General features: G+C 70.8%; 56 protein-coding genes (2 of these 56 only partly in view). 23 read left to right on the forward strand and 33 right to left on the reverse strand.

Annotation, left to right across the window (positions count from 1 at the left end; genetic code table 11):
- A protein-coding gene (locus tag QSK31_RS30465) for a helix-turn-helix transcriptional regulator (RefSeq protein ID WP_285687959.1) crosses the window boundary here: on the forward strand, positions 1-449 show its final stretch. The gene continues 457 nt to the left of window position 1, outside the view; only the last 449 of its 906 coding nucleotides appear in the window; its start codon lies beyond the left edge, outside the window; it ends in the stop codon at positions 447-449.
- Between the two features lie 88 nt (positions 450-537).
- On the opposite strand, the gene QSK31_RS30470 is transcribed toward QSK31_RS30465, so the two are convergent.
- Positions 538-882, reverse strand: coding sequence for a hypothetical protein (locus QSK31_RS30470; RefSeq protein WP_285687960.1), 345 nt, complete (start codon positions 880-882; stop codon positions 538-540).
- A gap of 422 nt (positions 883-1,304) precedes the next feature.
- On the opposite strand from QSK31_RS30470, the gene QSK31_RS30475 reads away from it, so the two are divergent.
- On the forward strand, positions 1,305-1,592 hold the full coding sequence (locus QSK31_RS30475; protein WP_285687961.1) for a hypothetical protein: 288 nt from the start codon (positions 1,305-1,307) through the stop codon (positions 1,590-1,592).
- A 60-nt stretch (positions 1,593-1,652) separates the two neighbouring features.
- Here QSK31_RS30475 and QSK31_RS30480 read toward each other — a convergent pair whose 3' ends face one another.
- From QSK31_RS30480 to QSK31_RS30490, 3 genes are read right to left on the reverse strand one after another with little or no spacing between them, the layout of a single operon-like run.
- The gene (locus QSK31_RS30480) at positions 1,653-2,015 is read right to left on the reverse strand and encodes a DUF4180 domain-containing protein (RefSeq protein ID WP_285687962.1); all 363 of its coding nucleotides are present in this window, start codon (positions 2,013-2,015) and stop codon (positions 1,653-1,655) included.
- Positions 2,008-2,421: a helix-turn-helix domain-containing protein gene (locus QSK31_RS30485; protein WP_285687963.1), complete on the reverse strand. Its 414-nt coding sequence runs from the start codon at positions 2,419-2,421 to the stop codon at positions 2,008-2,010. The genes QSK31_RS30480 and QSK31_RS30485 overlap by 8 nt, the downstream gene beginning before the upstream one ends.
- A gap of 40 nt (positions 2,422-2,461) precedes the next feature.
- Positions 2,462-2,947: a GNAT family N-acetyltransferase gene (locus tag QSK31_RS30490; protein ID WP_285687964.1), complete on the reverse strand. Its 486-nt coding sequence runs from the start codon at positions 2,945-2,947 to the stop codon at positions 2,462-2,464.
- A gap of 48 nt (positions 2,948-2,995) precedes the next feature.
- Between QSK31_RS30490 and QSK31_RS30495 the strand changes: the two genes are divergently transcribed.
- A complete protein-coding gene (locus QSK31_RS30495; RefSeq protein WP_285687965.1) occupies positions 2,996-3,550 on the forward strand; it encodes a TetR/AcrR family transcriptional regulator in 555 nt (184 codons plus the stop codon).
- Between the two features lie 33 nt (positions 3,551-3,583).
- Here QSK31_RS30495 and QSK31_RS30500 read toward each other — a convergent pair whose 3' ends face one another.
- From QSK31_RS30500 to QSK31_RS30520, 5 genes are all read right to left on the reverse strand, one after another.
- Entirely contained in the window at positions 3,584-5,113 is a 1,530-nt protein-coding gene (locus QSK31_RS30500) for a molybdopterin-dependent oxidoreductase (protein WP_285687967.1), read from the reverse strand.
- Positions 5,114-5,171: 58 nt separating this feature from the next.
- A complete protein-coding gene (locus QSK31_RS30505; protein ID WP_285687969.1) occupies positions 5,172-5,801 on the reverse strand; it encodes a fasciclin domain-containing protein in 630 nt (209 codons plus the stop codon).
- A 71-nt stretch (positions 5,802-5,872) separates the two neighbouring features.
- Positions 5,873-6,613, reverse strand: a complete 741-nt coding sequence (locus QSK31_RS30510; RefSeq protein WP_285687971.1) for an anti-sigma factor — start codon at positions 6,611-6,613, stop codon at positions 5,873-5,875.
- Between the two features lie 120 nt (positions 6,614-6,733).
- Positions 6,734-7,333: a sigma-70 family RNA polymerase sigma factor gene (locus QSK31_RS30515; protein ID WP_285687973.1), complete on the reverse strand. Its 600-nt coding sequence runs from the start codon at positions 7,331-7,333 to the stop codon at positions 6,734-6,736.
- A gap of 68 nt (positions 7,334-7,401) precedes the next feature.
- Positions 7,402-8,289, reverse strand: coding sequence for a Gfo/Idh/MocA family protein (locus QSK31_RS30520; RefSeq protein ID WP_285687974.1), 888 nt, complete (start codon positions 8,287-8,289; stop codon positions 7,402-7,404).
- Positions 8,290-8,303: 14 nt separating this feature from the next.
- Here QSK31_RS30520 and QSK31_RS30525 point away from each other — a divergent pair, with 14 nt between their 5' ends.
- Positions 8,304-8,678, forward strand: a complete 375-nt coding sequence (locus QSK31_RS30525) for a hypothetical protein (protein WP_285687975.1) — start codon at positions 8,304-8,306, stop codon at positions 8,676-8,678.
- On the forward strand, positions 8,671-9,093 hold the full coding sequence (locus QSK31_RS30530) for a hypothetical protein (protein WP_285687976.1): 423 nt from the start codon (positions 8,671-8,673) through the stop codon (positions 9,091-9,093). The genes QSK31_RS30525 and QSK31_RS30530 overlap by 8 nt, the downstream gene beginning before the upstream one ends.
- 94 nt (positions 9,094-9,187) lie before the next feature.
- On the opposite strand, the gene QSK31_RS30535 is transcribed toward QSK31_RS30530, so the two are convergent.
- Genes QSK31_RS30535 through QSK31_RS30560 form a run of 6 tightly spaced genes read right to left on the reverse strand, consistent with a single transcriptional unit; the run spans position 9,188 to position 14,361 of the window.
- Positions 9,188-9,661: a pyridoxamine 5'-phosphate oxidase family protein gene (locus QSK31_RS30535; RefSeq protein ID WP_285687977.1), complete on the reverse strand. Its 474-nt coding sequence runs from the start codon at positions 9,659-9,661 to the stop codon at positions 9,188-9,190.
- An 11-nt stretch (positions 9,662-9,672) separates the two neighbouring features.
- Positions 9,673-11,127, reverse strand: coding sequence for a glutathionylspermidine synthase family protein (locus QSK31_RS30540; protein WP_285687979.1), 1,455 nt, complete (start codon positions 11,125-11,127; stop codon positions 9,673-9,675).
- A 1-nt stretch (position 11,128) separates the two neighbouring features.
- Positions 11,129-11,542, reverse strand: a complete 414-nt coding sequence (locus QSK31_RS30545) for a hypothetical protein (RefSeq protein ID WP_285687980.1) — start codon at positions 11,540-11,542, stop codon at positions 11,129-11,131.
- Between the two features lie 49 nt (positions 11,543-11,591).
- Positions 11,592-12,341 carry a 3-oxoacyl-ACP reductase FabG gene (gene fabG / locus QSK31_RS30550; RefSeq protein ID WP_285687981.1) on the reverse strand — a complete coding sequence of 250 codons (750 nt, stop codon included), beginning with the start codon at positions 12,339-12,341 and terminating at the stop codon, positions 11,592-11,594.
- Positions 12,342-12,356: 15 nt separating this feature from the next.
- On the reverse strand, positions 12,357-14,003 hold the full coding sequence (locus tag QSK31_RS30555) for an alpha-amylase family protein (protein WP_285687982.1): 1,647 nt from the start codon (positions 14,001-14,003) through the stop codon (positions 12,357-12,359).
- Between the two features lie 7 nt (positions 14,004-14,010).
- On the reverse strand, positions 14,011-14,361 hold the full coding sequence (locus QSK31_RS30560; protein ID WP_285687983.1) for a PadR family transcriptional regulator: 351 nt from the start codon (positions 14,359-14,361) through the stop codon (positions 14,011-14,013).
- A 76-nt stretch (positions 14,362-14,437) separates the two neighbouring features.
- On the opposite strand from QSK31_RS30560, the gene QSK31_RS30565 reads away from it, so the two are divergent.
- Positions 14,438-15,085, forward strand: coding sequence for a DedA family protein (locus QSK31_RS30565; protein ID WP_285687984.1), 648 nt, complete (start codon positions 14,438-14,440; stop codon positions 15,083-15,085).
- 23 nt (positions 15,086-15,108) lie between these two features.
- On the opposite strand, the gene QSK31_RS30570 is transcribed toward QSK31_RS30565, so the two are convergent.
- The 3 genes from QSK31_RS30570 to QSK31_RS30580 all read right to left on the reverse strand — a co-directional run bounded on the left by QSK31_RS30570 (position 15,109) and on the right by QSK31_RS30580 (position 19,088).
- Complete coding sequence (locus tag QSK31_RS30570; RefSeq protein ID WP_285687985.1) at positions 15,109-16,305, reverse strand: carbohydrate-binding protein; 1,197 nt, start codon at positions 16,303-16,305, stop codon at positions 15,109-15,111.
- Positions 16,306-16,336: 31 nt separating this feature from the next.
- Positions 16,337-17,578 carry a chitinase gene (locus tag QSK31_RS30575; RefSeq protein WP_285687987.1) on the reverse strand — a complete coding sequence of 414 codons (1,242 nt, stop codon included), beginning with the start codon at positions 17,576-17,578 and terminating at the stop codon, positions 16,337-16,339.
- Between the two features lie 124 nt (positions 17,579-17,702).
- Positions 17,703-19,088 carry a carbohydrate-binding protein gene (locus QSK31_RS30580; protein WP_285687988.1) on the reverse strand — a complete coding sequence of 462 codons (1,386 nt, stop codon included), beginning with the start codon at positions 19,086-19,088 and terminating at the stop codon, positions 17,703-17,705.
- A gap of 104 nt (positions 19,089-19,192) precedes the next feature.
- On the opposite strand from QSK31_RS30580, the gene QSK31_RS30585 reads away from it, so the two are divergent.
- From QSK31_RS30585 to QSK31_RS30595, 3 genes are all read left to right on the forward strand, one after another.
- Positions 19,193-20,335, forward strand: coding sequence for a carboxylate-amine ligase (locus QSK31_RS30585; RefSeq protein ID WP_285687989.1), 1,143 nt, complete (start codon positions 19,193-19,195; stop codon positions 20,333-20,335).
- Positions 20,332-21,723, forward strand: a complete 1,392-nt coding sequence (locus QSK31_RS30590) for an FAD-dependent oxidoreductase (protein ID WP_285687990.1) — start codon at positions 20,332-20,334, stop codon at positions 21,721-21,723. Before QSK31_RS30585 ends, QSK31_RS30590 begins: the two co-directional genes overlap by 4 nt.
- 431 nt (positions 21,724-22,154) lie before the next feature.
- Positions 22,155-23,027 (forward strand): Fpg/Nei family DNA glycosylase, encoded by an 873-nt coding sequence (locus QSK31_RS30595; protein ID WP_285687991.1) that lies wholly within the window; start codon positions 22,155-22,157, stop codon positions 23,025-23,027.
- On the opposite strand, the gene QSK31_RS30600 is transcribed toward QSK31_RS30595, so the two are convergent.
- On the reverse strand, positions 22,939-24,261 hold the full coding sequence (locus tag QSK31_RS30600) for a polysaccharide deacetylase family protein (RefSeq protein WP_285687992.1): 1,323 nt from the start codon (positions 24,259-24,261) through the stop codon (positions 22,939-22,941). The genes QSK31_RS30595 and QSK31_RS30600 overlap by 89 nt on opposite strands.
- Before the next feature lie 403 nt (positions 24,262-24,664).
- On the opposite strand from QSK31_RS30600, the gene QSK31_RS30605 reads away from it, so the two are divergent.
- Entirely contained in the window at positions 24,665-25,495 is an 831-nt protein-coding gene (locus QSK31_RS30605) for a patatin-like phospholipase family protein (protein WP_285687993.1), read from the forward strand.
- The gene (locus QSK31_RS30610; protein ID WP_285687994.1) at positions 25,495-26,535 is read left to right on the forward strand and encodes a 1-acyl-sn-glycerol-3-phosphate acyltransferase; all 1,041 of its coding nucleotides are present in this window, start codon (positions 25,495-25,497) and stop codon (positions 26,533-26,535) included. The genes QSK31_RS30605 and QSK31_RS30610 overlap by 1 nt, the downstream gene beginning before the upstream one ends.
- Here the strand turns inward: QSK31_RS30610 and QSK31_RS30615 are convergent.
- Positions 26,511-27,311, reverse strand: coding sequence for a hypothetical protein (locus QSK31_RS30615; protein WP_285687996.1), 801 nt, complete (start codon positions 27,309-27,311; stop codon positions 26,511-26,513). The two genes, QSK31_RS30610 and QSK31_RS30615, sit on opposite strands and share 25 nt — an antisense overlap.
- Positions 27,312-27,477: 166 nt before the next feature.
- Here QSK31_RS30615 and QSK31_RS30620 point away from each other — a divergent pair, with 166 nt between their 5' ends.
- On the forward strand, positions 27,478-28,623 hold the full coding sequence (locus QSK31_RS30620; protein ID WP_285687998.1) for an FHA domain-containing protein: 1,146 nt from the start codon (positions 27,478-27,480) through the stop codon (positions 28,621-28,623).
- Here the strand turns inward: QSK31_RS30620 and rocD are convergent.
- From rocD to QSK31_RS30635, 3 genes are all read right to left on the reverse strand, one after another.
- Positions 28,604-29,821 (reverse strand): ornithine--oxo-acid transaminase, encoded by a 1,218-nt coding sequence (gene rocD / locus QSK31_RS30625; RefSeq protein WP_285687999.1) that lies wholly within the window; start codon positions 29,819-29,821, stop codon positions 28,604-28,606. The two genes, QSK31_RS30620 and rocD, sit on opposite strands and share 20 nt — an antisense overlap.
- Before the next feature lie 227 nt (positions 29,822-30,048).
- Positions 30,049-30,621 carry a DUF389 domain-containing protein gene (locus QSK31_RS30630; protein WP_285688000.1) on the reverse strand — a complete coding sequence of 191 codons (573 nt, stop codon included), beginning with the start codon at positions 30,619-30,621 and terminating at the stop codon, positions 30,049-30,051.
- A gap of 104 nt (positions 30,622-30,725) precedes the next feature.
- Complete coding sequence (locus QSK31_RS30635) at positions 30,726-31,340, reverse strand: ATP-dependent Clp protease proteolytic subunit (RefSeq protein WP_285688001.1); 615 nt, start codon at positions 31,338-31,340, stop codon at positions 30,726-30,728.
- Between the two features lie 230 nt (positions 31,341-31,570).
- Here QSK31_RS30635 and QSK31_RS30640 point away from each other — a divergent pair, with 230 nt between their 5' ends.
- Together QSK31_RS30640 and QSK31_RS30645 are read left to right on the forward strand one after the other, a co-directional pair.
- Positions 31,571-31,840, forward strand: coding sequence for a hypothetical protein (locus QSK31_RS30640; RefSeq protein ID WP_285688002.1), 270 nt, complete (start codon positions 31,571-31,573; stop codon positions 31,838-31,840).
- 44 nt (positions 31,841-31,884) lie between these two features.
- Positions 31,885-33,141 (forward strand): serine hydrolase domain-containing protein, encoded by a 1,257-nt coding sequence (locus QSK31_RS30645; RefSeq protein WP_285688003.1) that lies wholly within the window; start codon positions 31,885-31,887, stop codon positions 33,139-33,141.
- Here the strand turns inward: QSK31_RS30645 and QSK31_RS30650 are convergent.
- From QSK31_RS30650 to QSK31_RS30695, 10 genes are all read right to left on the reverse strand, one after another.
- Positions 33,138-34,511: a glycosyl hydrolase family 18 protein gene (locus QSK31_RS30650; RefSeq protein ID WP_285688004.1), complete on the reverse strand. Its 1,374-nt coding sequence runs from the start codon at positions 34,509-34,511 to the stop codon at positions 33,138-33,140. The two genes, QSK31_RS30645 and QSK31_RS30650, sit on opposite strands and share 4 nt — an antisense overlap.
- 18 nt (positions 34,512-34,529) lie before the next feature.
- Positions 34,530-35,207 (reverse strand): ABC transporter ATP-binding protein, encoded by a 678-nt coding sequence (locus QSK31_RS30655; RefSeq protein WP_285688005.1) that lies wholly within the window; start codon positions 35,205-35,207, stop codon positions 34,530-34,532.
- A 20-nt stretch (positions 35,208-35,227) separates the two neighbouring features.
- Positions 35,228-35,971 (reverse strand): hypothetical protein, encoded by a 744-nt coding sequence (locus tag QSK31_RS30660; RefSeq protein ID WP_285688006.1) that lies wholly within the window; start codon positions 35,969-35,971, stop codon positions 35,228-35,230.
- Between the two features lie 53 nt (positions 35,972-36,024).
- Complete coding sequence (locus QSK31_RS30665; protein WP_285688007.1) at positions 36,025-36,240, reverse strand: hypothetical protein; 216 nt, start codon at positions 36,238-36,240, stop codon at positions 36,025-36,027.
- 58 nt (positions 36,241-36,298) lie between these two features.
- Positions 36,299-39,475, reverse strand: coding sequence for a cyclic nucleotide-binding protein (locus tag QSK31_RS30670; RefSeq protein ID WP_285688008.1), 3,177 nt, complete (start codon positions 39,473-39,475; stop codon positions 36,299-36,301).
- A 196-nt stretch (positions 39,476-39,671) separates the two neighbouring features.
- Positions 39,672-41,390 (reverse strand): S1C family serine protease, encoded by a 1,719-nt coding sequence (locus QSK31_RS30675; protein WP_285688009.1) that lies wholly within the window; start codon positions 41,388-41,390, stop codon positions 39,672-39,674.
- A 72-nt stretch (positions 41,391-41,462) separates the two neighbouring features.
- Entirely contained in the window at positions 41,463-42,983 is a 1,521-nt protein-coding gene (locus QSK31_RS30680; protein ID WP_285688062.1) for a sensor histidine kinase, read from the reverse strand.
- Positions 42,984-43,098: 115 nt separating this feature from the next.
- A complete protein-coding gene (locus QSK31_RS30685; RefSeq protein ID WP_285688010.1) occupies positions 43,099-43,812 on the reverse strand; it encodes a response regulator transcription factor in 714 nt (237 codons plus the stop codon).
- A gap of 83 nt (positions 43,813-43,895) precedes the next feature.
- Complete coding sequence (locus QSK31_RS30690) at positions 43,896-44,666, reverse strand: lysophospholipid acyltransferase family protein (protein WP_285688011.1); 771 nt, start codon at positions 44,664-44,666, stop codon at positions 43,896-43,898.
- Complete coding sequence (locus QSK31_RS30695) at positions 44,663-45,424, reverse strand: GNAT family N-acetyltransferase (RefSeq protein ID WP_285688012.1); 762 nt, start codon at positions 45,422-45,424, stop codon at positions 44,663-44,665. The genes QSK31_RS30690 and QSK31_RS30695 overlap by 4 nt, the downstream gene beginning before the upstream one ends.
- 134 nt (positions 45,425-45,558) lie before the next feature.
- On the opposite strand from QSK31_RS30695, the gene QSK31_RS30700 reads away from it, so the two are divergent.
- From QSK31_RS30700 to QSK31_RS30740, 9 genes are all read left to right on the forward strand, one after another.
- Positions 45,559-46,485: an ABC transporter ATP-binding protein gene (locus tag QSK31_RS30700; RefSeq protein WP_285688013.1), complete on the forward strand. Its 927-nt coding sequence runs from the start codon at positions 45,559-45,561 to the stop codon at positions 46,483-46,485.
- Positions 46,482-47,309: an ABC transporter permease gene (locus tag QSK31_RS30705; protein WP_285688014.1), complete on the forward strand. Its 828-nt coding sequence runs from the start codon at positions 46,482-46,484 to the stop codon at positions 47,307-47,309. The genes QSK31_RS30700 and QSK31_RS30705 overlap by 4 nt, the downstream gene beginning before the upstream one ends.
- A gap of 108 nt (positions 47,310-47,417) precedes the next feature.
- Positions 47,418-51,143 (forward strand): multifunctional oxoglutarate decarboxylase/oxoglutarate dehydrogenase thiamine pyrophosphate-binding subunit/dihydrolipoyllysine-residue succinyltransferase subunit, encoded by a 3,726-nt coding sequence (locus QSK31_RS30710; protein ID WP_285688063.1) that lies wholly within the window; start codon positions 47,418-47,420, stop codon positions 51,141-51,143.
- Between the two features lie 106 nt (positions 51,144-51,249).
- On the forward strand, positions 51,250-51,429 hold the full coding sequence (locus QSK31_RS30715; RefSeq protein WP_285688015.1) for a DUF6104 family protein: 180 nt from the start codon (positions 51,250-51,252) through the stop codon (positions 51,427-51,429).
- Positions 51,419-52,141 carry an AAA family ATPase gene (locus tag QSK31_RS30720; protein WP_285688016.1) on the forward strand — a complete coding sequence of 241 codons (723 nt, stop codon included), beginning with the start codon at positions 51,419-51,421 and terminating at the stop codon, positions 52,139-52,141. Before QSK31_RS30715 ends, QSK31_RS30720 begins: the two co-directional genes overlap by 11 nt.
- A gap of 53 nt (positions 52,142-52,194) precedes the next feature.
- The gene (locus QSK31_RS30725) at positions 52,195-52,704 is read left to right on the forward strand and encodes a SigE family RNA polymerase sigma factor (protein ID WP_285688018.1); all 510 of its coding nucleotides are present in this window, start codon (positions 52,195-52,197) and stop codon (positions 52,702-52,704) included.
- Positions 52,701-53,828, forward strand: a complete 1,128-nt coding sequence (locus tag QSK31_RS30730) for a hypothetical protein (RefSeq protein WP_285688019.1) — start codon at positions 52,701-52,703, stop codon at positions 53,826-53,828. The genes QSK31_RS30725 and QSK31_RS30730 overlap by 4 nt, the downstream gene beginning before the upstream one ends.
- Before the next feature lie 19 nt (positions 53,829-53,847).
- Positions 53,848-55,917 (forward strand): phosphate acetyltransferase, encoded by a 2,070-nt coding sequence (pta, locus tag QSK31_RS30735; protein ID WP_285688020.1) that lies wholly within the window; start codon positions 53,848-53,850, stop codon positions 55,915-55,917.
- An 84-nt stretch (positions 55,918-56,001) separates the two neighbouring features.
- Positions 56,002-56,161, forward strand: partial view of an acetate/propionate family kinase gene (locus QSK31_RS30740; RefSeq protein WP_285688021.1) — the beginning only. Its footprint extends 950 nt past the window's final position; 160 of the gene's 1,110 nt are visible here — the first part of the coding sequence; its start codon is at positions 56,002-56,004; its stop codon lies beyond the right edge, outside the window.

A 56,161-nucleotide genomic window follows, 5' to 3' on the forward strand; every position in this document is an offset into this window, starting at 1 on the left:
TCCCGGACAGCCTCGTGCATCGGGGCCCGATCGCCGTCCGGATGCGCCGGCTCATCCTCGGCGGCCTGCTCTTCGCGCTGCCGCACCGCTACCACGACGAGCTGACCGCTCCGGCGCAGCCGAGTCCGCCGCGGGCGGTCCGGCGTGCGCAGGAGGTCATCGAGGCGGAGCCGGAGCGGGCTTTCACGGTGACCGACCTCGCCGAGGTGGCGAGGGTCAGCGTCCGGTCGCTGCAGGACGGATTCCGCAAGCATGCGGGGTGCTCACCCATGGGTTACCTGCAGCGGGTACGCCTTCAGCGCGCTCGCGCCGACCTGGTGCGCGCCGACCCGGCCAGGGACACGGTGGCCGCGATCGCCCACCGCTGGGGGTTCGCGCATCTGGGCCGCTTCGCGTCCGCCTACCGGACCCGGTACCAGGAGTCCCCGTCGGAGACGCTCCGGACCTAGAACACCCGATGGACCTGGAACACCCGATGGACCTGGAACGCCCCGATCGGGTGACCGCGTTGACCCGTGCGGGTGACGGCTGGTGAAGTTACTCGCCGGGATCGAAGCGCCGCGGCTGGGGGAGCTCGCCGACGCGGTGCGCAGGGCCACGCTCGCCGAGCAGGTGCCCTCGCGGCGGAACCCAGTCACGCCAGGGGCCCAGGTGGGGCGGGACGGCCGCGGTCTCGCCGTCGCCGGCGCCGCGGAGGGACTGGAGGTACACGATCAGGCGCTGCGCCGCCGCCGAACCGTCCTCGGCCAGGCTCCGCAGCACCCGCAGCGTGTCGTCGAAGGCCGGGTCGTCGGGCTGGAGCCGCCCGAGCAGGGCCGCGAGACCGCCCAACGCCTGCACCACGTCGCAGGCGTCCCGCTCGGCGTCCGGCAGATTGGTCACTGCCCGCGATCCTCACGATCGGTCATTTCGCTCATGTTCTCCTCGCCCCCGCGCGTGCTTCAACCAGGGTTTGCGCACACGTGACAAGCGAGAACGTATTCGCCCGGCTACACAGCGTCCATCCGATGCGCGCAGAGGCTGTCCGCTTCGCGCTCGCTTCGACCACGGACTCACCGATCGTCCGTTTCGCACCGCGCAGGATGGTGTAAGGCGCAAACATACCCGCATCGACCCAGGTCACGGCCGGTGTTGGGCATCGGCGGCGACGGACGGCCGGTCCGATTCCACAACAGACCCCGCGGGCCGTGGACGCACATCGGCGAAGACCACCCGGACGGGTAACCCGGCGCCGGAGGAAGATCGCGGATAGGCCGGCGGTTGCCGGGTATGGGATCCGAAAGGGTCATGCGAAGGAGGGGAAGATGGTCGAGCCGATTCAGCCGCTCGAGGAGACGCCCGAGGTCGCGGACGCGGTGGAGGACGACGTCGCGGTGTCCGCGTTCATCACCGGCGGCGGCCCCGACGAGGACACACCCGAGTTCCTGCCGCCGGGCGCCGAGCCCGTGGTGCGGACCGGCGCGGAGCAGCCGTGGGATCCGGCCGATCTGGCCGTCGCCCAGGGCAAGGACCCGACACCGGAGAACGTCGAACGGGCCCGCGCCGAGCTCGATCGCGACGGCGCCGCCGCGATCGAACGAACGGTCCCCTGAACGCATCCGCGGGGGCGGCCCCCCACCGGTCCGCCCCCGCGGATGTGCACGTCCAGGGCCCTAGAGGTGGGTGTCCAGATCGTCGAGGTCGGTGACGAACCAGATGTGCCGGCCTCGGTTGGACTCCCGGACCAGGTCGCGCAGCGCGTCGCTGGCCGCGACCTGCTCGCCGATGTCGCCGACCACGGCCAGCCGGATCCGGTAGTTCACGAATTTCTGCATGATCTCGCCGGCCAGCCCGCTGCGGAGCCGGAAGAAGCTCTCGTCGAGCCGGCCGGCCGGGATCGCGACCACGTCGCTGCGCCCGAACGCCGACCCGATCACGTCGAGCGCGTCCTGCGGTGTGGCGATCGGTGGCCCGTCGGCCGCGCACATCAGCACCGCCACGCCGCCTCGCCGTTCGACGATCTCGTCCTCAGTCATCCGACCCGCCCTCCCCCGCCACCGCTGCCAGGAATCCGTCGATCGTGATCAGCACATCGGCCGCGGCCGCCGGCGGGCCGAGGACGATCAGTTTCAGGTGGCCGCGCGACGCGTCGTAGACCGACTGGACCCGCAGCCCTCGCACCTGCTGCACCCCCGCGACGACCAGCGTGCTCACCCGGTCGGCGAGTTGGGCCGTCACGTCATCGAGCTCCACCACCGCCGTCACGTGCACCGACGCCGCCGCTCGCGGACTGCCGGTGAACGCGTCCAGGTCACGCTGCGCGATCCGGTACTGCTTGCCGATGCGGACCGCGGGCAGCCGGCCGTCACGGATGTAGCCCCGCACCGTCCGGACGTGCAGACCCAGAAGCCCGGCGACCTGCTCCGGTGAGTGCCACTCCATGGTTCCCTATCGTACGCTCAAAGCAAGCTTTTAAGGAATTCTAGGGAAGGTCACGGGACCAGTTCTGACCCACGAGTCGCACGCCGAAGCTGTCGTGCGGCTCCTCGTCGTCGAGCGTGAAGCCGGCCGCCTGATAGATCTTGCGGGCCGACGTGAGGACGTCGTTGGTCCAGAGCGTGATGCGCCGATATCCCGCCGCCGTGGCGAAGGACAGGCACTCACCGACCAGCCGGGCGCCGAGCCCGTGCCCCCGGAAGGCCGGATCGACCAGCAGGATCCGCAGCTTCGCGGTCTCCGGGCCGGCCTCCACGCAGAAGACGCAGCCGGCCCGCCGCCCGTCCACCTCGGCGATCCAGGCGGCGTCGCGGGCGGGATCCCGCTTGTCCGCGAAGTCGGCCACGATCCGCGCCACGAGCTGCTCGAAGGTGGCGTCCCACCCGTACTCGGCCGCGTAGACCTCGCCGTGCGCCATCACCACCCAGCCCAGGTCACCCGGCACGCCCAAGGGCCGGACCAGCACCGTCATCGGGCCACCACCTATCCACTGAAACGACTGTTTCAGTAGGATGCCCGGATGGTCAGCGAGACGGCAAGCCCCCGCCGGACGGAACTGCTCGAGGCGGCGTACGGCTACGCGCTGGCGCACGGCCTGGCCGACCTGTCGCTGCGTCCCCTGGCGGCGGCGATCGGTTCCAGCCCGCGGGTGCTGCTCTACCTCTTCGGATCCAAGGAGGGCCTGATCCGCGAGCTGCTGGCCCGCGCACGCGCCGACGAGGTGGCCCTGCTGCGCTCGGCGCCGGCCGGCGGCCTCGCCGAGACCACGCTGATGATCTGGGGCTGGCTCTCCGACCCGGCCCACCGCGCGCTGCTGACCCTGTGGACGGAGGCCTACGCGCGGTCACTCATCGACCCGGACGGCCCGTGGTCGGCCTTCGCCGCCGAAACCGTCCGTGACTGGCTGGCCCTGCTTGCCGCCGCCCAGCCCGAGTCCATCCGCGACACCCCGGCCGCCGAGGCCGCGCGCACCGCCGCCCTGGCCCTGCTCCGCGGCGCCCTGCTCGACCTGCTGGCGACCGGCGATCACGCCCGCACGACGGCCGCCGTCCACGCCGCCCTGCCGCCCGGGTGATGCGTATACGTGCTCAGAGCAAAACGACCGCGATCAGGTGACGGTGACCGTGATGCCGTGCCACCCGGTGGCGCCGGACGGGAACGGGGTGACCCGGGCTTCGGGCTGGACGGCGCCGGTGTCGTCGGTCGCCCGGACGGTGAGCGTGTGCGGGCCGGCGGCCGGCTTCCACGGCAGGCGCCACTGGACCCAGGTGTCGGTGGACGGCGTGGGCAGCAGGTCCGCCCGCTGCCACGAGCCGTCGTCGACCCGCACCTCCACGGTCCGGATGCCGCGGCCCTGCGCCCAGGCCACCCCGGCGATCGTCGCGTCGCCGGCCGGCACCTCGGCGAACGGCTGCGGGCGGTCGATCCGGGACGCCGTCTTCACCGGCGCTTGCGCGGCCCAGCCTCGGCGTACCCAGTAGGCGTCGAACTCCGCGAACGTCGTCAGCTCCAGCTCGGTCACCCACTTGCAGGCCCCGGCGTACCCGAAGAGCCCGGGTGTCAGCATGCGCACCGGAAAGCCGTGCTCGAGCGGCAGCGGCTCGCCGTTCATCCCGACGCAGAGCATCGCGTCCCGGCCGTCCAGCACCGTCGCGGTCGGCGTGCCGATCGTCATGCCCTCGGCCGACCGGGCCACCAGCTGGTCGGCGCCGGGATCGATGCCCACCTCGCGCAGCAGCGGCGCCAGCGGAACGCCGAGCCACCTGGCGGTGCCGATGTAGGGCCCGCCGACCTCGTTGGACACGCAGTTCAGAGTGATCACGCGCTCGATCAGCGGCCGGTCGAGCAGGTCGGCGAAGCTCAGCGTCTGCTCCCGGCCGACCATCCCGTGGACGCGCAGCCGCCAAGAGTCCACGTCGATCCGCGGCACGGTCAGCGCGGTGTCCACCCGGTAGAACCCGGCGTTCGGCGTCACGAAGCCCGGGCCCACGCCGGTGGGCAACGGCTTCGCCGGGTCGGCGGCGGCCGGCAGTTTGATGGCCGCGCGCGATGCCGTCACCGCCCCGCCGCGAGCCCGCTTCACCACGGCGGCAGCCCCGCCGGCGGCCACCGTCCCTCCAGCGATCACGGCCGCGGCCTGCAAAAAGGCGCGACGGTCCACGAGTACGCGCGAAGGCTTGCCCAAAGCAGAAGCAGCAGGGGAGGCTGCGACGGCTGGAACCCGGCGTGCGGCCCCCACCAGCAATACCCCGGCCACGGCGGCGGCCAGCAGCGACGGCACCGCGTCATAGATCCCCGCGGCGGGCCGCGACAGCGCCGCACCCGCGCCGGCAACTCCCAGAATCCCCGCGCCGACAATGCCGAACCACCATCGCCGGGCCGTCAGCAGGCCGACCACGGCGGCGAACACCACCAGCACGACCCCGATCGACCCGAGGAGCACCGGCTTGTCGGCGGTCCCGAGCTCCCGCACCGCGAATTCCTTGACCGGCGTCGGAGTGGCATCGATGATCGCCCCGCCCACCGCGACCAGCGGCCCCGCCGGCGGCCGGGTGGCGGCGGCCAGCAGCTCGCCCACGGCGACCCCGGCCGCGGCGGCCAGGACACCGAGCACAGCGGAAGATCCGGTCCGGCGCATGATGTCTCCTCCAGGAAGAAAGGGACCGGCCGCCGAGAGGCGGCCGGCCGTCCCGTCGTCACTTCTTGGGCATCAGGACCGTGTCGATGATGTAGACGGTGGCGTTGGCCGTCTGCACGTTGCCGCAGACCACGGCCGACGTCCCGTCCACCTTGAACATCTCGCCGCTGCCCTCGACGGTCAGCGACCCGCCCTCCAGGGTCTTGTGCGTGCCGGCGAGCTGCTCCGGCGTCAGCTTCCCGGGTACCACGTGGAAGGTCAGGATGCTGGTCAGGGTCTTCTTGTCGGCGAGGACCTTCTTGAGGTCGGCGGCCGGGATCTTGTCGAACGCCGAGTTGGCCGGCGCGAAGACGGTCAGGTCCGGCGCGGTGTTCAGCGAGTCGACCAGGTTGGCCTGCTTCACGGCGGCCACCAGTGTGGACAGCACCGGGTTGCCGGACGCGGCGGTCGCCACGGGCACCTTGGCCATCGAGGCGAAACTGCCCGGGTTGGACTCGTCGGTCGGCACGGCCGAGCAGCCGGGGCCGAAGTTGGTCATCGTCTCCGGCGCGGCGCTGCTCATCATGGGCGACGGCGCGGCCGCCGGTGCCGCCGCGCCGCTGGAGTCATCCGAGGAGGACCCGCAGGCGGCGATCGAGACGGTGAAGAAGGCGGCCGCAGCGAGCGCGGAGATCTTGGTCAGTCGCATTGTTTTGCCCCTCTTTGTGATTTTCTGTCACAAAGGATTCGGAGCGAAACGTTTGCCGGATGGGTCCGAATTCAGACCAGCGGCAGCTGCGACACCAACGGCATGGTCGGAGTGGCCGAACCACCGGCCGGCTCGACCGTCACGCCGACCATGTCGGCGCCCGGCAGACCGTTGACGATCTGCACCGCGCTCGCCTCACCGGCCGGCAGCACCCCGGCGGACGTCGGTGTCGTGCCGCGGATCGTCCAGAGCTGGAACACCTTGCCGTCGGCCGGCGGCGCGGAGGCCCCCAGCAGGATCACGCCGGCGTCCTTCGACGGGGACTGCGCCACCGTCACCTTGCCGCCGCCGGTGACCGGGGCGGTACGAACCACCAGATCGGGGGCGGCCAGGATGTCGCGTGTCCGTTCGGTCTGCGCGGATGCCCGGGCGGCGGTCGCGATCGAGTCGCCTACCCGCTGCTCCTGAACCTGATAGACGGCCGTGCTCGCCCCACCGGCCAGGACCACCGCGGCGGCCGCGGCAACCAGCCAGCGGCGAGGCGCGGGCTGGGCGGAACGCATCGGCGCGGGCGAGACCGGCGCCACCTGACGCGTCTGAGCGATCGCCCCCAGCACGGCGGAACGCAGCCGTGGCGGCGGGACCGACCAGGTGCTGTCGGCCAGCCGGCCGGCGGTCTCCCGCAGCTCGTCCAGCTCGGTCCGGCAGCTCTCGCACTCCCGCACGTGGCGGTCGAAGGCAGCACGCTCGAGGTCGTCAACAGCGTCCAGGGCGTAGGCACCTACCAGAGCATGGATATCCGTCGTGGTCATGCCGTGCCTCCCAACCGACAAAGGCAAACTGCGACACCATGACGCTCGCTTCGCTCGGTCATGCCGTGCCTCCCAACCGACAAAGGCAAACTGCGACACCATGACGCTCGCTTCGCTCGGTCATGCCGTCACCTCCACACCCAGGCAGTCGCGCAACCGGATCAAACCGTCGCGCATCCGAGTCTTGACCGTCGGCAGGGAGGTCGACAGGAGCTCGGCGACCTCGCGATAGCTGTGACCCTGGTAATAGGCCAGCGTCACGGCCTGGCGCTGGAGATCCGTCAGGTCGTCGAGGCAGCGCCGGACCTGCTGGCGTTCCAGCCGCCCGGTCACCTCGTCGACCACCTCGTCGTGCGGGATCTCGACCTGCGCCACGCCCACCTTCATGACCCGGTCGGCCGCGGACTGCTCCGACCGCACCCGGTCCACCGCCCGCCGATGCGCGATCGTGAAGATCCACGAGGTAGCCGACCCGCGCGCGCCGTCGAAGCGGGCCGCGTTGCGCCAGACCTCCACGAGCACCTCCTGGGTGACCTCCTCGGTCTGCGCGGGGTCGCGCAACACGCGGCGGATCAGGCCGTACACCCGCGGCGCCACCAGGTCGTACAGCCGGCCGAAGGCCTGTTCGTCTCCCTGAGCCACCTCACGCAGCAGTTGTGCCGGGTCCGTGGGCGGCGGCCCAGGCACCGCGGAGAGGTGGTCTCTGGCTCGCTCCGTCATTCCGGTGGGCCTTTCGCGCCGGGGTGGATCTACGCCGGGGATTCGGGGCGGCGGGCGTAGCGGATGGGTCACCGAACAGCGACCGTGACAACACGTCCGCCGGAAGCCGACTCCGCGGCCGCCTCCAGCACGGCCGTGACCGAGGTGCCGAACGCCGCGTCCATGGTCGTGTCCCCGGCCAGGAGCGCGTCCAGCGCGGTGCCGTAGGCGAGGATCGGATCCCAGTCCGGGTTCGGGATCGAGCGGATGCCGGCCTCCCCGAAGAGCACGGCGTCCTCACGCGCCGCGGCGGGCGGAACGTCCACGGACAGCGTGATCTTGCTGACCGCCCCGGTCGTGTGCCGGAGCATCAGGTGGGTCATGTCGTGCGGCGCGACCATCGCGGACACCTCGGCGACTGGACCGAGGACCGGAACGACCAGGGCGACCGCGTGCGGCCCGACATCCCAGAGGCCGCCCATCTCGCGCCGCCAAGGCGACTCGCCGAACGGGTTGCCCTCGTCGTAGATGGTGCCGGCGTGGTCGACCCGGGCCTCGACCCAGCCGCCCTCGGCCGCCGCCTCGGTGAGGAAGCCGGCCAGGCTGGGCAGGAAGCGGCGGGTGAAATAGACCACCGAGTGCAGTCCCGCCGAGCTCAGGGTCCGGGCGATCTCGCCGGACTCCGCCGCGGTCAGGGCGACCGGCTTGTCCAGGAACAGATGCTTTCCGGCCTGGGCGGCACGCAGCGCCAGCGGACCCTGCACGGCCGGCGGCAGCGCGATGGCCACCGCCTCGACGTCGGCGAACAGGTCGTCCACGTCGTCGTAGGTCGCCACGCCGTACTCGGACGCGAGCTCGGCGGCCTTCGCCGGGTTCCGCCCCCAGACACCCGCGAAGTCCACCCGCTGGTGGGCGGCCAGGCCGGGAGCGTGGGCGAGCCGGGCCCACGGGCCGGTGCCGAGAAGACCGATGCGCATGGCCGCAAGCTAACATGCGCGACGTGAACGGTCCTCTGTCCGCGGCGACCATCGTGGTGGCGCTGGTGTTCGCGGTGTGGTTCCTGCTCCGCTGCGCGCTGAACCGCCCGCCGAGCCGGTTCGACCTGCTCGCCGGGCTGGCGCTCGGCGCCCTGGTGGCGGTCCTCTGCCTGGTGGCCGTGGTCGGCCTGTTCGGCGACGACCGCCCCAGCGAGGTCGGCACCTTCGTCGGCTACCTCTTCACCGCGGTGGCGTTCATGCCGACGGCGGTCGTGCTGGCCCGGATGGAGCCGACCCGCTGGGGCACCCTGATCCTCGGCGTGGCAGCGCTGGTCATGCCCGTCCTGGTGCTGCGCCTGCAGCAGATCGCGTCGGTGACCGGTGGCTGAGCAGAGAACCCGCCCGCGCGACGCGGCGCTCGGAACCGGCCTGGGCCGGGTGCTGCTGCTCGTCTACGGCATCTTCGCGCTGTCCGCCAGCGCCCGCGCCCTCGTGCAGATCACCACGCACTTCACCGAGGCGCCCTTGGCCTACCTGCTGTCCGCCCTGGCCGGCCTGGTCTACATCGCGGCCACCGTCGGCCTGGCGATCGGCGGCCCCCGCGGCCGGGCGATCGCCCTGACCTCCTGCTCGATCGAACTGCTCGGCGTCCTCGTGGTCGGCACCCTGACCATCGTCGACGCGGTCGCCTTCCCGGACGCGACGGTCTGGTCGGAGTTCGGCCAGGGCTACGGCTACGTCCCGCTGGTGCTGCCGTTCATCGGCCTCTGGTGGGTCTGGCGCCACCGCCCCACCGCACCCTGATCCCCAGCGCGACGCTCTGACACATAGAGAACGAACGGGTCGGGTCGTAGGTCGTGTTTCAAAACCCGGCCAGGCCCGGGTTTTGAAGCACGACCTAGACGATGACCTCGCGGCGGGTGTCGATGCCGGTGCCGTAGGTCGGGTCGGCGCCGCGGATGTGGACCTCGTGCTTGGTCGCGCGGGCCACGTAGAGGCGCAGGTCGGCCTCGCCGCGCAGTTCCTCGGGGGCGAACGCCCGCGCGCCGCCCTCGGGGATGTTCGCCCAGGCCGCCGTGGCTCGCGCCGCCAACTCCTCCTCGGGGACCTCGTGCGCGCGGGCGGTCAGGTAGACCGCGCGGCCCTGGCCGACGGCCGCCGTCGAGTCGAAGATGACGATCGCGACGTCGGACCGGGCGCGGACGTTCGCCGAGTGGTGCGCGCCGGGGCCGGACACCCAGTAGAAGTCGCGGTAGCCGTTGTGGGTGAAGTAGACCGGCGAGACGCGCGGCCGCCCGTCCGGCTCGGTCGTGCCCAGCGTCATGTACCGGTTGGTGTCGATGACGTCTCGCGCCATCCCGGCGAGGTCCACGATGGCGTCTCCTAGCTGATGATGTGCGGTACGAAGTTGCACTGGTCCTTGGTGATCAGGCCCTCCTCGCCGACGCCCTCGCGGATGCCCATGCCGGCCGGCTCGCCGTCGATCAGCCACGAGCCGATGACCGGGTGCACGGTGCCCTCCAGCCCCTCGAAGGGCGGCAGCTCGCACAGCTCCTGGACCACGAAACGGCCGTCCGCCCCGTACTCGCTGGGGTTGGTCGTGGTGGGCCCGCCCTCCCTGACGAGCGTGACCGAACCGCCCTCCCGGCCCCAGATGGGCTTCTTGGCGTAGCTCTTCAGCTTGGCCGCGGAGGAGGACTCGGCGAAGTACGACGGGAGCAGGTACTTGCCGCGTTCCGGGTCGTCGCCGAACAGCTTCCACAGCACCGGCAGCAGCGCCTTGTTGCCGAGCAGCGCCGCCTTGTACGGCGGCTCGATCCACACCGTGCCCCGTTTCGAGGGGTCGGCCATGTTCCGGAAGAAGGCCTTGCCGCCCTCCTCGTTCCAGAACCACTCCCACGGATAGAGCATGAAGATGATGTGGATCGGCTCGGCCTTGCTCTCCTGGCCGGGCGCGGGCACGAAGAGCACCCGGTCGCCGGCCACGTCCCAGCCGATCTGGCTCATCGCGATCAGCTCGACCGGGTAGCCCGCTTCCTCGGCCGTGGCCATCAGGTAGGCCACGTTCATCCGGTCCTCGCCGGTCGTCTCCGACGTCTCGTACGCGAAGAAGATCTTGGGTTTCTCGGGGAGCCAGGTGCGCGCCTCACGCAGCTTGTTGATGTTGCGACGCCACGCGCCCGGGTCGGCGGGCTCGCCGTCGGCCGCCTCCCAGCCGACCAGGCGGTCATGGATGGAGTTCCACTGCCGCCACGGGTGCTGGGTCAGGTTGGTCTGGTCGGCCCAGTGCCACTGGATGACCGCCGCCTCGACCAGCGAGGTGGGCGTCTGCGCGTTGAACTCGAGCAGCCTCGGGACGCTGCCGGCGCCGTTGTACCAGAGGTCGAACCGGCCGTACACGCTCGGCGAGAAGTCCGGCGTCTCCATCGGGAAACGCATGTCCGGGTCCTTGTCGTAGTGCGTCCACGTCTCCGCGTCGCCGTCGAACCAGGTCCGGATGATCTGCTCGTGCGCGAACTCGGGGATGCCGATCCGGGCCAGGAAACAGGTCTCGGGGGTGCACACCGACTCGAAGAAGCCGCGCTTGCGGCCGTCGACCGTGCGGCGCGGGCACTGCTGCACCATCCAGTCGCCGGCTTCCAGGCACATCGCGTACAGCGTGGTGGTGGCCGACTCCAGTTCCTCGATCTCGGCCTGGGTGAAGTCGTAGTACGGACCCTCCTGCCAGTACGACATCATCGTGCCGTCGGGCAGCTCGGTGTCGTTGTATGTCAGACCCAGGCTGTAGTTGGTCAGCCGCCACCCGTCGCGGACCGGACCGTAGGGAACCCGTTTCACCTCAGCTGCCGGACTTGGAGCCGGAGCGGCTGGACGAGCCGGAGCCGCCCTTGCCCACCGAGCCGGTCTTCACCGTGCCGTTGCTGATCCGCCCGCTCGACGGAAGACCGAACGAGGAACGCGCCGCCCGGTCGTTGTAGGCGAACTTGCTGCCGCCGGAGGGCAGTCGCGAGCCCACCGGGTAACCGGAGCGGTAGCCCGACGAGTGCCAGATGAAGAATCCGCCACCACCGCCGCCGTTGTTGTCGTCATCGTCGCAGTTGTCCTCGTCGACGACGACGCCGTTCGCGTCAGCGCAGTAGAAGCCCTCGTCCTGGCTGTCGTTCCCGTTGTCGCACGCGGCCGTGCCGCCTGCCGCGAGCAGGAGGAAGGTGCTGGTCAGCGACACGCTGCGGGAGGTCATCCGTCGTTTCACAGTCCGCTTCTCCACAGGTCATTTATAACGCCCGGGAGCAACCGGACGATTACGCGCGGGGACCGCCGGCGACGTAGATCACCTGACCGGACACGAAACCGGCGCCCTCGCTGACCAGGAAGGATACGGTGTTCGCGACGTCTTCGGGGCGCCCAGCGCGGCCGACCGGGATCTGACTCACGGCGTTCTTCACGAAATCGTCCCAATCGACGCCCACGCGCGCGGCGGTCGCCTGCGTCATATCGGTCGCGATGAAACCGGGGGCCACCGCGTTGGCGGTGACCCCGTACCGGCCCAGCTCGATCGCCAGGGTCTTGGTGAAGCCCTGCAGGCCGGCCTTCGCGGTCGCGTAGTTGGCCTGGCCCCGGTTGCCGAGCGCGGAGGTGCTGGAGAGGCTGACGATGCGGCCCCAGCCGGCGTCCACCATGTGCTTCTGCACCGTCCGGCTGAACAGGAAGGCGCCGCGCAGGTGGACGCCCATCACCGTTTCCCAGTCGTCGTCGCTCATCTTGAACAGCAGGTTGTCGCGCAGCACCCCGGCGTTGTTGACCAGCACCGTGGGCGGGCCGAGCTCGGCGGCGACCCGCTCGACGGCCGCGGTCACCTGGGCGGAGTCGGAGACGTCCGCGCCGACCGCGATCGAGGTGCCACCGGCCTGCTTGATCGCGTCCGCGGTCTCACCGGCCGTGGTCTCGTCGAGGTCGACCACGGCCACGGCCAGGCCGTCCGCGGCCAGTTTGCGGGCCGTGGCGGCGCCGATCCCACGGCCCCCACCGGTGACGATCGCTACACGCGACATTGCTGCCTCCAGAACTCAGAGTTGGCGACGGAGCCGGATCCAGCGGTAGCCGTATCCCGCGACGTCCAACTTATCCAGCGCGCCCGGCTCCGCGTACTCCTGGTCGGCCAGCACGTCGTTGGGGAACTCCGCGTCCTCGGCAAGGCTGCTCAGATCGACGACGCCAGGATTGTTGCACAGGTTGTGCACAAACACCATGGTGCCGGTCGCGTCGTCGGCGCGGTGCACGAGCACGCCCTCCGGCACCGGCACGTCGACGTGCTTGCAGGTGCCGCTGCCCACCTCCGGGCACTCCTTCAGGGTGCGGATCATCCGCTCGAACCAGGACAGCAGCGACTGCGGATCGTGGCGCTGGAGGGTCACGTTGACCTTCTCGAAGCCGTAGTCCCCGCCGGAGATCACCGGGCGGACGAGGTCCTTGGGCTTCGCGGTCGAGAAACCGCCGTTGGGCAACAGGCTCCACTGCATCGGCGTACGGATCGCATTGCGCCCGTCCTGGGCCAGGTCGTCGCCCATCCCGATCTCGTCGCCGTACCGCAGCACCGGGGTGCCACGCAGGCTGAACTGCAGCGAGTACGCCAGCTCCAGGTGCCTGCGGTCGCCGCCCAGCATGGTGGCCAGCCGGCGCCGGATGCCGCGTCCGTACAGCTGCATGTTCTCGTCCGGCCCGAACTTGGCGAACACCTCGGCACGCTGGTCGGCGGTGAGCCGGGACAGGTCCACCTCGTCGTGGTTGCGCAGGAACGTCGCCCACTGCCCGCCGTCCGGCAGCTTGGGGGTGTCCTGCAGCGCGTCGACGATGCCCTCCGGGTTCTCCCGGGCCAGCGCCAGCATCAGGCGGGTGTTCAGCATGAAGTCGAAGAGCATGTGGATCCGGCTGGAGGAGCCGCCGGCGTCGCTGAAGAACTTGGTCAGCTCGGCCGGCTCGACGTTGGCCTCGGCGAGCAGCACCGTGTCGCCCTTGCGCCACTGGACGTGCTGCCGCAGGTCGCTGAGGAAGTCGAGGTCCTTCGGCGAGTCCGGATTGCCCGGCTCGGTCTGCTCGATGATGAACGGCACCGCGTCCATCCGGAAGCCGGCCACCCCGAGCTGCAGCCAGAACGAGCAGATCTTCTTGATCTCCTCGCGTACCTCAGGATTGTTGATGTTGAGGTCGGGCTGGAACTTGTAGAAGCGGTGGTAGTACCACAGCCCGGCCTTGCGGTCCTTGGTCCACGTGGTGGCCTGCTCGCCGGGGAAGACCATGCCCTGGTGGCGGTCCGAGGGCGCGGTCTCGGACCAGACGAACCAGTCGCGGTACGGCGAGTCCGGCGACTCCCGGGCCGACTGGAACCACGGGTGCTGGTCCGAGGTGTGGTTCACCACCAGGTCGATGATCACCTTGATGCCGCGATTGCCCGCCTGATGCAGCAGCTCCGCGAAGTCGCCCAGGTTACCGAAGCGCGGGTCGACGTTGTAGAAATCGGAGACGTCGTACCCGTCGTCGCGGTTGGGGGTCGGGTGGATCGGGTTGAGCCAGATGCACGTGACGCCCAGCCGGGACAGATAGTCGAGGCGACCCATCAGCCCGCGGAAATCACCGCAGCCGTCGCCGTTCGAATCGGCGAACGTGTCCACATCGAGGCAATAGATGACGGCCTTCTCATACCACCGGTCGCTCATGCCGCCCTTAAGTGACCGGGGCGACCGCCCCTGAAACGCCGCGGGCCCGAAGCCGTTTCTCGGCGATCGCCGCCTGCTCGCGCAGCCGGGCCGACTCGGAGGCCAGCGCCCGCGCGCCGCTCGCGCTGAGCCGGTAGTACCGGCGCAGCCGGGACTGCACGATCTCCTCGCGGTCGACCTCGATCAGGCCGTCGCCGCGCAGCCGGTCGAGAGCCGCGTAGAGGGTGCCGGCGCGCAGCTTGACCCGGCCACCGGTCATCGTCGCCACATCCTCGATCACCGCGTAACCGTGCTGGGGGCCGGCGGCGAGCGCGGTCAGGACGAGGAAGGTGGGCTCTCGCATCGGCGTGTCGGTCACCGCGCCAGCATATACCGATGAACGGCATATCGAAGATTCAGTTGAGCTTCAGGTTCGCTGGGTACGTTCGGAGCCTATGGCGCAGACGGATCTCAGTCAGGCGGGCGGGCTCACCGGGTGGGTGGCGTCCGTCATCGAGTCGTTGGGCGAGGTGGGCGTCGGCCTGCTGGTGGCCCTGGAAAATCTGATCCCACCCATCCCCAGCGAGATCGTGCTCTCGATGGCGGGCTACCTGGCCGGCGAGGGCAGCGTCAACGTGGTGCTGGTCTGGATCGCCGCCACGGCCGGGTCGGTGATCGGCGCGCTCGCGCTCTACTGGCTGGGGTACGCGCTCGGCGAGGACCGCCTGAAACGCTGGCTGGACCACGTGCCGCTGGTCGACCTGAGCGACCTCGACAAGGCCGACCGGTGGTTCGAGCGGCACGCCAAGAGCTCGGTGCTGTTCGGCCGCTGCGCGCCGGTCGTGCGCAGCCTGGTCTCCATCCCGGCCGGCGCCAACAAGATGCCGCTGGGGCTCTTCACGCTGCTGACCGCGATCGGCAGCGGCGTGTGGAACCTGCTTTTCGTCGGCGGCGGCTACCTTCTGGGCTCGCGCTGGCAGCGGATCGATCAGTACAGCCACTGGCTGGACTACGCGGTCTACGCCTTCCTGGTCGTCACGATCGTCTGGTGGGTGACGAAGAAGCTGCGGCAACGGCGAGCGGCCGCCAGCCCGGTGGACTGACGGCCGTTCACTCGGTTGTTGTTTCAGAAGCCGGCGCTGAGCCTGGTGAACTCCCACGTCGGCTGGGCGATGCTGGAGCAATGCGAGACGGCGCCGGTGCTGCCGTCGGTGCACTCCCGGTCCCGGTTGACCGCCCAGAAGGTGAAGCGGGACAGGCCCTTGCTCTTGGCGTAATCGCGGATTCGCTCCCACGTCTGCGGCGTGGTGATCTCACCCTGGTCGGACACGCCGTTCATGCCGGAGATGCCCATGTGCGCGTACGCCTGCTGGTCGCTCCAGCCGAAGGTGGACTTGAGCTGGTTCTTCAGGCCCTCGGTCGCGCCCACGGTGGCGTTGTACATGTCGCCGCCGCCGACGCCGAAGTCGAACGGCATCTGGGTGAAGATGTCGATGTTCGCGTTCTTCGCCCTGGCCTGCTGGATCAGCCGGATGCCGTGCACGTTCGGCCCGGTCGGCGTGGTGCCGAAGGTGAGGATCGTCTTCACGTTCGGGTTGTTGCGCTTGATGATCGCCAGCGCGTCCACGATCCGGTCGGCCACCGTGTAGTTCTCGAACTCGTCGGTGTTCTCGATGTCGATGTCGATCGCGCTCAGGCCGAGCGTGTCGATCACCCTCTGGTATGCCCCGGCCAGCGCCTGCGGCGTCGAGCAGTTCGGGCCGAGCTTGTTGCCCTGCCAGCCGCCGATCGACGGGACCACGCTGCCACCGGCCGCCTTGATCGCGCTGACCGTGGTGAAGTGCGGCGCACTGGTCAGGCTGCCGCCGCCGTCCCACACCGGGTTGCAGCCGTTGGCCAGCACGAAGGCGATGGTGAACGCCCGGATGCCGGTTTGACGCATCAGCTCGGGCGCGTCCGGCGGGCTGCCCCAGCCCGGGTAGAGGTACGGCGCCGACGCCATCTTGGTCCCGCCGGGCGGCGGGTTGTCCGGCGGCGTGGTCGGCGGGTCGGTGGGCGGCGTGGTACCGCCGCAGACGCCCTGGTCGGCCCAGACGTCCCACTGTCCGCTGTGGGTGGCCGGGCTCTCGTTCTGGTTCCACCACTTGGCGCGGTAGTTGTGGCCGGACTGGGATGCGGTGTTGCCGCCGACGTAGACCTGCGACGAGTTCCAGGCCCCGGCGCAGGCCTCGGCCGCGTTGGAGGTCGCCATCGGGAGCACGGCGAGCGCCGTGCCGGTCACTGTCACGGTCAAGACCGTGAGCAGTTTGCTGCGGAGTTTCATGGGGGGGTCGCCCTTCGAGCGTGGGGATGTGTCAGGGCAGGGTGTTGAGATGGGGACGGACCGTGTTGGCGAAGCCGTTGCCGGTCGTCATGTCCCAGTTGATCGACCAGGTCATCGCGCCCCGGATGCCCGGGTAGGTGCGCGGCGGCCGGAACGAGCCGCAGTTGGTGCCGCGCGCCAGGCAGTCGAGCGCCTGGTTGACGACGCTCGGCGAGACGTAGCCGCCACCGGCCGCGCCCTGGCTCGCCGGGAGGCCGATCGCGACCTGGTCGGGCCGGAGTCCCGCCTCGGTCTGGATGCACGCCAGCGCCACGATGAAGTTCACCGTGCCCTGGCCGTACGCGGCGTTGTTGTCGCAGCCGAGCATCGCGCCGGAGTTGTAGAACTGGGTGTGGACGACGGTGAGGATGTCCTTGATGTCCAGCGCCAGCTTGAAGTACGACCCGGCCGGGTTCTGCATGTCGATGGTCTGCGGCGCCATCGTGATGATCAGGTTCGCGCCGACCCTGCTGCGGACGCTGCGCAGCGCCGAGGCCATGTAGGTCGGGTTGAGCCCGTTCTCCAGGTCGATGTCGACACCGTCGAAGCCGTACTCGCTGATCAGGTTGACGACCGAGTCGGCGAATCTGGTGGCCGAGGCCGCATCTCCGACGCTGATCGAGCCGCGCTCGCCGCCGACCGAGATGATCACCTTCTTGCCGCGTGAGTGCAGCGTGGCGATGTCCGACTTGAAGTTGGCGTTCGTGTAGCCGCCGAGCGCCGCGCTCAGGCCCGCGTCGACGTTGAAGGACACCGCGCCGGGCGTGCCGGTCGCGTCGGCGAAGGCCACCGCGATCAGGTCGTAGTTCGCGGGCACCGCGCTGAGCCGGTACTCGTTCGCGGGGTTGTCGAAGTTGTGCCAGTAACCCGTCAGGAAGTGCTTGGGCAGCGGGTCGTTCGGGTTGCCGGGCGGCGGATCGGTGGGCGGGTCGGTCGGGGGATCAGTGGGCGGATCGGTCGGTGGATCGGTCGGCGGGGTGGTCCCACCGCACGTCCCCTGGTCGGCCCAGACGTCCCACTGTCCGCTGTGGCTGGACGGGCTCTCGTTCTGGGTCCACCACTTGGCGCGGTAGTTGTGGCCGTTCTGCGAGGCGAGGTTGCCGCCGACGTACACCTGCGTGGCGCTCCACGCCGGTTCACAGGTGACCGCGGCGCCGGCGGCCGAGGCGAGGTAGACGGCCGAGCCACCGGCCAGGAGGGCGGCGGTCAGGCCGAGGATGAGGGAACGGCGCATGGGGGGTGCCCCTTCCAGGATCGGGGGTAGTCCCGTAATTATTAGGACTGTTAACTGATCCTGGCAAGAGGCACCGTCCTCGGCCTCACCGCCGCCCCTGACCGGACTGAAGGCAGAGCTCGATCTACCGGCGGAACTGGAACCAGTTGACGTTGACGAAGTCGCTGGGCTGACCGCTGGTGAAGGTCAGATACACGGTGTGGGTGCCCGACACGTTGGCGGCGTTGCCCGGGATCGACACCCAGTTCTGCCAGCCGCCGGTGTTGCCGAGCGCGAAGCTGCCGATCGGCGCGTTGCCGCGGCTGTCGATGCGCACCTCGACCAGGCCGCTCACCCCGCCGCCGGCCCCGGAGGCGACCCGGGCGACGAAGTCGCGTACCCCGCCGCTGCCGAAGTTGACGTTGTTGAACTGCAGCCAGTCCCCGTTGGCGATGGCGCCGACGTTCTGACCGCCCTCGGAGCAGTTCTCCACGAAGGTGCCGGCCGAGGCGTTGGCCGACTCCGCCTGGATCTGGGAGTACGCGTCACGGGTGTCCCCAGAGGGAGGCGGGGTGCCGCCGCCACCGCGGGTGTAGACCGCGACGTAGTCGACCAGCATCGAGCGGCCGGAGACGGTGTCCCCGGTCGGCGTGCCGAAGCCCGCGACGCCGTTGGGGAACGCGCCGCCCATCGCCACGTTCAGCAACAGGAAGTAACCGTTGTGCCCGGTCATGTTCGACCAGTGCGGCTCACCGATCTGGCTCTGCGTGACACTGTGGAACTGCTGCCCGTCGACGTACCAGCGCAACTGGTTCGGCGACACGCTGGCGTCCCACTCGAACGAGTAGGTGTGGAAGGTCGACTGGCAGGTCGAGTTCGGACAGGCCCGGTTGGCGCCCAGTCCGAGCGTCTCGTTGCACGGCCCGCCCGGGTTGACGCCGCAGTGCAGCACGCCCCAGACCGAGTTGATCCCGTTGACGTTCTCCATCACGTCGAACTCGCCGATCGCCGGCCAGTTCTGGTAGTTGCCGCGGTACGGAGCGCCGAGCGCCCAGAACGCCGGCCAGTAGCCGAGCGCCTGGTTACCGGTCACGTTCGGCATCTGGATGCGGCCCTCGATGCGCATCACGCCGCCGGACGGCGGCTTGAAGTTGGTGCGCTGGGTCTCGATGCGCGCCGAGGTCCACTGGCCGTTTCCGCCCTTCACCGGCGTGATGCGCAGGTTGCCGGCGCCGTCGTGGGCGAGGTTCGTGGTCGAGTTGGTGTAGGTCTGGATCTCGCCGGTGCCCCACTGCGCGGGGCCGCCGGGGTACTGCGTGCCGGTGTCGATGATCCAGTTCGAGGAGCTGGGCAGGGTGTTGGCGGAACCGGTGAAGTCGTCGGCCCAGACCTGCGTCCAGCCGGACGGAGGCGGAGGCAGGGAGGCGTCGGCCGTGGCCGCGACGGCGAGGGAGCCACTACCCAGGGCGAGGGTGGTGGCCGCCACCGCGAGTAGCCGGGTGCGGATGCTCATGGGGATGCCCTTCGTCATGAAGAAAAGCGTGAGAGCGCTCTCAGAAAAGTTTCCGGAGTATTACAAGGTGTTGTCAACATGCATATGTGTCTATGTCCAGCCGATCGGGTAGTCCAGCACCCATGAGCGATGCCACGACGATCTCCGACGCCATGGCCGAGGAGGCCGAGTCGCGTGATCTCCTGACCCTCGGCCTCGAAGAGGAGTACCTGCTCGTCGAGGCGGTCGAACCGCACGCGGCGGAAGCCGTCGAGGACGTGTTCGACGTGCTGCCCGACGACATCCGGGAGTCCGTGCAGCACGAGCTCCAGCAGAGCCAGATCGAGGTGGCCAGCCCGCCGCAGCTCGAGCTCTCGGGGCTGCACACCGCGATGCGCGCCCTGCGGACCGGCGTGGCCGCGGCCGCCGAACAGGCCGGCGTACGCCTGATCGCGGTCGGCTCCGCACCCGCCGCCGGCGCACCCACCCGGGTCGTCGACAAGCCGCGCTACCACCGGATGCGGGAGCGGTTCGGCGACCTCTCCCCCGGCCAGGGCATGAACGGCATGCACGTGCACGTCTCGGTGCCCGACCCGGAAACCGGCGTCCAGGTGCTCAACCACCTGCGGCCGTGGCTGCCGGTGCTGCAGGCGGCCACCACCAATTCGCCGCTCTCCGACGGCGCCGACACCGGCTACGCCAGCTGGCGGTCGATGATGTGGGAGCGCTGGCCCACCGTCGGCCCCACGCCCTACCTGCACTCGCACGAGCAGTACCAGGAACTCGTCGCCGCAGTGCAGGCGACCGGCGCGATGCTCGACGAGGGGATGCTCTACTGGTACGCCCGCCTCGCCGTGAACTACCCGACGGTGGAGCTCCGGATGGGCGATGTCTGCCCCACCCTCGACGACGCGCTGCTGCTCGCCGCGCTCGCCCGCGGCCTGGTCGCCACGTTCGTGCGGCGGGTCGCCGACGGCATCGTCGCCCCCGACATCCCGCACGCGCTGCTCAGCGCCGCGCACTGGCGGGCCGCGCACGACGGCCTCGAAGGCCTCGCGATCGACCCGGTCAGCCGCCAGGTCCGGCCCGCCTGGGCGCGCCTGCGGGACCTCTACGAACTGGCCGAGCCGGAACTGCGGCGGCACGGCGACCTGGAGATGGTGAACGTCCTGATGGCGCGGCTGCGCTCGCACGGCACCGGAGCGGCAAGACAACGCGCGGTGCTCGCCGGTGGGGGTAGCGTCGGGGACGTGGTGAACTGGTTGGCGGCGGCGACCCGCGGATGACGACGAAACTGGTCGTCATCGGGGGTGACGCGGCCGGGATGTCGGCGGCCTCCCAGGCGGGCAAGCTGCTCAAGGACGGTCTCGACACGGTCGTTTTCGAACGCGGTAACTTCACGTCATATTCGGCGTGTGGCATTCCGTACTGGATCGGCGGAGCCGTCGCGGACCGTGACGCGCTGATCGCCCGCACCCCGGCCCAGCACCGCGAGAACGGCATCGACGTCCGGCTGCGGCACGAGGTCGTCGGCATCGACCTCGACCGGCGCGAGATCGTCGCGCACGACCTGGAGGCCGGCGGCGAGGTGCGCGAGAGCTTCGACCAGCTCGTGTACGCGACCGGCGCCGTCCCCGTCACCCCGCCGTGGGCACGCGACGGTGGCGCCGGCGTCTTCGGCGTGCAGACCCTCGACGACGGCGCGGCCATCCAGGACTTCCTGTCGTCCTTCCCCGGCGGCCGGCCCCGCCGGGCGGTGGTCATCGGCGGCGGCTACATCGGCGTCGAGATGGCCGAGGCGATGGTGCAGCGCGGGCTCGAGGTGACCCTGCTGGAAAAGGCGGCACAGCCGATGAGGGCCACCGTCGACCCCGACATGGGCGCGCTGGTTCATGCGGCGATCGAGAAACAAGGCATCGACGTACGGACCGGAGCACACGTCGACGGCCTCGAGATGCGCGACGGGCGGGTGCACGGGGTGATCACCCCCGACGGCACGCTGCCCGCCGACATCGTGGTGCTGGGTCTCGGCGTACGCCCGAACACCGCCCTCGCCGAACGCGCCGGACTCCCCCTCGGACCCACCGGCGGGTTGCGCACCGACCTGCGGATGCGGGTGCTGGGCGCGGACGGCCCACTCGACGGCATCTGGGCGGCCGGCGACTGCGTGCAGACCGTCCACCGGGTCAGCAGACGCCCGGTCCACGTGCCGCTCGGCACCCACGCCAACAAGCAGGGCCGCGTGGCCGGCATCAACATCGGCGGCGGCTACGCCACCTTCCCCGGCGTGATCGGCACGGCGGTGACCAAGGTGTGCGAGCTCGAGGTGGCCCGCACCGGCTTGTCGTCGGCCGAGGCCGAGACCGTCGGGTACGCCTTCGTCACGGCGGCCGTCGAGTCGACCAGCCGGGCGGGCTACTACCCCGGCGCGGCGCCCATGACGATCAAGCTGATCGCGGAGAAGCGCACCGGCCTGCTGCTCGGCGCGCAGATCGTCGGCCGCGAGGAGGCCGCGAAACGCATCGACGCGCTGGCCATCGCGGTGTGGAACCGGATGACCGTCGAAGAGATGACGGCCCTCGACCTCGGGTACGCCCCGCCCTTCGCGCCCGTGTGGGATCCGGTGCTGATCGCCGCGCGCAAAGCGACCGACGCGGTGCACGCCGCCTTCTAAGGCAACTTCTCGGACTCCCTGACACCGCCGGGCGGCACACCTGGACCTTCCGCGGCCGTTGGGCATGGGTGCGACAGATACGACGACGGACCCAGCTCACCGCCGGATCGGTCGCGGTCACCGCGGCCGCGGCCGGCCTCTGGCTCCGCGGGCGCGACCCGGAGATGCTGGTGCCGGCCGGCGAAGGAGGTCTTGTCGTTCGATGTCGCCGCGGCCGGCGGACCAGAGCCACCGGCGCAACGGTTTCGTCCGGGACGAGTCGGTGGCCGGTGAATAGTCGCTCGGCTGCGGGGCATTGCGGGACCACGCAGGACAACCCGGAACGTGGGCAGCGGGGGTGACCACCGACTGGGCGGCGTGTGTGTCACGCCGGGGATGTGCCGGGCGTACCCCGGAATGGTCTTGATCTTGGATTGGTAGCGTGGTCACTCGTGCCTGAAGGTCATACGATTCATCGGCTCGCGGGGCGGCATCGGGAGCTGTTCGGCGGGGCTCGGGTGGCGGTGTCCAGTCCGCAGGGGCGGTTCGTGGACGGGGCGGCGCTGCTGGATGGGCTGGTCTTCGAGACCGCGGAGGCCTACGGGAAGCATCTGTTGCATCGGTATGACGGTGGGCTGGTGCTGCATGTGCATCTGGGGCTCTACGGCAAGGTGAGCGACGGGGTCATGCCCGTGCCGGCGCCGGTCGGGCAGGTGCGGATGCGGATGGCCAGTGACGTGCACTGGCTGGATCTGCGCGGGCCCACCGCCTGTGAAGTCTTCGATGAAGTGCAGGTGGCGGCACTCAAGGCTCGGCTGGGGGCGGATCCACTGCGGGACGACGCCGGGGATCCGGGGGACGCGGTGCGGAGTAGTTCGCGGCCGATCTTCGCGCTGCTGATGGACCAGTCGATCATCGCGGGGTGTGGGCTGATCTACGCCAATGAACTGCTGTTCCGGGCGGGGCTCGCGCCGACCACGCGGGGGCGGGACGTGCCGCCGGAGCTGTGGGGTTCGATGTGGACGGACCTGCGTGCGCTCATGCGGGAAGGCGTGGACAAGGGGCGGATCGACACCGTGCACACCGCGCACACGCCGGAGGTCATGCTGCGGGCGCCGCGCGTCGACCGGCACGGAGGCGAAGTCTACGTTTACCGCCGCACGGGACAGCCCTGCCACGTCTGCGGGACGGCGATCGCGCGCAGTGAACTCGCGGCGCGGAACCTTTACTGGTGCCCTAGCTGTCAGCGGCCACCGGGTCGGGCGGGCCGGACGCCGGGGAAACCGCGCCGACCGGCGGGACGCCCAGCTCGAATTTCGCGCTGAGCCACGGCAGCAACTCGGCGTACGCCATGACCGTGTCCGGCTGGTTGAAGTCGTGGGACAGCACGATCGCGCCCGGCTTCACCGATTTCCGCACCTCGGCGACCACCCGCTTGACGTGCGCCTCGTCGTCCTCGCCCTTGTCGTGCTCCCAGTCGCGCGGGTCGACCTCCCAGTAGAGCGAACGCATCCGCTCCTGGTAGGCCACCTGCACCAGCCGGTCGGAGAAGTTGCCGCCCGGCGCCCGGAAGAACGGCACCGGGGCACCCGGCGCGGCGGCCTGGATGGCGGTGCTGGTGCGGACCAGGTCGGCACGGATCTGGTCGGGCTTCTTCTTCCCGATCTTCAGGTCGTGGTCCCAGGTGTGGTTGCACAGGGTGTGCCCGGCCGCGACGATCTGCCGGACGATCTCCGGATGTTTCTGCACCTGCTCGCCGACCAGGCAGAAGGTGGCCTTCACGTCGTACTCGGCGAGCATCGACAGAATCAGCGGCGTCTGCACCGGGTCGGGGCCGTCGTCGAACGTCAGCGCCACCGTCTTGGAGCCGGTCGTCCGCAGCGACCGGTACGGCCCGTCGCCCGGCGGCACCGCGACCAGCGGGGCCTCCTTGCTGGGCGCGCTCTGGTCGGGCACCGGCCGTTTCGAGCCCGGGGACGTGCCGGCCGGCTTGGCCTTGGCTGGCTCGTCGTGCTGCTGCGGCGCGGGCTTGCCGGCCGCGTCCTTGCCGTCGGCCGGAGCCTCGCGCGACGGCTGCTCGGCCACCGTGGACCGACCGGCGGCGTTCACCGGACTGACCTGGTCCGGCTGGCGCGCCACGGGAATCATCACCAGCGCCAGGCCGACCGCGACCAGGCTCGCCAGCAGCGCCCGCTGCTTGGGGCGGCCGGCCAGCACCCACGCCTCCAGCGGGAGGGTGCCGGGCGCGCGGTGCGAGCCCATCACGGGACGCTGCGGATCTTTGGCCGCGATGCGGGAGGTCAGCGGGCGGACAGTGATCGACAGCGGGTCGGCCGGGCGGGCGTGACGGCCGCGCTCCCGGCGACGGCGCGCGCTCCTCGTGCCCGTCGTGCCCCTCGTGCTTGTTGACGGCGCCGTGCCGCTCGGCGGGGACTCCGGACGCGGCAGCCGGCGGCGCGCGACCGTGTCGGCGAGCGTCTCGGGGCGTCGATGACGGCCGGAGGACTCGGTGTCCAGCGCATGCCGGGGCGCCACATGGTCGGATGGCGTCGGCAGCATCCGTTATGACTACCGCTACCCCTGATCAAACGCGATACCGCATCGGTGATCATCAACTCACCGCGTGTGATCTTCGGTGGTCAGAGGGTATGCGATTCACAACCATTTAAGGGTTACGCGCACCTTAAATCGATCGTGGCACACGCGCCGGCCAGTCGGTGGTCACCCTCCCTGCCCACGCTGCGGGTTGTCCCGCGTGGTCGAGCGCCGCTTCCCGCCACGACCGCGTCCCGGTGTCAGGCCCGGCGCGTCGCTCCTGGAGCCCGCCCCGCGGGACAACCCGGCGCGGGGGCAGGGAGGGTGACCGACCGCCCGGCCGGCGGGTGTGCCACGGGCACATCGAGTCGCGCGTACCGGAGGAGGGTTTTGACCTTGGGTTTGGGAGGTGCGGCAGGATGGGGGCATGAGTGGGCCGGTGGCGTTCGTGCTCGGTGGCGGGGGTGTGCTCGGCGCCGTCGAGGTGGGGATGCTGCGGGCGCTGTTCCGGGCGGGGATCCGGCCCGACGTGGTGGTGGGGACGTCGATCGGCGCGGTGAACGGTGCGCTGGTCGCGGCCGAGCCCAGCGAGGGGTCCACCGATCGGCTGGTGCGGCTCTGGACGTCGCCGGAGGCCGCCGCCGTCTACGGGGACTCGATCGGGCGGCAGATGCGCCGGTTCGCGGCCCGGACGCACCTGCACTCGCCGCTGCCCCTGCGGCGGCTGCTGGAGAGTGAGCTGGGCGAGCACGCGATGTTCGCCGATCTGAAGGTGCCGTTCCGGTGCTGCGCGGCGAGCATCGAGCGGGCCGCCGAACACTGGTTCGACACCGGGCCGCTGGTCGACGCCGTGCTCGCCTCGTCGGCGGTGCCGGGCCTGCTGCCGCCGATGGAGCTGGGCGGCGAGCACTTCGTGGACGGCGGGATCGTCAACTCGATCCCGATCGGCGAGGCGGTGCGGGTCGGGGCGAAACAGATCTTCGTGCTTCAGGTGGGGCGGATCGAGCGTCCGCTGGCCGTGCCGCGGCGGCCGTGGGAGGTGGCGCAGGTCGCGTTCGAGATCGCGCGGCGGCATCGGTACGCACGGGAGGTCGCGGCGCTGCCGGCGGACGTCACCGTGCACGTGCTGCCCACCGGCGGTGGCGAGGGCCGGGACGACTCGCCCTGGGCGTACCGGGACATGGCCGCCGTCGGACGGCGGATCAGCCGGGCGTACACGGCGTCGCGCCGCTACCTTGCCGCCATGGACAAGTCCTGATGCCGCCGATCTGGGTCCGCCGGGTCGTCTTCGCGCCCGTGGTGATCGCGCTGGCGCTGGTGCTCCTGACCACGCTGCCCGTCTGGCTGATCGTGGCGGTGGCCCTGTCGCCGTTCATGCCGGGTCATCTGCGGGTGCCGCGCCTGGTCTGGCTGGCCGTCGTCTACCTGGCGTGGGACGCGGCGGCGCTGGTCGCGCTCTTCGTGCTGTGGGTGGCGTCGGGATTCGGCTGGAAGCTGCGGTCGCCCGGATTCCAGCGCGCCCACTACGCGCTGACCGGCGGCTTCCTGCGCTTCCTGTTCTGGATCGCCCGCTGGTCGCTGCACCTGAAGGTGGACGTGGTCGGCACCGACCCGGACACCGCGCTGCCCGGCCGGCCGGAGATCGTGGTCAGCCGGCACGCCGGGCCGGGCGACTCGTTCATCCTGATCCACGCGCTGGTCAACTGGTTCGCGCGAGAGCCGCGGATCGTGCTGAAGGCGACGCTGCAGTGGGATCCGGCGGTCGACACGCTGCTCAACCGGCTGCCCAGCCGTTTCATCCTGCCCGGCAAGGTCGCCTCGAACACGCTGGAGAAGGAGGTCGGTGAGCTGGCCGTCGGCCTGGACGACAACGACGCCTTCGTGATCTTCCCGGAGGGCGGCAACTTCACGCCGCGCCGCCGGGTCCGGGCGATCGAGCGGCTCCGCGCCCGCGGCCTGCGCGACCTCGCCGAGCGCGCCGAGGACCTGCGGCACGTGCTGCCGCCGAAGCCGGGCGGGTTGCTCGCCGCGATCGACGCGGCGCCGGACTCCGGGGTCGTCTTCGTGGCGCACACCGGACTCGACCGGATGCTCACGATCGGCGACGTCTGGCGTGAGCTGCCGATGGACAAACAGCTGGTGATGCGCTTCTGGAGCGTGCCGCCGGAGGAGATCCCGGCGACCGAGCAGGAGCGCATCACCTGGCTGTACGACTGGTGGGCGCGGATCGACGAGTGGATCGACGAGAACCAGCCCGCGCCCCTAGCTTTTCGTTACTTGCCGCCCAGGGTCGAGTAGAGGTCGTTCGGCGCCTCGACCACCTCGGCCGGAGCCGGGCGCACATCCGGCACCGTCACGCCGTAGTCGGTGTAGAGCACCTCGAGCGGCTGGGCCTGCTTGCCCTGGACCGCCGGCAGCTGGATGGTCAGCGCGGACAACCGGCCCTGCTCGTCCAGCCCGGCCGTGAACGGCACCTTCTGCGCGGTGGCGCCGTAGGTCTGGATCGACTTCTGGTCGACACCGGCCAGCCCGACCGCCTTGGTCAGGTCCAGGCTGCCCTCGAACTTGCGGGGGTCGACCTGGCGCACGTCGGTGGTCGAGGAGAGCAGCTGGGCGGCGTTGGCCGGGTCGATCTGGCCGGGCTTCAGGCCCAGGGTGTTGCCCTCGGGCAGCCGGGTCATGTCGATCCGGGTCCAGGTGGTGCCCTTGGTCACGCCGGGCACCTGCACGTACAGGTCCTGGCCGGCCAGGCGGGTCAGCACGTGGAACTCGGTGTTGGTACCGGTCGCGGTCAGCTCGGCCGAGCCCTTGCCGCCCGGCGCGTCCATCTGGCCGGTCAGCTTGAACGACGGCCCGGACGTCATGGTGATCTTGAAGCTGGTGTTGCCGAGCGCCGCGGTCGCCTGGCCCAGCGCCTGCGCGGCGGCCGGGTCGGCGGCGCTCGCGCTGGAGGCGCTCGAGGTCGGCGTGGCCGACGGATCACCCGGCTCCGACGGCGCCGGTGTCTCACACCCGGACACGGCAAGCGCGACCGTGACCGCGGTCAGTAGTCCGAACGCTGGACGTACCCGCATGTCTGTCCTCCCCAGGATGCCGACGTCCGTCTGACGTCGGCGCCGCCCGAATGTGCCCGATCCGAGTCCCCCGCAAACGGACACTTCGCGTCCCAGATTTCTTCTCGGCACTGGCAGGCGGCATGATGACCCGGGAGTTCAACAGCGCGCGCCCTGGGAGTCATCAGTGAGATTCGAGGTCAGCAAGGTCCTCGACGCCATCGAGGCCCGGCTCACCACCGACCCGGCGCTCGCCCGCGCCGTCGTCGATCTGTCCGAGGTCGTCCGATACGCCGACCTGGACGGCGGTCGTCCGGCCAGCATGCTGCGCCTCGGCCTGGTCATCGACGCGCTCGGCCGGCATGTGGCCGAGGAGAGCGTGCCGGTGTACGCGGTGGCGCCGCGTGGCCTGCTCTCCGACGCCGACCTGACCTCCAACGAACGCATGGTGGTCCGCCGCTGGGCGGACGACGGCGTCGTCGAGGTGGTCCCCGAAATGGGCGACCGGGTGCTCGAGGTGGCCGAGCTCATCGGCCTGCCGGTGCTGACCCGGCTCCGCGCCGAGCAGTTCCGCGACCGCCGCCCCTGGGTGGACGAGCCCGGCCGGCTGCTGGCCGCGGTGCCCGGCGCCGGTGGCCCGGTCCTGGTCGCCCGGGTCGGCCGCGGCGAGATCCCGGCGGTCGGCGAGCCGTCCCCGATGGGCGCCAAGCTGCTCGCCCGGCTGTGGCGCTGCCCCGAGTCGAACTGCTCGAACTTCGGCGGCGGCGACTCGGACAGCCCGTTCGCGGACATGCGCAAGACGGCCAGCCCGGTGGCCCAGCCGCCGCCGGCGATCAAGGCCGGCGCGCCGACCTGCCCTCGGCACGGAACCCGGCTCAAGGACGCCGGCCCGCGCCCGCACGTCGAGGTGCTGTCGGTCCGGATCGACGAGATCAACCGGCGCCGCTTCGTGGTGGCCGACGGCCAGCCGGTCGTGGTCGGGCGCGCCCCCGACGGCGGTGGCGGCGTCATGCTCGGCCAGTGGCTCAGCGAGGACGCCCGCAAGTGGATCAGCCGCGGGCACGCCAGGTTTTCCCTGGACGGCGACAAGCTCACCGTCCAGGACGTCTCCACCAACGGCACCGGCGTCCGCCCCGGCGGGTCGGAGAACGACGACGAGCGGGTCACGCTGGCCCGCGACGAGGTCCGCGTGCTGGCCGCCGAGGACGTCGTCGAGCTCTACGCCGGGGTGAACGTCGGCCGGGCCCGGTTGTGGGCGAACGGCGGGGTGAGCCAGCCGACCTCGGTGATGGCCGAGGCGCCGACCATGGCGATCAGGAAGTTCGAGCGCTGAGGACCTCGCCGATCTTGCCCAGCGCGAGATCGATCTCCTCCTCGGTGATCACCAGCGGCGGCGCGAGGCGGATCGTCGAACCGTGGGTGTCCTTGACCAGGACGCCACGCTCGGCGAGCCGCTCGCACGCCTGACGGCCGGTCATCAGGCCGGGGTCGATGTCGACGCCGGCCCACAGGCCCCGGCCCCGGACGGCCCGCACGCCGCCGATCTCCGCCAGGCCCTCGTGCAGGCGCTGCCCGAGCTTCGCCGACCTCTCCTGGAAGTCGCCGGTCCGCAGCAGCTTGACGACCTCGGCGCCGACCGCGCAGGCCAGCGGGTTGCCGCCGAACGTCGAACCGTGCTCGCCGGGCTTCAGCACCCCGAGCACGTCTCGGTTCGCGGCCACCGCCGACACCGGCACGATGCCGCCGCCGAGGGCCTTGCCCAGCACGTACATGTCGGGGACGACGCCCTCGTGCTCGATCGCGAAGGTGCGGCCGGTGCGGCCCAGGCCGGACTGGATCTCGTCGGCGATCATCAGCACGTTCCGGTCGGTGCAGGCGGCGCGGATGCCGGCCAGGTAGCCCGCCGGCGGCACCAGCACACCGGCCTCGCCCTGGATCGGCTCCAGCAGCACGGCCACGGTGTGCTCGTCGATCGCGGCGGTCAGCGCGTCCAGGTCGCCGTACGGCACGATCGTGAACCCCGGCGTGTACGGCCCGAAGTCGTCGCGCGCGTCCGGGTCGGTGGAGAAGCTGACGATCGTCGTCGTACGCCCGTGGAAGTTGTTCTCCGCCACGATGATGTTCGCCCGGCCGTCCGGCACGCCCTTGACCTGGTAGCCCCACTTGCGGGCGACCTTGATCGCGGTCTCCACCGCCTCGGCGCCGGTGTTCATCGGCAGCACCAGGTCCTTGTCGCACAGCTCGGCCAGCCCGCGGCAGAACGTGGCGAACTGGTCGTGCACGAATGCGCGGCTGGTCAGCGTGACCCGGTCGAGCTGGGCGTGCGCTGCGGCGATCAGCGCCGGGTGGCGGTGGCCGAAGTTCAGCGCCGAGTAGCCGGCCAGGAAGTCGAGGTAGCGGCGGCCGTCCACGTCGGTGACCCAGGCGCCCTCGGCGTCGGCGATCACCACCGGCAGCGGGTGGTAGTTGTGGGCGGTCCAGCGCTCGGCGTCGGCCAGAGCTTCCGGCGTACGCGAGTCCACGGTCGTCATGTCCGCAACGGTATGCGCGAAACCCCTGCTGGCGCCGCAGATCTCCCTTGCGGCGGGCGTTCGATCGTTGCGCGTTCGGATGATCTCGCAGCGCTTCGTTGCAACAGGTCAGGGGACGACACCCGCATCGGGTGTCGTCCCCTGATCAGACTTCCAGCGCATCGCCGGAACATTTCGGGGCGGGGCCGGCCAAAACGCCGTCCCGGTTCCGTAATGAGCGAATACCCCTAGAAACGGTTCACAAACTGTGCGTCAAGCCACTCTCGTGCGGTGTTTACCGGCTGCACGTCGGTGCCCAGCCAGGCCAGCGAACCGGTCAGCGCGAGCACGCCGATCACGATCGCGGCCAGCGACAGCACCATGCCGATCAGCGCGTCCGACTTGCCGGCGACGTGCCGGCGGCCGGTGGCGTGGATGCCGCTCAGCGACAGGATCAGGGCGAGCACGGCGACGCCGAGGCCGTAGCCCAGCAGCGGGCCGGACAGCACCAGCATGGCGCCGACCACGGCGAGGATCAGGCCCAGGGTGGCGAGCAGGCTCGCCCGGGGCTTGGGGCCGGTCGGCGTGACCCGCTCCTGCTTGACCCGGTGCTGCTCGACCGTGTCCGCGGTTTCCCGCGGCGCGATCGTCGCGCGACCCTCGTCCCCGTCCTTCTTGTCGTGGACGGCAGGCCCACCAGGAGTACGGAACGTGCGGGTCGTGGTCTCGTCCGGCTTGGCCACCGAGCTGGTGCCGGCCACCGGGCGTTCTTCGGTCGGTGTATCGGTAGCGGCCTGGCGGGAGAACGTAGGGAGTCTCACGTCAGCACCTCCTCAGCAAGTCGGGGGATGCCATAGCCCTACCCCGAACCGCCGACAACAAAACGGGCACCGGTCACCGGTGCCCGTCCTGTGTGCTCGTCGTGTTACGCCGGCATCGGCGCCGGCGACGACCCGACATCGCTCGCGCTGCGGATCACGTGGTCGATGAGCCCGTAGTCCTTGGCCTCCTGGGCCGTGAACCAGCGGTCCCGGTCGGAGTCGCGCTCGATCTCCTCCGGCGTGTGGCCGGAGTGGAAGGCGATCCGCTCGTTCATCACGGTCTTGATGTGCAGCATGCTCTCCGCCTGGATGGCGATGTCGGCCGCGGTGCCGCCGATGCCGCCGGACAGCTGGTGCATCATCACCCGGGCGTGCGGCAACGCGTACCGCTTGCCCGGCGTGCCCGCGCACAACAGGAACTGCCCCATCGAGGCGGCCATGCCCATCGCGATCGTGGCGACGTCGTTCTTGACATACTGCATGGTGTCGTAGACGGCCATGCCCGCGCTGATCGACCCGCCCGGCGAGTTGATGTACAGCGCGATGTCCTTCTCGCTGTCGGCCGACGCCAGCAGCAGAAGCTGGGCACAGATGCGGTTGGTGACCTCGTCGTTCACCTCGGAGCCGAGGAAGATGATCCGCTCCCGGAGCAGCCGCTCGAAGACCTGGTCATCGAAGGAGGCGCCACCCGCCCGCATGGAAATCTCGTCAACGTTCATGGACCAACCCTCTCACCTGTTCGGATCCTCTTCACCTTGCCCCGGTGCGGCCCGCCCGGCCCAGCGATTCCCCTCTGGGCGAAGTCCGCTCTCGGCATAACTCACCCCAACCAAGATCAAGACCTTCCCGGGTACGCGCGACGAAACGGCGGCGTGGCACACCCGCCGGGCCGTCGACGGTCACCCTCCTTGCCCCACCGCCGGGTTGTCCCGCGTGGGAAAACCCGGCGGTGACCGAGGACGGACATTTCGTCGTCATCTCCGGCCGGCGCTGGCGGGCGACCGACCCCGCCATCCCCGAGGAGGTCGCCGCCGAGCTGCGCAAGACCCTGACGGCCGCCCGGCGGGATGTCGGACGCGCCCTGCCGGCCGGCGAGGATCCGAAGCCGGCCCGGGCCCGGGTCCAGGCGGCGAAGGTGGCCCTCGGCGAGCGCGGCACCCCCTGGTGGGAGCAGTCCCTGGAGGAACGTCGCCGGCGGTGGGAAGAGGGTCTGGGCTGACGGCGGGTTACCGGCGCGGGCCGAATGATGTCAGGATCGTCGCCGTGTCTCTGGACCGACGTGCTCTGCTGGGTGCCGGGTTGACCGCGGGCGCCGCCGCCCTCACCGGCTGCGGCCCGTCGGACAAGCCCGCCTCGCAGTGGGTCGCCCCCGTGAGCACCCCACCGTCGCCGGCCGCGAAGCCCACGACTCGGGCGAAGCCCGGGTACGCCGGTGACGTAGAGGCTGTGCTGCACAAATACCTGCGGCCGACCAAGGACAACCCCCGGCATCCGGGCTATGCGGGCGCCGTCGCTCTGGTGGCCGAGGACGGCGCGACGCGGCTCGAGGTCGCCGCCGGGGACGCGGTGCGCTACGGCGCCGGCCCGGTCGAGCTGCCGGAGAACAAGCGCGTGCCCATGCGTACCGACGCCATCTTTGATCTTGCCTCGATCACCAAGGTCTTCACCGCGCTGCTGGTGCTGAAGCTGGCCGACCGTGGGGACGTCGACCTGGACGCGCCGGTGCGCAAATATCTGCCCGACTTCGGCCGGAACGCGGTGACCGTGGCGATGCTGCTCGCGCACACCGGCGGGCTTCCGGTCGGCGCGGGCCGGGCGAGCTGGGCCGAGGTGCCGCGGATCCCGCTGGTCAAGGGCGCGGTGCCGGGGAGCACGTTCCGGTATTCCAGCGTCGGGCTGATGGTGCTGGGCAAGCTGGTCGAGAAACGCACCGGCATGACCTTGGACAAGGCGTTGCGGGACCAGATCACCGGGCCGCTCGGGCTGCGGGACACCGGGTTCCGGCCGCTGGGCTGGGCGGCGACGAAACGGCTGGTCGCCACCGACGCCCGCACGTCGCGCGGACTCCTGCGCGGCGAGGTGCACGACGATGTCTGCGCGCGGCTCGGCGGGGTGGCCGGTCACGCCGGGGTCTTCGGTACGGCGGCCGACGTCGCCGTGATCGGTCAGCTGCTCCTGGGGCGGGGCGAGTACCGGAAGAAGCGGATCCTCTCGGCGGAGATCGTGGACCGCGCCCTGACCAATGTGAACCGTGGCAAACCCGCGATCGACCCGGAGCGTCCGGACCGGTCGGCCGACCACGGGCTCGGTGTGGAGATCAACCAGCCGTGGTTCATGGGGCGGCTGGCGTCACCGGCGAGTTTCGGGCACACCGGCTTCACCGGGACGTCGCTGCTGATCGCGCCGGAGCGGCGGCTGGTCGTGGTGCTGCTGACCAACCGCGCGCATCCGAACTGGAGCTGGTCGGACCCGGACGTGCACCGGGTCGCTGTCGCCAACGCCATCGCGAAAGGTGCCTAAGGCAGGGCGTTCAGGAACGGCTCGTGGTTGATGCGGAACTCCCAGCTGTAGTACTTGTCCCAGTTGATCGACCAGGTCATCAGGCCGCGGAAGTTGGGGTTCGTGCCGCTGCGTGGCGTGTACCCGCCGCAGTTCTGGGTCCGTACCAGGCAGTTGACCGCCTGCTGGACGGCGGCCGGCCCGACGTACCCGTTGCCCGCGCTGACCGACGACGGCGCGCCGAACGCGATCTGGTCCTCCCGCAACGCCGGGAACTGGTTGGCCGTGTTGCCCGCCACCGGGAAGCCGGCCAGCAGCATGTCGGTCATCGCGATGTGGAAGTCCGCGCCGCCCATCGTGTGGTACTGGTTGTCCAGCCCCATGATCGGGCCGGAGTTGTAGTCCTGGACGTGCAACACCGTGAGGTCGTTGCGCAGCGCGTAGATGACCGGCAGGTAGGAACCCGCCCGCGGGTCCTGGCCACCCCACGGCCCGGAGCCGTAGTACTGGTAGCCGAGCTGCACGAAGAACGTCTCCGGCGCCATGGTCAGCACGAACCCGGCGCCGTAGCGGGCCTTGAGCGTGCGCAGCGCCGAGATCAGGTTGACGATCACCGGGCTGGTCGGGTTCTTGAAGTCGGTGTCGCCGGTGTTGAGCGAGAGCGAGTGGCCCTCGAAGTCGACGTCGACGCCGTCCAGGCCGTACCTGTCGATGATCCCGCCGACCGTCTGGACGAACTTGTCCCGTGCCGCCGTGCTGCTGAGCTGCACCTGGCCGTTCTGCCCACCGATGGAGAGCAGCGCCTTCTTGCCGGCCTGACGCTTGGCGCGGATGGCCGCGATGAACTGCGCCTCGGTCTCCACGCCGGGGCACTCGGCCGCCGGGCAGAGGGTGAACCGGATGTCACCCGAGGTCGGGCTGGTCGGCTCGCCGAAGGCCAGGTTGATGATGTCCCAGTCGGCGGGCACGTCAGACATCCGCAGGTAGCCGGAGCCGTTGGCGAAGCTGGCGTGCAGGTAGCCGATCAGCGCGTGCTTCGGCAGTCCGCCGACGGGCGGCGGGTCGGTCGGTGGATCCGTGGGCGGATCGGTCGGTGGGTCGGTGGGCGGATCCGTGGGCGGGTCGGTGGGCGGGGTGCTGCCGCCGCAGACGCCGTCGTCGGCCCAGACGTCCCACTGGCCGCTGTGCGAGGACGGGCTCTCGTTCTGGGTCCACCACTTGGCCCGGTAGTTGTGGCCGGACTGGGAGGCGGTGTTCCCGCCGACATAGACGGTGGAGGCGCTCCACGGTGCCGCACAGGCGGCCGCGGCGCCGGCGCTGGACGCCAGGTAGAAAACCGACCCGGTCGCCGCCAGCACGGCGGCCGAGGCCATCACGAGGGATCGACGCATGGCTAATTATTAGGACTGTTAACCATAAGTGTCCAGCCCTGTGAACGGCGAAAATCCTTTCCATACGAGCTTGCCGTGATCGAGCACCACGATCCGGTCCGCCATGTCCACGGCCTCGTCCCGGTCGTGGGTCACATAGATCGTGGTGATGCCGAGGCGTTTGGTCAGCGCCACGATGTCCCCGCGCAGCTCGGCCCAGATCCGCGGGTCGACGTTGGACAGCGGCTCGTCCAGCAGCAGGATCGCGGGGCGGCGGACGATCGCCCGGGCCATCGCCACGCGCTGGCGCTGCCCGCGGGACAGATGCGCGGGGAGCCGGCCGAGCAGATCGGCGATGCCCAGGTGCCGGGCGGCCTCGGCAACCCGCTCACCGACGTCCGAGTGGGCGCCGCGCAACGGGAAGCCGATGTTCTGCGCCACGGTCAGGTGCTGGTAGACCGAGTAGCTCTGGAAGACCACCGCGATCACCGCCTCGCGGTCCGGCAGGTCGGCCAGGGGCACACCGCCGACCTCGATCGAACCCGTGGTCGGCGTCTCCAGCCCGCCGAGCAGGCGCAGCAGCGTGGTCTTGCCGCTGCCACCCTCGCCGAGCAGCACCAGGAACTCGCCGGAGGCGACCTCCAGCGTGACGTCGTCGAGGGCAACGACACCCGGCTCGAAAACCTTGGTGAGTGCCTCGACACGAACAGCGACCATCACCACATGGTGCGGCTTGATCAGTCGTTGTGCCACACGGTGCGGTCGAGCCAGCCGTTGTTGTTGTCGTCGTACATCGTCTTCTCGAACACGCCGTCCTTGTCCCGGTCGATGGTGGCCTCGTCCACCTTCCAGTCGCGGTCGAAGTCACGCCCGATGAAGTCGACCTTCCCGTCGGCGTTCACGTCGACCATGATGTCGACGCCGCCGTCCTCCCGGGCCGAGTACGTGGCCTTGTCCCAGTCGCCGTCGCCGTCCGCGTCCACCCTGTTGCGGTAGTTGCCGACACCCTCGAAATGCTTGGCCGGCGCCTCGTGCTCGACCGGGGGCGACACCTCCTTGACGACCTCGGCGTGCGCGGTCGAGACGGCATCACCCATCCGGGCAACCGCGGGCACCTCGTCCAGGTCACGGCCCGGCGCGTCGCCCAGCGCCGAATGCGCGCCGATCATGCTGCCCCCACCACCCGGGGCCGGCGGGACACCCTCCGCGACAGTGTGCGCGGCGACCCCGGCCGCCGACCCGAACTCGGACCAGTCCCCGAGCGTCGAGAAGAGGCCGAACGTGCTGGATTTCGTGGTCCGCCCCTCGACGACCGAGGCCGCGCCGCCGGTGTCACCGGGGGACATCTGACTGCGCAGCAGCTCGATCTCGTCCTCGCCCAGCTGGTAACCGGCCAGGGCCCGGTCCGGGTCCTCGGCCAGCGCGGCGGCGAACGGCGGGTCGCTGAGCAGCCGTTCGAGCACATCGTCGAAGTCGCTCATCGGCTCACCGTAAACGAGCACGTCCAGCCGCTGTATCGGGCATTAGGGCGGTCCTAGTCCATCTCCGGCATGGCCACCGGCTGGGGACGCGGCCGGCACGTGCCGCACTGGACGGCATCCTCGACCACCAGCGCCTCGGCACGTTGGCGGGTCTCCGACCGGCTCACCTGGAGCAGGTACGGCCCGAAACGGGCGTGGTCCTCACAGACCCCCCGGCCACAGAACCGGCACGTCGCCCGCGCCGCCTTGGCGCAGAACCAGCAGAGCACGTCAGCAGTCCTCCATCGAGAAGATCATCATCCGGGGATCAGATTAGCCGGACCCGGCCTAGCCGATGATCGGTCCGTCGTCGGTCTCCGAGGGCGACGGCGACGAACTGCTCGGCGGGTTCGACGACGGCTGCTCCGACGGCGGGGTCGAAGGCTGCGACGGCGGGTTCGACGACGGGCGCGTCGGCGGGACCGGATCCGGGTCGTCCGGTTCGTTCGCCGGCGGCGGGTTGTCGTCGTCCTCGTCGTCGTCCTGGTTGTTGCCGCCCGGCTGCGGGATCGGGTCCGGTTCGGGGACCTCCTCGACCGGAGGCGTCGAGGACTCCACCACCGACGGCGTGACCGGCGGCTCGGAGGGCAGGTCGGCGGACGGCTCCTCGCTCGGCCCGGCCGCCGGCGGCTCGACGGCGATGCCGTCGCCGCAGGACAACGCGCTGTTCGTCGGCGTCGACCGGCTGCCGTCCACGTCCACCTTTCCGGTGGACACGGTGACCGTGGCCGGGTCGATCGAGAACCAGGCCTTGCCCGCGTTCGTGACCTCGCCCAGCGGCCGGGTGACCACCAGGTTGATCGGCCGGTACGCGGTGCTGGTGCTGGTCGTGTCGGCGAGCAGCCGGCCGCCCTGCAGGTTCAACGTGCCGCTCGGCTGCCGGTCCCGGCCCAGCCCGGGGGCGAGCGCGCCGATCTCGGTGGTCGACCCGCCGCACAGCAGCGCCGCCGATCCGCCGGTGAACGTGATCAGGCCGGTCGCCTTGTCGGAGACCTCGATCTCGGCGCCCGCGGCGACGAACCGCCGCTCCCCCGCGGCCAGCACGGTCAGCTTGCCGTCGACCTTCAGGGTGATCCGGCCGCGCTCCGAGGAGACCAGCGCGCGGCTCGCCGGCATCTCGGCCCAGGCCGGGCCGGGCGCGATGTTCGCCGTCGTCAGCAGCAGCGCGAGCAGCAGAACCAACAGGACGAGCCACCACATCCGGCGCAGGAAACGCTTGTCGACCTCGGGGTCCTCGGTGCCGTCCGGCGGGCCGGGCGGCACCATCAGCGGCGGGTAGTCCTCCGGGTTCTTGCCGAACGCGGGCGCGCCGTGCCCCTCGACGACCGGAGCGCCGGCCAGCGCGCCACCACCCACCAGGGGCGGCAGGCTCGAGGCGTCAGGCATGACCCACAACCTCACCGGGGTACGCGTCTGAGCGACCATCCCGGGACTGCCGTCACCCACCGGGCCGACCAGGGTGCCACGGCGCAACTCGGTGCCGTCGGCCATGGCGATCACGCCGGACTCCACGACGACCGCCTGCGTGGGGCTGACCAGCATCACCGGCGCGCCCGGCTCCAGGTCGACCGGGTGCGCGGCGGCGATCAGGGCCAGCTGCTCGTCACCCTCGAGGGCGGCGAGCGCCGGAGTGTCCGCGAACAGCGCCTCGGCCTCGGCCCGGTCCACCGGCGGCGGTCCGGGCAGCGGGCCGATCACGGCCGCCACGGTCGCGGTCGGAACACTCAGAAGCGTGGTGCCGGCGGTGTGCCAGTCGAGCGTGGTGGCCCGGCCGGTGAGCGCGTTGCCCAGGCCGACGACGCCGCCGGGGCCGACGTGGTGCCGGATCGTGCCGCCCGGGTCGCCGGGACGCCGGCCCTGCAGGGCGCCGTCCACGACCACGTAGACCGCGGTCTGCGGGCCGCCGGCCATCACCATCTGCTTGCCCTGGGACGGCCGTACCCAGCGGGCCCGCGCGGCCAGCCCGTGCAGCGCGTGCTCGGGCAGGCCGCCCAGGTCGGAGTTGCGCAACGCCTCGACCCGGCGGGGCAGGTCGGTCTCGCGCTGCTTCTCCGCGGCACGGGCCCGGGACTTGCGCCACGACCGGCTGAGCCGGCGCAGACCGAGGTGGATCAGCGGGGCGCAGAGGCCCAGCACGATCAGGACCAGCAGCAGCTGGGCGGCGGGCCCGCTGTGCCAGAGGCCGGTGGCCACCCCGCTGACCCGGTCCGACCACATCCGGTACGCCAGGTTCGCCGCCACCACCAGCCAGAGCAGGGCCAGCACGCCGTACAACGCGATGATCCGTCCCTCGCGGTCCAGCGAGGACCAGCGCGGCGGGCGGCCCCGCAACCGGCTGCCGACCCAGGACAACCCGCGAGCCCGCAGGTTGGGGATCTCCAGCCAGTCCATCAGCAGGTAGTAGCCGTCCAGCGCGATGAACGGGTTGAGGTTGAACAGCACGTTGATGTACCAGGCGAAGGCCAGCTTGAACGCCAGCCCGGCGACCGCTGGCACGAACAGGCCGACCAGCTGCATGCCGCCGGCCAGCACCAGGCCGGTGAGCGGGCCGACCGCGGTCACCAGGATCCGGGCCTTGCGTCCGGCCATCCACACGTCGGTGGTGTCGACGAAGACCGACGGGATGCCGAAGTAGACCAGCAGACCGGCCGCGGGCACCTCCCGCCCGGCATGTTTGGTGGCCAGGGCGTGACCGAGCTCGTGACAGGCCAGCGCCACGACGTTGAGCAGCAGCAGGAGGGCCGCGCCGAGCAGGTACGACCCGTTGGTCAGGAAGAGCGCCTCGGCGCCGCTCGCCCAGGTCCAGCCGAAGACGCCCAGACCGGCGACGGCGATCACGGCGAGAACGATCGCGGCGGGCCGGGTGAACAGGAAGCGGGCGCCGCCGCGGTAGAGCGCGGAGACGAAGCCGTCGATGTCGGTGACCAGCATGCGCCGGCCACGCGCGGCGTTCAGAAGGCCGCGGCCCACCCGCGCCGGCAGCGGCTTGCGGACGATCTCCTGCAGCGGGCGGAAGGCGTCGAGCGGCAGTTCCTCGAGCATCCGGTTGCCGGCCAGGTCGGCGACCACCCGGCGGACCTGATCGGGGGCGAGCCGGCCGGCGATCCGGGCGAACTCGGCGACCAGCCGGGCCACCGTGAGTGAGCCGTCCATGATCTGGGCGAGCTCCCACTCCTCCGGAGTGAGACGCAGATAGCAGGCGCGCGAGCCGTCGTCGGGAGACCGCACCATGACGTACGCGGGACCGCGCACGCTGGCCAGCTCGACCGCCTCGACACCCACCCGCAGCACCGGACGTGCCCGGGTCGGGTTGAGCCGGTCGACGATCGCCGCCCAGAGCCCAGGGTCGGCCGGACCGATCGGCTCGCCCGGCGGCCGCCCCGCCAACGCCTCCCAGACGTTCATCCGGGTCTCGACGTACGTCACTCCGCTGCCCCTCGCCTTGCGCCCCTTCGGCGCGCCCACGCCGCAGGCGAGGGTAAGCGCTCGGAACCTGGCAAAGCGAGCCCCTAGCAGAGAAAGGCAAGCGATACGCCGACAAAGGGCCCATAAAAGAAACCAAAAGGGAGCGGTGGGTGACCCCGGTCAACCCCCTTGACCGAGATCACCCACCGCATGGGAGGTGACGCCGTCCGATGGCCCGGGCGGCGCCGCGTCTTGATCAGCCGGCCTCCGCCAAGGTGGCGGTGACCGTCTTCTTCGCACCGTCGCGGGAGAAGTCGATCGTCACCTTGTCGCCGACCGCGGCGCCCTGGATCACGCCGACCAGGTCGTCGGAGTCGTTGACCGCCTTGCCGTCGACCGCGGTGATGACGTCGCCCTGCGCGATGCCCGCCTTGGCCGCGGCGCTGCCCTCGGTGACCGCACGCACCAGGGCCCCGCCGTTCTCGCCCTCGGTGACACTGACGCCCAGCGCCGGGTGGCTGACCTTCTTGCCCGCGATCAGCGCGTCGACGACCTGCTTGACCTTGTTGGACGGGATCGCGAAGCCCAGGCCGATGTTGCCCTGGCTGCCGCCCGAGGTGTAGATCGCCGAGTTGATGCCGATCACCTGGCCGTTGGTGTTGACCAGCGCGCCGCCCGAGTTGCCCGGGTTGATCGGGGCGTCGGTCTGCAGCAGGCCGGACATCGAGGTGGCGCCGGACTGCTGTTGCTGCGGCGGCTGCTCCTGCTGCTGGCCGCCGAACGGGTTCGGCTGCTGCGGGTCCTGCTGCTGCGGATCCTGGGGGCTGGGCTGCTCGCTCTCCGACCGGATGGTGCGGTCCTTGGCGCTGATGATGCCGGCGGTGACCGAACCCTCCAGGCCGAGCGGGCTGCCCAGCGCGAGAACGGTGTCGCCGACCTGCATCTGGGCGCTGTCGCCGAGGGTGGCCGGCTTGAGGCCGGAAACCCCGGTCGCGCGGATCACCGCGAGGTCGGTGCGCGGGTCGGTGCCGACGATGGTGGCCGTCGCCTTCTTGCCGTCGGCGAAGATCACGTTGACCGTCTTGCCCCGCGCGGTCGACACCACGTGGTTGTTGGTGACGATGTCGCCGTTGCTGTTCAGTACGACGCCGGAGCCCTCACCGGTGCCGGTGGTGATCGAGACGACGCTGTCCTGCACGGCCGAGGCGATCTGCGCGAGCGACGAACGGTCGACCACCCGGGTCACCGAGGAGTTGCCGGTCTGCACGGTCGAGTTGCCGTCGTCGTCCATGGCCAGCACGGTCGCGGCGCCGATGCCGCCGCCGGCCAGGGCGATCAGGATGGCCGCGAAGCCCGCCACGAAGATCCGCCGGCCACGGCCGGAGGAGGCCGGCCGGGTGTCGGTCGCGACCGGCTGCACCCAGGTCGGCTGCGTGCCGCCCGTGGGCTGGTAACCGCCCGGGTAGGGCGGCTGCGGCCCGTGACCACCCAGACCGGGGTGCGGCTGACCGGCAAGCGGCTGACCGGGCTGACCGGACAGCGGCTGACCGGACAGCGGCTGACCGGGGAGCGGCTGACCGGGCTGGCCCGGATGCGGCTGGCCCGGATGCGGAGCTCCCGCGCCGGCCCACGGCGACGGGCCGGGGTAGCCCGGACCCGGCTGCGGCTGACCCGGGAACTGCTGGCCGTAGGGGTGGTGCTGCGGTGACTGCCAGGGTGACGCCGAAGGCTGCGGAGGCCCGGAGGCCGGCGGCTGCGCGGCCGGTCCCTCCACGACCGGCTGGGCCGCGGTCGGCGACTCCACGACCGGCTGCTCGGCGGTTGTCGGCTCGGACTCTCCCCGCTGCGGGCTCGCGCCGGGCACCGGAGTGCCGGCGACGGAAGCGTCCTCGGGTGAGGCGTCCGCTGGCCGGTGCGACGGCTCCGGAGTCGCCGGAGTCTCGTGCCGCTGCGGGTTGGTCTCGTGCTCGTTCATGGGTCCAACCTTGCCCATCGGGTCTCCGACGAGACTGTGTTACGGCTGGATGTTTTCTGTGAATGGTGCTTGTCAGCTCGTGGGGTGATTTTCCCGGTCGAGCGCGGGCAAACTGACCCGGAAGGTGGCGCCCTTGCCGGGCTCGCTCCGCACGTCCACGGTGCCGTGGTGGGCCCGCACGATGGCCGCCACGATCGCCAGGCCCAGGCCGGTGCCGGTGGCCTCCCGGTCGGTGTGCCTGGTCCGCGCCTCGTCCGCCCGGAAGAACCGCTCGAAGACGTGCTCCTGCTGTTCCGCGCCGAGCCCGGGGCCGGTGTCCGCCACCTCGATCACGGCACGGTTGCCCGACTCGGCGTACAGCCTGAGCGTCACCTGTGCGTCCGGCGGCGTGTGCACCAGCGCGTTGGTCATCAGGTTGCCGATGACCTGCCGCAGCCGGGCGTCGTCCGCGTACGCCACCAGCAGCTCCGGCTCGTCGCGCACCTCCAGCTCGATCCGGCGTTCCGGCGCGGTCGCCTGGGCGGCCTGCACCGCCTCCATCGCCAGCACGGGCAGCTCGGTCGGGGCCAGCGTGAGGGGTCGTTCCCGGTCCAGCCGGGCGAGCAGCAGCAGGTCCTCGACCAGCAGGCCCATCCGGGCGGCCTCGTCCTCGATCCGGCGCATCAGCCGGTTGACGTCCTCGCCCTGGGGCACCGCGCCCTGGCGGTAGAGCTCGGCGAACCCCCGGATCGTGGTCAGCGGGGTCCGCAGCTCGTGCGACGCGTCGGCGACGAACTGCCGCATCTTGCCCTCGGAGCGCAGCGCCCGCGACTCGGAGACCTGTGCGGCGTCGGCCGCGTCTCGGGCCGCCGACTCGGCCGCCCGGGCAGCCGTCTCGGACTGGGCGCGGGCGGTGAACGCCGCCTCGATCTGGGTGAGCATCGCGTTCAGTGCCCGGGCCAACCGGCCCAGCTCGGTCTGCGGTTCGGGCATGTCCGGTTCCGGGTCGGGCACGCGCCGGGTCAGGTCACCGGCCGCGATCGCCCCGGCGGTCTGCTCGATCTCCACCAGTGGGCGCAGGCTGGTCCGCACGACCGCCGCCCCCACGGCGGCCAGCGCGATCAGCACGCCGCAGCCGACCAGCAGGTCGATCCAGACCAGCCGGGTCATCGCGAAGTCGATCTCGCCCATGTTGCGGCCGACGTAGATGATGTCGCCCTGCGCGGTGGTGGCGATCCGCATCCGCCAGTGCTGCCGCTTGTTCGGCGAGTTCGCCGTGTACGGCTGTTCGTCGACCCGTTCCTGGATCGCGTCCACGCTGGTGAGGTAGGGCGGCATGTCGGACGCGCCGAGTTTCGCGTTGTTGCTGTAGGTCCGCCCGACGCCGGTGACCGACCGCACCATGAACACGTACTCGCTGGGGAAGGTCGGCTCGGGCTCGATCGAGTCGAGCTCGTTGAGCGAGATGTCGCGCAGGATCTCGGCGATCTCGTTGGTGACCACCAGCAGTTCGTCGTCCATCCGGTCGATCAGGTACGACTTCAGCGCGAAGGTGCTGGACACGCTTATCAACGTCAGCGCGGTGAAGACGAGCGCCAGCACCGACGCGATCATCTTGATCCGGAGCGGGGTGCTGCGGAGCCGTGGCACGGGACGCACCACGTGCGGTGGAGGCGGTGACGACGGAGCCGGCAGCTCCGGCGAGACGGTGAGGGACACCGGAGAACCCTCAGGCGGCCGGCTTGCGGAGGACGTAACCCACCCCCCGGAGGGTGTGGATCAGCCGCGGTTGGACGTTGTCGACCTTGCGGCGCAGATAGGAGATGTACGACTCCACGATGTTGTCGTCGCCGCGGAAGTCGTATTTCCACACGTGGTCGAGGATCTGCGCCTTGGAGAGCACCCGGTTGGCGTTGAGCATCAGGTAGCGCAGGAGCTTGAACTCGGTGGGCGAGAGCTGCACCCGCTGGCCGGCCCGGTAGACCTCGTGGGTCTCCTCGTCGAGCTCGAGGTCGGCGAAGGTGAGCCGGGAGGGCGTCTCGTCACCGGCCGAGGTGCGGCGCAGCACGGCGCGGATGCGGGCCGTGAGCTCCTCCAGGCTGAACGGCTTGGTGACGTAGTCGTCGCCACCCAGGGTCAGGCCGCGGATCTTGTCGTCGGTGCCGTCGCGGGCGGTCAGGAACACCACCGGGGTGCGCGCGCCGCCCTCGCGCATCAGCCGGATCACCTCGAAGCCGTCCAGGTCGGGCAGCATCACGTCGAGGACGACCAGGTCCGGGCTCGCGCTCTTGGCCGCGGTCACCGCGGCGCTGCCGCTGGTCGCCGTGCTGACGTCGAACCCGGCGAACCGCAGGCTGGCCGAGAGAAGCTCGAGGATGTTCGCGTCGTCCTCGACGACGAGCAGCTTCGCCTCGCTCTGCTTGGGCTGGGTCTGAATGGCCATGCCCCTCATCTTTCTCCCAGCGACTGCACTATGCCTGCATGGACGCTGAAAGTTTTCTGTGAGACTCGTGATTCAGGGGATGTCTAAGCGGCCAGGCCCAGCGCGATGGGAGTGGTGCCGACCGAGGCCTGCGCGGCCCGCGCCAGCGTACGGCGGCTCGCGCCGGAATCCGGCCGCAGGGCGGGCGCGCCCACCACGGTGACCGTCAGCCGGCGCAGGGCGGCGACCCGGCTCACCGAGGTGAACAGCGTCTCGTCGCCGATGAACGCCGCCGCAGTGGTGCCGTAGTCGATCGTGATCGGCACGACCGGCGCTCCGGCGTTCACCGCGGCCTGGAACATCGCCGGGCGGAAGCGGCCGCGTTCGGGGCCGCAGAAGGTCGTACCCTCCGGAAAGACCGCGACCGACCGACCGGCCCGCAGCGCGCCGGTGACCTCGGCCACCGTCCCGGGCAGGCGCTTGGGCCTGGTCCGATCCACGAAGATCGCGCCGATCACCGAGGCCAGGGTGCCGATGCCGGGCCAGCCCTCGACGTCGTGCTTGGCGACGATCCGCACCGGCCGGAGCGCGAGCAGCACCAGGATGTCCAGCCAGGAGACATGGTTGGAGACCAGCAGGCTGCCGGGTCGCGGCGCGGGGCCACGCCAATTCATGCGTACGCCCAGCGCGCCGAGCATGCCCCGGGCGACGACCTGGACCGCCGCCCCGCGCCGTATCGGCACCAGCACCAGGGCGGCGAGCAGCACCCCGAGGAGCGCGGTCATCCGGAGCACCACCCGGATCCCGGCCACCCGGTCCTCGCCGCCCCTCCGGCAGGAGTCGCCGCAGGTGGAGATGGGCTGCCAGAACGTCATCGCGGCACCCCCAGGAAGTGCCGGCGGTACCGCGGGTCCATCCGGTCCATGGAGAACAGCACGTAGAGGTCGGCGCAGCCGAAGTCCGGGTCGTAGGCCGGCTCGCCGCACACCCAGCTGCCCAGCCGCAGATAACCGCGCAGCAGCGGCGGCACCCGCACGCTCTTGTCGCCGGCCGGCGACTCCGGCGTCAGCCACGGGTTGCGCGGCACCACCCGCAGCGCCGGCGGCGACAGGTGCTTGGCGGACACCCGGTCCCAGACGCCGGCCGCCAGGGCGCCGCCGTCGTCCAGCGGGATCGAGGCGCAGCCGCCCAGCCAGCGGAGGTTCTTCAGGTGCAGGTAGCGGGCGATACCGGCCCACATCAGGTTGACCACCGCGCCGCCGCGGTGGTCCGGGTGCACGCAGGAGCGGCCGGTCTCGACCAGCTGGTCCCGCAGCGGGCTCAGGCGGCTCATGTCGAACTCGCCGTCGGCGTAGCGCCGCCCGGCCCGCTCGGCGGCCGCCGGGGGAAGCATCCGGTAGGTGCCGACCACCCTGCGCGTGGCGTCCTCGCGCACGATCAGGTGGTCGCAGTGGTCGTCGAACTCATCGATGTCCCGGCCGTCCACCGCACCGTGGAGGCGGGCGCCGAGCTCTCCGGCGAAGACGTCGTGCCGGAGGCGCTGTGCCGCCTCCACCTGATCCGCGCTGTCCGCGATCAGCAGGGTGTAGCCACTGGTCCCGGTGGTTGCGTCGGCGGTCAGAAGTACTGTCATGCCCTCTGTGTAAGGGCCGCACTTTCCACCGGAATGACCGCGCCGGTGGTCTGATGTGTCCACAAAGTGAACAGGTGGCGGGTCGTCGCGGGGTACGGGGCACAGAGTGAGCTCTCACCCAGTAGATTGACGCGATGACCGGGGGCGCAGAGATCGCAGTACACGGGCTGTCGAAGCAGTACAGACAGCTCAGAGCCGTCGACAACCTGTCCTTCAGCGTGCGGTCGGGCCGGGTCACCGGCTTCCTCGGCCCCAACGGCGCCGGCAAGACGACCACCTTGCGGATGCTGCTCGGGCTGGTCACGCCGAGCGCCGGCACGGCGACCATCGGCGGGCAGCGCTACGTCGACCTGACGGACCCGATCCGGCACGTCGGCGCGGTGCTGGAGGCGTCCAGCGCGCACCGCGGCCGGACCGGTCGCAATCACCTGCGGGTGATCTGCCGGGCCGCCGGGCTGCCGGTCACTCGCGCCGACGAGGCGCTCGCCCTGGTCGGGCTGACCCCGGCGGCGAAACGCAAGTTCAAGGGCTACTCGCTGGGCATGCGGCAGCGGCTGGGCATCGCCGCGGCCATGCTCGGCGATCCGCGGGTGCTGGTCCTGGACGAGCCGGCCAACGGCCTCGACCCGGAGGGCATCCGCTGGATGCGCGACCTGCTCAAGGCGCTCGCCGCCGAGGGCCGCACCATCCTGGTCTCCAGCCACCTGCTGAGCGAGATGCAGCAACTCGCCGACGACGTCGTCATCGTGGCGGCCGGCCGGCTGGTCCGGCAGGGCCCGGTCGACGAGGTGCTCGGCTCGATGGGCGCCGCGGCGCAGGTGCGGGTGCGCACCCCCGAGCCGGAGAAACTGGCCACCGCGCTGGCCGGCTTCCACGCCGAGATCAAACCCGCGGTCACCCCACTGCCGGACGGCGCGCTGATGGTGAGCGGGCTGGACGCGGCCCAGGTCGGCCACGTCGCCTTCACCGCGCAGGTGGAGCTGCACGAGCTGACCAGCGAACGCGCCGACCTGGAACAGGTGTTCCTGCAGCTGACGGCCGGAAAGGCGGGCATCCGATGAGGCTGGTCAGCGCGGAGCTGTCCAAGATCTTCACCACCGCGACGTGGTGGATCTTCGGACTGATCCTGATCCCGCTGTGGGCGATGTCGATCCTCTTCAACTGGGGCACGGCGAACGTCACCAACCAGATCCCGGCGGACGCGAACGTGGACCCGGACTCGGCCGCGTTGCTGGACGCCACCAACCAGCCGATCAACGTCGCCACGAACCTCTACACCAGCGGGCAGTTCTTCGGCGTACTGCTGATCCTGCTGCTCAGCGCGATCCTGGTGACCAACGAGTTCTTCCACCTGACCGCCACCACCACGTTCCTGGTCACCCCGCACCGCGAACGGGTGGTCCTGGCCAAGCTGGCCGCGGCGGGACTCCTGAGCCTGGGGTTCTGGTTGATCACCACCGTGCTCAACCTGGCCCTGGCGCCGTTCTTCCTGCGTCAGCTCGACCTGCCGGTGCAACTCGGCGAGGGCGCGGTGTGGCGGGCGATCGGGCTGAACGCGCTGGCCTTCGCGCTGTGGGCGGTGGTCGGCGTCGGCGTCGGCGTGCTGATCCGCAGCCAGATCGCCACCACGCTGACGCTCTCCATCGGCTACCTGATCGGCCCGCTCGGCGCGCAGGCGGTCTTCTTCCTGCTCACCCAGTACGTCGCCGACTTCTTCGAGAAACTGCGGGTGATCGAGCCGACCACCGCGTCGCAACTGATGATCTCCGGGACCGACCTGCCCGGAAATCCACCGCGTTGGGTGGGAGCGGTCGTGCTCATCGGGTACGCCGTGGTCACCGGGGTGATCGGGACGTTGATCATGCGCCGACGGGACGTAAGTTAGGCCCGGCCCCTGTGTCTTCCCGCGCAGCGTAACCTTGACACCGTTCATTCCGTCCCCGTGGCGACCAGCGTCACGCGTGCTGAAACGGTGAAAGAGGCGAACACGGAAGTGTCGACCCAGCAGACTTCGCATGACAATCCGCTCGCGGACTTCGGTCCCAACGAGTGGATCGTCGACGAGATGTACCAGCGCTACCTGGCCGACCCGGCCAGCGTCGACCCCGCATGGCACGATTTCTTCGCCGACTACAAGCCGGCGATGGCCACGGGTTCGATCGTGACGCCGGACGAGGCGACCGCCGCGAACGCCAAGGCCTCGGCGGCCAAGGCCGGCACCGACGCCCCGGCGGCCGGGACCGTGGCGCCGGAGAAGCCGACCGTACCGTCGGCGCCGCAGGCGAAGCCCGCACCCAAGCCGGCCCCCGCCCAGGAGGCCAAGCCCGCCGCCAAGGCCGCGTCGAACGGCAAGGCACCGGAGGGCGCGACCGTCACCACGCTGCGCGGCGTCGCCGCCCGCATCGTGCAGAACATGGACGCCTCCCTCGGGGTGCCCACCGCGACCTCGGTGCGCGCCGTCCCGGCCAAGCTGATGGTCGACAACCGCATCGTGGTCAACAACCACCTGGCCCGGGGGCGCGGTGGCAAGGTCAGCTTCACCCACCTGATCGGCTGGGCGCTGGTCCGCGCGGTTCGCGAGCACCCGGAGATGAACAACTCGTTCGCCGAGGTGGACGGCAAGCCGGCCCTCGTGCAGCCCGAGCACATCAACCTCGGCATCGCGATCGACATGAAGAAGAAGGACGGCTCCCGGACGCTGGTCGTGCCGTCGATCAAGAACTGCGAGAAGCTCGACTTCCGCGGGTTCTGGCAGGCGTACGAGGACGTCGTCCGGCGGGCCCGGCGCAACGAGCTGACCATGGACGACTACGCGGGCACCACGATCTCGCTGACCAACCCGGGCGGCATCGGCACGGTCCACTCCATCCCGCGGCTGATGACCGGGCAGAGCGCGATCGTCGGCGTCGGCGCGATGGAGTACCCCGCGCCGTACTCGGGCATGTCCGACGAGACGCTGGCCGACCACGGCGTCAGCAAGGTCACCACGCTGACCAGCACGTACGACCACCGGGTCATCCAGGGCGCGCAGTCCGGCGAGTTCCTCAAGGTGATGCACGAGCTGCTGCTCGGCGAGCACGGGTTCTACGACGACATCTTCACCTCACTGCGGATCCCGTACGAGCCGGTGCGCTGGGTGCGCGACGTCGCCCGCACCTCCGAGGGCCAGATCGACAAGGCCGCGCGGGTGGTCGAGCTGATCCACGCGTACCGGGTACGCGGTCACCTGATGGCCGACACCGACCCGCTCGAGTTCGAGATCCGCCGGCACCCCGACCTGGACGTTCTCCAGCACGGGCTGACCCTGTGGGACCTGGACCGGATATTCCCGGTCGGCGGCTTCGCCGGCAAGCAGCGGATGAAGCTGCGCGACGTGCTCGGCGTGCTCCGCGACACCTACTGCCGCCGGATCGGCATCGAGTACATGCACATCCAGGGCCCTGAGGAGCGGCGCTGGATCCAGGACCGGATCGAGATCAAGTACGCCAAGCCGGACACCGACGAGCAGAAGCACGTGCTCAACCGGCTGAACGCGGCCGAGGCGTTCGAGACCTTCCTGCAGACCAAGTACGTCGGGCAGAAGCGGTTCTCGCTGGAGGGCGGCGAATCGCTGATCCCCCTGCTGGACGAGGTGCTCAAGGCCTCGGCCGAGAGCGGGCTCGACGAGATGGTCATCGGCATGGCCCACCGCGGCCGGCTGAACGTGCTGGTCAACATCGTCGGCAAGCCGTACGAGAAGGTCTTCAACGAGTTCGAGGGCCAGATGGACCCGAAGTCGTCGCACGGCTCCGGCGACGTCAAGTACCACCTGGGTCAGACCGGGAAGTACACGACGCCGGACGGCGAACACGCCACCACGGTCAGCGTCGTCGCGAACCCGTCCCACCTGGAGGCCGTCGACCCGGTGCTCGAGGGCATCGTCCGGGCCAAGCAGGACCGCCTCGACCTGGGCCTGCACGGGTACACCGTGCTGCCGGTCCTGGTGCACGGCGACGCGGCGTTCGCCGGGCAGGGCGTGGTCGCCGAGACGCTCAACCTCTCCCAGCTGCGCGGCTACCGCACCGGTGGCACCGTGCACGTGGTCGTCAACAACCAGGTCGGCTTCACCACCGCGCCGGAGTACAGCCGCTCCTCGCTCTACTCCACCGACGTGGCCCGGATGATCCAGGCGCCGATCTTCCACGTGAACGGCGACGACCCCGAGGCCGTCGTCCGGGTCGCCCGGCTGGCCTTCGAGTACCGCCAGGCGTTCAACAAGGACGTCGTCATCGACCTGGTCTGCTACCGCCGCCGCGGGCACAACGAGGGCGACGACCCGTCGATGACCAACCCCCGGATGTACGAGATCATCGACACCAAGCGCAGCGTCCGGAAGCTCTACACCGAGGAGCTGATCGGCCGCGGCGACATCACCGTCGACGACGCGCAGGAGCAGCTGCGGGACTACCAGCAGCAGCTGGAGCAGGTGTTCAAGGCGACCCGCGACGCGGCGGGCACGACCTCGTCGCGTCCGCGGCCGGCCGTCGACGAGCCCGAGCCCGAGGTGGCGACCGCGGTCGACGCGGCGGCCGTACAGGCCGTCGGCCAGGCGCACATCGACCTGCCCGAGGGCTTCACCCCGCACAAGCGGGTCCAGCAGCTGCTCGAGCGGCGGGCCAGGATGGCCGCCGAGGGCGGCATCGACTGGGCCTTCGGCGAGCTGGTCGCGTTCGGCTCGCTGCTGGCGCAGGGCGTGACCGTGCGGCTGGCCGGTCAGGACTCGCGGCGCGGCACGTTCGTCTCCCGGCACGCGTCGCTGGTCGACAACAAGACCGGCAAGGACTTTCTGCCGCTGAGCACGCTGACCACCGGCAACGCCCGGTTCTTCGTGCACGACTCACTGCTGAGCGAGTACGCGGCGATGGGCTTCGAGTACGGGTATTCGGTGGAGAACCCGGACGCGCTGGTCCTCTGGGAGGCGCAGTTCGGCGACTTCGTCAACGGCGCCCAGTCGATCGTGGACGAGTTCATCTCCTCCGGCGAGGTGAAGTGGGGCCAGCAGTCCTCGCTGGTGCTGCTGCTCCCGCACGGCCAGGAGGGTCAGGGACCGGACCACTCGTCCGGCCGTCCCGAGCGGTTCCTGCAGATGTGCGCGCAGGACAACATGCGGGTGGCCAACCCGACGACCCCGGCGAACTACTTCCACCTGCTGCGCCGCCAGGCCCTGTCGCCGAAGCGCAAGCCGCTGGTGGTGTTCTCGCCGAAGTCGCTGCTCCGGCACAAGCTGGCGGTGTCGTCGGTCGCCGACTTCACCGAGGGCACGTTCCAGCCGGTGATGCCCGACGCCGGGGTCAACGGCTCGCCGCTGAACGCCGGAGAGGTCAAGCGGGTCCTGCTCTGCTCGGGCAAGGTCTACTACGACCTGTTCCAGGCGCGGGCCGAGCGCGGCATCACCGACACGGCGCTGATCCGGATGGAGCAGGTCTACCCGCTGCCGGTGGAGGAGCTGAAGGCGGTGCTCAACCGGTACCCGAACGCGGAGGACTTCGCGTGGGTGCAGGAGGAGCCGGCCAACCAGGGCGCCTGGTCGTTCGTGGCGCTCAACCTCCTGGAGCACCTGGAGGGTGTCCGGCTGCGTCGCATCTCGCGTCCGGCCGCCGCCGCTCCCGCGGTCGGTTCGGCCAAGACGCACGAGGTCGAGCAGAACGCTCTGATCGAGGCGTCGCTGCCTCGGCCGTAGTTTGGTTGCGCTTGTAGAGCAGTGGTGGCCCAGAGCGGTATCGGCAGCGTCCATACGCTCTGGGCTACCACTCAATCTGTTTCGTCGCATGCATAGGATTCAGGCCATGTACTTCACGGATCGCGGGATCGAAGAGCTGGTCGAGCGGCGCGGCGAGGAGTCCGTCTCGCTGGAGTGGGTGGCGTCGCAGCTGCAGGCCTTCGTCGATCAGAACCCGGAGTTCGAGACCGCCATCGAGCGGTTCGCGACGTTTGTGGCCCGCGGCGACGAGGACGATGAGGACTGATCAGCCGGTTCGGCGGGTCGAGCGCGACGCCGAGGTCGAGGTCGACCCCACAGCCTGGTGGGCTCGGATCCCCGCGGTCGCGGCGATCCTGGAAAGCGGGCTGAACATCCCGCCGGGAGTGACGTTTCTCGTCGGTGAGAACGGCTCCGGCAAGTCGACGCTGGTCGAGGCGCTGGCCCAGGCCCACGGGCTGAACGTCGAGGGCGGCTCGCGCGGGGCCATGCACAGCACCCGCGCCACCGAGTCGCCGCTGGGCGCCGCCCTCCGGGTGGTCCGGACGCCGGGACGGCGGGTCAACTCGTACTTTCTGCGGGCCGAGACCATGCACGGGCTGTACACCTACCTGGAAAGCCTGGGCGGGGCGGTCGACACCGATCTGCACGACCGCAGTCACGGCGAGGGCTTTCTGGAGCTGCTGGAGCGCAAGTTCCGCGGGTACGGCTTCTATCTGATGGACGAGCCCGAGGCGCCGCTGTCGTTCAGCTCCACGCTGCGGCTGGTGGCGCACCTTGATCGGCTGCGGAGCACCGGCGCCCAGATCGTCGTCGCCACACATTCCCCCTTGCTCACCGGGCTCCCCGGGGCGACCATCTTGGAGCTGGGCGCGCACGGGATCCGCCGCGCCGCGTGGAACGAACTGGAGCTGGTGGAGCACTGGCGCGCGTTCCTCGGGCGGCCCGCGTCCTATCTGGACAGGCTCCTCGCGCCCTAAGCGCCGTGCAACACATCGGGCCCGTCGAGCGTCCTGGGTCGGGAGGAGGGCTCATGGGGGACGACAGGCTCTTCGCGGACTTCGTCCGTGATCGGGGGGCGGCGCTCTATCGCTACGGGTTCCTGCTCACCGGCAACCACCACGACGCCGACGATCTGGTGCAGGAAGCGCTGATCAAGGTGCGCTCGCGCTGGACGCGGGTGGTGCGGCAGGACGACCCCACCGGGTACGTGCGCACGACCATGGCGCGGCTGCACGTGTCCTGGTGGCGCCGCCGGCGGCGGGAAGTGCCCAGCGCGGCGTTGCCTGAGGAGCCGGTCGTCGACCGTGAGCTCGATCGGGTGGAGGGATCGGCTCAGGCCGCACGGGTCTGGGCCGCCCTCGCCCTGCTGCCGCCGGGACAGCGCGCCGTGGTGGTCCTCCGGTACTACGAGCATCTGTCCGACCCGGAGATCTGCGCCGTCCTCGGCATCAGCCGCGGAACCGTGCGCAGCCAGGTGGCCAGGGCACTGGACAAGCTCCGGGCGGCCGGGGTGGCGAAGTTGGAGGAGGTGACCTCATGAGCGAGGCGGATCTGCGGGACGCGATGGCGGAGATCGCCGAGCGTGCGCCCGTACCCCCGGCCGATCTTCTGGAACGAGTCGAAGCCGGACACCGGCGGCAGCAGCGCAAGCACACCGTCACCGCGGCCTTCTGCGCGGTCCTGCTGGTGGCCGCGGGCGGCTGGGTGCTCTCCCGGCCGACCGACCGGGTCGTCGACGCGTTCCAGCTCCCCCCGCTGCCGGCGAACCTGCCCCTGATCACCGAGACGTGGCCGGCGGCGACCGTCACCGGCGCCCTGCCGCGACCGCCGGACGGCCAGGACCCGATCGCCATGGGCCGCATCGATCAGCGCCATCTGCTGGTGTGGGGCCGGGTCGGGCGCGGCTCCGCGGCCGCGCGCAGCACCCTCTGGAACTACGACGTCGCCGCCGAGGTCTATCGGCCGATGGCCAAGGACCTGCAGGCGCGTGCCGTGCTGACGACCGTCATGGTCGGTGACGACACCGTGGTGCGGGTCGAGCAGTTCGACGGCGGCATCGCGATCTCCTACTCCCTGGTCGACGGCAGCCACATGGTAAGGCTGGCCCGGACGATGAACGGCGTGGCGGGCATCTTCGTCGACGGCCGGTCGGTGTACTGGTCCACGACCCTCCCGAAGCCCCTCGTCCACCGCATGACGATCTCGAGGAGTCCGATCGAGGACCTGATCGGCTACGAGGGACTGACCGTCGACGGCACGGCGTGGGCGCGCAACGCGGACAGCACGCGGTTCAAGCATCTGGTCACCGGCGAGGAGCGGACCGTGGTCCGGCCGCCCGGCGCGGACGAGCTCGAATGTGTCGCCGCGTTCTGCCTCGGCCACGACCCCACCGGCTGGTTCCTGCAGCACACCGACGGCAGCGAGCGGACCAAGCTGCCCTACCCCGGGACGCCGACGCTGATCGGCGGGTACGGCCTGGTGCTCCTGGCGGGCAACGTGCTCCTGGACCCGGTACGCGGCAAGCTCGGCATCGCCGCCCGCCGGAGCCAATGCGACGTTGTGCACACCTCGCGGGGCGGCGAGGTGATCTACGGCTGGCGGGAGTCGGCCGGCGGCCGGTGCGCGGGGAACTACTGGACCGCGTACATCGGCGCGGAGGACTGATCCTCGATAGGTTGAGCAGGTGGCGAGCAGTGTGTACGTCGCCGGGCTCGGACCCGGGGTGGGCAAGGGGACGGTCGCTCTCGGCCTGGTCGAACTGCTGTCCCGGCAGGTCGCCCGGATCGGCGTGTTCCGGCCGCTCGTGCCGGGCGGCGCGGACCCGCTGCTCACCCTGCTGACCACGCGTTACCCGCTGGTCGCGCCCTACGACGAGGCCTACGGCGTGACGTACGCCGAGGCGGCCGCCCTGGTCGCCGACGGCAAGCGCGAGGAACTGATCAGCCGGATCGTCGAGCGTTACCGCGAGGTCGAGCGGCGATGCGCCTCGGTGGTGGTGATCGGCAGCGACTTCGCCGACGGGCACCACGACGACGGGCGTGACGAGTTGCCCCGCGAACTGGCCTTCAACGCGCGTCTGGCCACCGAGTTCGGCAGCGTGGTGGTGCCGGTGATCAGTGGCGAGCACCGCACCTCAGAGGCGCTGACGGCCGCCGCACGCAGCGCGTACCACTCGCTCGTCGATCTGAGCGCGACCGTCGTCGCCGTGATCGCCAACCGCGTGCCCTCCTCGATCGAGGCTCCCCAGGGGCTGCCGGTCCCGGTCTGGGCGGTGCCGGAGGTGCCGGCCGTGGCCGCGCCGACCGTGGGCGAGGTGGCCGCCGCGCTGGACGCGACAGTGGTGAGCGGTGGCGACGCGGCGCTGGACCGGGACGTCCTCGACTATGTGGTCGGCGGCGCCCACGTGCCCGCCGTGCTCGACCACCTGACCGACGGGGCGCTGGTGATCACCCCCGGCGACCGGGCCGACGTGCTGGTCGCGGTCAGCGCGGCGCACGCGGCCGGTAACGTCACGCTGGCCGGCCTGGTGCTGACCATCGGCGAGCACCCCGACCCGCGCGCGGTCCGGGTGATCGAACGGCTGAACACCGGGCTGGCCATGCTGGTCGTGCCGACCGACAGCTACCACACGATCGCCGCGGCCGGACGGATCGAGGCGCAGCTGACCGCAACCACCCCGCGCAAGGTCGACGCCGCGCTGGGCGCCTTCGAGAAGCATGTGGACACCGCCGCGCTGACCAAGCTGCTCGAGGTGTCCCGGTCCGCGCGGGTGACCCCGCTGATGTTCGAGAACAACCTGATCGACCGGGCCCGCGCCGACCGCCGCCACCTGGTCCTGCCGGAGGGCACCGAAGAGCGCATCCTGCGGGCCACCGAGAGCCTGCTGCGCCGCGGGGTGGCCGACCTGACCCTGCTCGGCAACCCGGACGAGATCACCCGGCGGGCACGCGAGCTGGGCGTGGAGATCGGCGGGGCGCGGCTGGCCGATCCGGAGACCTCCGAGTGGCGGGACGACTTCGCCGCCCGCTACGCCGAGCTGCGCAAGCACCGGGCGGTCACCCTCGATCTGGCGTACGACGTGGTGCGGGACGTGAACTACTTCGGGACGATGATGGTCGCGACCGGGCTGGCCGACGGGATGGTTTCCGGGGCGAACCACACCACCGCGGCGACGATCCGGCCCGCCTTCGAGATCATCAAGACCGTGCCCGGGGTGTCGGTGGCGTCCAGCGTGTTCTTCATGCTGCTGGCCGACCGGGTGCTGGTCTACGGCGACTGCGCGGTCAACCCGGACCCGGACGCCGCTCAGCTGGCCGACATCGCGCTGTCCTCCGCGCAGACCGCCGCCGCGTTCGGGATCGAGCCGCGGGTGGCGATGCTGTCCTACTCGACCGGCAGCTCCGGCGCGGGCGCCGACGTGGAGAAGGTCGCGGCGGCCACCGCTCTGGTCCGGGAACGCCGGCCGGACCTGCCGGTGGAGGGCCCGATCCAGTACGACGCGGCGATCGACCCGGCGGTGGCGGCGACCAAGCTGCCCGGCAGCACGGTGGCCGGGCAGGCGACGGTGTTCGTCTTCCCGGACCTGAACACCGGAAACAACACCTACAAGGCCGTGCAGCGGTCGGCGAACGCGGTGGCGGTCGGCCCGGTCATGCAGGGCCTGCGCCGCCCGGTCAACGACCTGTCCCGCGGCGCGACCGTCAAGGACATCGTCAACACGGTGGCCATCACAGCGATCCAGGCTGGGTCATGACCGCCTGCACCGAGCGGCAGCGCCCGGCGGCGGACAACGGCGTCGCAGGCGAGGGCCAGAGGGCATGACAAAGGTAAACTCAGCATGATTCTCGTCTTGAACACCGGCTCGTCGTCGGTGAAGTACCGGCTGTTCTCCGCCGAGCTCGAGACCGTCGCGAAGGGACTGGTCGAGCGGGTCGGCGAGGACGGCGGTGACGCGCCCGACCACGAGTCGGCGCTGCGGTCGATCATGTCCGAGCTCG

Source organism: Actinoplanes sp. NBRC 103695 (genome assembly GCF_030269485.1).
GTDB lineage: Bacteria > Actinomycetota > Actinomycetes > Mycobacteriales > Micromonosporaceae > Actinoplanes.

Coding starts and splice junctions, on each gene's coding strand:
- QSK31_RS30475 (WP_285687961.1), top strand. CDS start 1,305: ATGGTCGAGCCGATTCAGCCGCTCGAGGAGACGCCCGAGGTCGCGGAC.
- QSK31_RS30480 (WP_285687962.1), bottom strand. CDS start 2,015: ATGACTGAGGACGAGATCGTCGAACGGCGAGGCGGCGTGGCGGTGCTG.
- QSK31_RS30485 (WP_285687963.1), bottom strand. CDS start 2,421: ATGGAGTGGCACTCACCGGAGCAGGTCGCCGGGCTTCTGGGTCTGCAC.
- QSK31_RS30490 (WP_285687964.1), bottom strand. CDS start 2,947: ATGACGGTGCTGGTCCGGCCCTTGGGCGTGCCGGGTGACCTGGGCTGG.
- QSK31_RS30495 (WP_285687965.1), top strand. CDS start 2,996: ATGGTCAGCGAGACGGCAAGCCCCCGCCGGACGGAACTGCTCGAGGCG.
- QSK31_RS30500 (WP_285687967.1), bottom strand. CDS start 5,113: ATGCGCCGGACCGGATCTTCCGCTGTGCTCGGTGTCCTGGCCGCCGCG.
- QSK31_RS30505 (WP_285687969.1), bottom strand. CDS start 5,801: ATGCGACTGACCAAGATCTCCGCGCTCGCTGCGGCCGCCTTCTTCACC.
- QSK31_RS30510 (WP_285687971.1), bottom strand. CDS start 6,613: ATGACCACGACGGATATCCATGCTCTGGTAGGTGCCTACGCCCTGGAC.
- QSK31_RS30515 (WP_285687973.1), bottom strand. CDS start 7,333: ATGACGGAGCGAGCCAGAGACCACCTCTCCGCGGTGCCTGGGCCGCCG.
- QSK31_RS30520 (WP_285687974.1), bottom strand. CDS start 8,289: ATGCGCATCGGTCTTCTCGGCACCGGCCCGTGGGCCCGGCTCGCCCAC.
- QSK31_RS30525 (WP_285687975.1), top strand. CDS start 8,304: ATGCGCGACGTGAACGGTCCTCTGTCCGCGGCGACCATCGTGGTGGCG.
- fabG (WP_285687981.1), bottom strand. CDS start 12,341: ATGTCGCGTGTAGCGATCGTCACCGGTGGGGGCCGTGGGATCGGCGCC.
- QSK31_RS30555 (WP_285687982.1), bottom strand. CDS start 14,003: ATGAGCGACCGGTGGTATGAGAAGGCCGTCATCTATTGCCTCGATGTG.
- QSK31_RS30565 (WP_285687984.1), top strand. CDS start 14,438: ATGGCGCAGACGGATCTCAGTCAGGCGGGCGGGCTCACCGGGTGGGTG.
- QSK31_RS30570 (WP_285687985.1), bottom strand. CDS start 16,305: ATGAAACTCCGCAGCAAACTGCTCACGGTCTTGACCGTGACAGTGACC.
- QSK31_RS30575 (WP_285687987.1), bottom strand. CDS start 17,578: ATGCGCCGTTCCCTCATCCTCGGCCTGACCGCCGCCCTCCTGGCCGGT.
- QSK31_RS30580 (WP_285687988.1), bottom strand. CDS start 19,088: ATGACGAAGGGCATCCCCATGAGCATCCGCACCCGGCTACTCGCGGTG.
- QSK31_RS30585 (WP_285687989.1), top strand. CDS start 19,193: ATGAGCGATGCCACGACGATCTCCGACGCCATGGCCGAGGAGGCCGAG.
- QSK31_RS30590 (WP_285687990.1), top strand. CDS start 20,332: ATGACGACGAAACTGGTCGTCATCGGGGGTGACGCGGCCGGGATGTCG.
- QSK31_RS30600 (WP_285687992.1), bottom strand. CDS start 24,261: ATGCTGCCGACGCCATCCGACCATGTGGCGCCCCGGCATGCGCTGGAC.
- QSK31_RS30605 (WP_285687993.1), top strand. CDS start 24,665: ATGAGTGGGCCGGTGGCGTTCGTGCTCGGTGGCGGGGGTGTGCTCGGC.
- QSK31_RS30610 (WP_285687994.1), top strand. CDS start 25,495: ATGCCGCCGATCTGGGTCCGCCGGGTCGTCTTCGCGCCCGTGGTGATC.
- QSK31_RS30615 (WP_285687996.1), bottom strand. CDS start 27,311: ATGCGGGTACGTCCAGCGTTCGGACTACTGACCGCGGTCACGGTCGCG.
- rocD (WP_285687999.1), bottom strand. CDS start 29,821: ATGACGACCGTGGACTCGCGTACGCCGGAAGCTCTGGCCGACGCCGAG.
- QSK31_RS30635 (WP_285688001.1), bottom strand. CDS start 31,340: ATGAACGTTGACGAGATTTCCATGCGGGCGGGTGGCGCCTCCTTCGAT.
- QSK31_RS30650 (WP_285688004.1), bottom strand. CDS start 34,511: ATGCGTCGATCCCTCGTGATGGCCTCGGCCGCCGTGCTGGCGGCGACC.
- QSK31_RS30655 (WP_285688005.1), bottom strand. CDS start 35,207: ATGGTCGCTGTTCGTGTCGAGGCACTCACCAAGGTTTTCGAGCCGGGT.
- QSK31_RS30660 (WP_285688006.1), bottom strand. CDS start 35,971: ATGAGCGACTTCGACGATGTGCTCGAACGGCTGCTCAGCGACCCGCCG.
- QSK31_RS30675 (WP_285688009.1), bottom strand. CDS start 41,390: ATGAACGAGCACGAGACCAACCCGCAGCGGCACGAGACTCCGGCGACT.
- QSK31_RS30680 (WP_285688062.1), bottom strand. CDS start 42,983: ATGATCGCGTCGGTGCTGGCGCTCGTCTTCACCGCGCTGACGTTGATA.
- QSK31_RS30685 (WP_285688010.1), bottom strand. CDS start 43,812: ATGGCCATTCAGACCCAGCCCAAGCAGAGCGAGGCGAAGCTGCTCGTC.
- QSK31_RS30690 (WP_285688011.1), bottom strand. CDS start 44,666: ATGACGTTCTGGCAGCCCATCTCCACCTGCGGCGACTCCTGCCGGAGG.
- QSK31_RS30695 (WP_285688012.1), bottom strand. CDS start 45,424: ATGACAGTACTTCTGACCGCCGACGCAACCACCGGGACCAGTGGCTAC.
- QSK31_RS30700 (WP_285688013.1), top strand. CDS start 45,559: ATGACCGGGGGCGCAGAGATCGCAGTACACGGGCTGTCGAAGCAGTAC.
- QSK31_RS30705 (WP_285688014.1), top strand. CDS start 46,482: ATGAGGCTGGTCAGCGCGGAGCTGTCCAAGATCTTCACCACCGCGACG.
- QSK31_RS30715 (WP_285688015.1), top strand. CDS start 51,250: ATGTACTTCACGGATCGCGGGATCGAAGAGCTGGTCGAGCGGCGCGGC.
- QSK31_RS30720 (WP_285688016.1), top strand. CDS start 51,419: ATGAGGACTGATCAGCCGGTTCGGCGGGTCGAGCGCGACGCCGAGGTC.
- QSK31_RS30725 (WP_285688018.1), top strand. CDS start 52,195: ATGGGGGACGACAGGCTCTTCGCGGACTTCGTCCGTGATCGGGGGGCG.
- QSK31_RS30730 (WP_285688019.1), top strand. CDS start 52,701: ATGAGCGAGGCGGATCTGCGGGACGCGATGGCGGAGATCGCCGAGCGT.